Source organism: Butyrivibrio sp. LB2008, from assembly GCF_000621565.1.
Classification (GTDB): Bacteria; Bacillota; Clostridia; order Lachnospirales; family Lachnospiraceae; genus Butyrivibrio.
The window spans coordinates 448,943-506,613 of sequence record NZ_KK211305.1; the positions used below are offsets into that span (position 1 = coordinate 448,943).

53 protein-coding genes and 1 riboswitch (2 of these 54 running past the window's edge) are annotated in these 57,671 nt (G+C 40.8%); of the genes, 43 read left to right on the forward strand and 10 right to left on the reverse strand.

What is annotated here, in order from left to right; all coding sequences use genetic code 11:
- Together T356_RS0111990 and T356_RS0111995 are read left to right on the forward strand one after the other, a co-directional pair.
- On the forward strand, positions 1 to 744 hold the 3' portion of the coding sequence (locus T356_RS0111990) for an LL-diaminopimelate aminotransferase (RefSeq protein WP_026514686.1). 483 nt of this gene lie to the left of the window's left edge; only the last 744 of its 1,227 coding nucleotides appear in the window; its start codon lies beyond the left edge, outside the window; the stop codon is at positions 742 to 744.
- On the forward strand, positions 722 to 1,552 hold the full coding sequence (locus T356_RS0111995) for a sulfite exporter TauE/SafE family protein (RefSeq protein WP_330370937.1): 831 nt from the start codon (positions 722 to 724) through the stop codon (positions 1,550 to 1,552). The genes T356_RS0111990 and T356_RS0111995 overlap by 23 nt, the downstream gene beginning before the upstream one ends.
- Before the next feature lie 193 nt (positions 1,553 to 1,745).
- Here the strand turns inward: T356_RS0111995 and T356_RS0112000 are convergent, their stop codons facing one another.
- Positions 1,746 to 2,732 (reverse strand): hypothetical protein, encoded by a 987-nt coding sequence (locus T356_RS0112000; RefSeq protein WP_026514688.1) that lies wholly within the window; start codon positions 2,730 to 2,732, stop codon positions 1,746 to 1,748.
- 331 nt (positions 2,733 to 3,063) lie between these two features.
- Between T356_RS0112000 and T356_RS0112005 the strand changes: the two genes are divergently transcribed.
- The 3 genes from T356_RS0112005 (at position 3,064) to T356_RS0112015 (ending at position 6,272) form a co-directional block, all read left to right on the forward strand.
- Positions 3,064 to 3,570, forward strand: coding sequence for an SEC-C metal-binding domain-containing protein (locus tag T356_RS0112005; protein ID WP_026514689.1), 507 nt, complete (start codon positions 3,064 to 3,066; stop codon positions 3,568 to 3,570).
- 136 nt (positions 3,571 to 3,706) lie between these two features.
- Positions 3,707 to 5,590 (forward strand): threonine--tRNA ligase, encoded by a 1,884-nt coding sequence (locus T356_RS0112010; RefSeq protein WP_026514690.1) that lies wholly within the window; start codon positions 3,707 to 3,709, stop codon positions 5,588 to 5,590.
- A gap of 85 nt (positions 5,591 to 5,675) precedes the next feature.
- Complete coding sequence (locus T356_RS0112015) at positions 5,676 to 6,272, forward strand: hypothetical protein (protein WP_026514691.1); 597 nt, start codon at positions 5,676 to 5,678, stop codon at positions 6,270 to 6,272.
- On the opposite strand, the gene T356_RS0112020 is transcribed toward T356_RS0112015, so the two are convergent.
- The gene (locus T356_RS0112020) at positions 6,269 to 6,811 is read right to left on the reverse strand and encodes a flavodoxin family protein (protein ID WP_026514692.1); all 543 of its coding nucleotides are present in this window, start codon (positions 6,809 to 6,811) and stop codon (positions 6,269 to 6,271) included. The genes T356_RS0112015 and T356_RS0112020 overlap by 4 nt on opposite strands.
- Positions 6,812 to 7,553: 742 nt before the next feature.
- On the opposite strand from T356_RS0112020, the gene trkA reads away from it, so the two are divergent.
- From trkA to T356_RS0112040, 3 genes are all read left to right on the forward strand, one after another.
- Positions 7,554 to 8,915: a Trk system potassium transporter TrkA gene (trkA, locus tag T356_RS0112030; protein ID WP_026514694.1), complete on the forward strand. Its 1,362-nt coding sequence runs from the start codon at positions 7,554 to 7,556 to the stop codon at positions 8,913 to 8,915.
- Positions 8,916 to 8,918: 3 nt separating this feature from the next.
- The gene (locus T356_RS0112035; protein ID WP_026514695.1) at positions 8,919 to 10,364 is read left to right on the forward strand and encodes a TrkH family potassium uptake protein; all 1,446 of its coding nucleotides are present in this window, start codon (positions 8,919 to 8,921) and stop codon (positions 10,362 to 10,364) included.
- A gap of 148 nt (positions 10,365 to 10,512) precedes the next feature.
- Complete coding sequence (locus tag T356_RS0112040; protein ID WP_026514696.1) at positions 10,513 to 11,100, forward strand: hypothetical protein; 588 nt, start codon at positions 10,513 to 10,515, stop codon at positions 11,098 to 11,100.
- 10 nt (positions 11,101 to 11,110) lie between these two features.
- On the opposite strand, the gene T356_RS0112045 is transcribed toward T356_RS0112040, so the two are convergent.
- Genes T356_RS0112045 through T356_RS0112055 form a run of 3 tightly spaced genes read right to left on the reverse strand, consistent with a single transcriptional unit; the run spans position 11,111 to position 14,381 of the window.
- A complete protein-coding gene (locus tag T356_RS0112045) occupies positions 11,111 to 11,881 on the reverse strand; it encodes a TraX family protein (protein ID WP_026514697.1) in 771 nt (256 codons plus the stop codon).
- 20 nt (positions 11,882 to 11,901) lie between these two features.
- The gene (thyA, locus tag T356_RS0112050; protein WP_026514698.1) at positions 11,902 to 12,753 is read right to left on the reverse strand and encodes a thymidylate synthase; all 852 of its coding nucleotides are present in this window, start codon (positions 12,751 to 12,753) and stop codon (positions 11,902 to 11,904) included.
- 23 nt (positions 12,754 to 12,776) lie between these two features.
- Positions 12,777 to 14,381, reverse strand: a complete 1,605-nt coding sequence (locus T356_RS0112055; RefSeq protein ID WP_026514699.1) for an MBL fold metallo-hydrolase RNA specificity domain-containing protein — start codon at positions 14,379 to 14,381, stop codon at positions 12,777 to 12,779.
- Positions 14,382 to 14,494: 113 nt separating this feature from the next.
- Here T356_RS0112055 and T356_RS0112060 point away from each other — a divergent pair, with 113 nt between their 5' ends.
- The 3 genes from T356_RS0112060 (at position 14,495) to T356_RS0112070 (ending at position 17,105) form a co-directional block, all read left to right on the forward strand.
- Positions 14,495 to 15,625: a DUF3048 domain-containing protein gene (locus tag T356_RS0112060; protein WP_026514700.1), complete on the forward strand. Its 1,131-nt coding sequence runs from the start codon at positions 14,495 to 14,497 to the stop codon at positions 15,623 to 15,625.
- 64 nt (positions 15,626 to 15,689) lie between these two features.
- The gene (locus tag T356_RS0112065; protein WP_026514701.1) at positions 15,690 to 16,178 is read left to right on the forward strand and encodes a dihydrofolate reductase; all 489 of its coding nucleotides are present in this window, start codon (positions 15,690 to 15,692) and stop codon (positions 16,176 to 16,178) included.
- 21 nt (positions 16,179 to 16,199) lie between these two features.
- Positions 16,200 to 17,105, forward strand: a complete 906-nt coding sequence (locus tag T356_RS0112070) for a diacylglycerol/lipid kinase family protein (RefSeq protein ID WP_026514702.1) — start codon at positions 16,200 to 16,202, stop codon at positions 17,103 to 17,105.
- A gap of 138 nt (positions 17,106 to 17,243) precedes the next feature.
- Here T356_RS0112070 and araA read toward each other — a convergent pair whose 3' ends face one another.
- Together araA and T356_RS0112080 are read right to left on the reverse strand one after the other, a co-directional pair.
- Positions 17,244 to 18,740: an L-arabinose isomerase gene (gene araA / locus T356_RS0112075; RefSeq protein WP_026514703.1), complete on the reverse strand. Its 1,497-nt coding sequence runs from the start codon at positions 18,738 to 18,740 to the stop codon at positions 17,244 to 17,246.
- Between the two features lie 374 nt (positions 18,741 to 19,114).
- Positions 19,115 to 20,215, reverse strand: coding sequence for a GntR family transcriptional regulator (locus T356_RS0112080; RefSeq protein ID WP_026514704.1), 1,101 nt, complete (start codon positions 20,213 to 20,215; stop codon positions 19,115 to 19,117).
- 551 nt (positions 20,216 to 20,766) lie between these two features.
- Between T356_RS0112080 and T356_RS19345 the strand changes: the two genes are divergently transcribed.
- The 3 genes from T356_RS19345 (at position 20,767) to T356_RS0112100 (ending at position 24,774) form a co-directional block, all read left to right on the forward strand.
- On the forward strand, positions 20,767 to 21,753 hold the full coding sequence (locus tag T356_RS19345; RefSeq protein ID WP_081777827.1) for a leucine-rich repeat protein: 987 nt from the start codon (positions 20,767 to 20,769) through the stop codon (positions 21,751 to 21,753).
- A gap of 15 nt (positions 21,754 to 21,768) precedes the next feature.
- Entirely contained in the window at positions 21,769 to 23,151 is a 1,383-nt protein-coding gene (locus tag T356_RS0112095; RefSeq protein WP_026514706.1) for a vWA domain-containing protein, read from the forward strand.
- 87 nt (positions 23,152 to 23,238) lie between these two features.
- Positions 23,239 to 24,774, forward strand: coding sequence for an ATP-binding protein (locus T356_RS0112100; RefSeq protein ID WP_026514707.1), 1,536 nt, complete (start codon positions 23,239 to 23,241; stop codon positions 24,772 to 24,774).
- 94 nt (positions 24,775 to 24,868) lie between these two features.
- Here T356_RS0112100 and T356_RS19350 read toward each other — a convergent pair whose 3' ends face one another.
- Complete coding sequence (locus tag T356_RS19350) at positions 24,869 to 25,864, reverse strand: PD-(D/E)XK nuclease family transposase (RefSeq protein WP_035781024.1); 996 nt, start codon at positions 25,862 to 25,864, stop codon at positions 24,869 to 24,871.
- Positions 25,865 to 26,300: 436 nt separating this feature from the next.
- Between T356_RS19350 and T356_RS19355 the strand changes: the two genes are divergently transcribed.
- Genes T356_RS19355 through T356_RS0112160 form a run of 11 tightly spaced genes read left to right on the forward strand, consistent with a single transcriptional unit; the run spans position 26,301 to position 36,340 of the window.
- Positions 26,301 to 26,879 (forward strand): D-glycero-alpha-D-manno-heptose-1,7-bisphosphate 7-phosphatase, encoded by a 579-nt coding sequence (locus tag T356_RS19355; RefSeq protein ID WP_081777828.1) that lies wholly within the window; start codon positions 26,301 to 26,303, stop codon positions 26,877 to 26,879.
- Positions 26,851 to 27,471: a D-sedoheptulose 7-phosphate isomerase gene (gene gmhA, locus T356_RS19360; protein WP_081777829.1), complete on the forward strand. Its 621-nt coding sequence runs from the start codon at positions 26,851 to 26,853 to the stop codon at positions 27,469 to 27,471. Before T356_RS19355 ends, gmhA begins: the two co-directional genes overlap by 29 nt.
- Positions 27,425 to 28,420: a bifunctional heptose 7-phosphate kinase/heptose 1-phosphate adenyltransferase gene (locus T356_RS0112120; RefSeq protein ID WP_081777830.1), complete on the forward strand. Its 996-nt coding sequence runs from the start codon at positions 27,425 to 27,427 to the stop codon at positions 28,418 to 28,420. Before gmhA ends, T356_RS0112120 begins: the two co-directional genes overlap by 47 nt.
- Positions 28,401 to 28,877: a D-glycero-beta-D-manno-heptose 1-phosphate adenylyltransferase gene (gene rfaE2 / locus T356_RS20870; RefSeq protein ID WP_026514709.1), complete on the forward strand. Its 477-nt coding sequence runs from the start codon at positions 28,401 to 28,403 to the stop codon at positions 28,875 to 28,877. The genes T356_RS0112120 and rfaE2 overlap by 20 nt, the downstream gene beginning before the upstream one ends.
- Positions 28,878 to 28,889: 12 nt before the next feature.
- On the forward strand, positions 28,890 to 29,867 hold the full coding sequence (gene rfaD / locus T356_RS0112130) for an ADP-glyceromanno-heptose 6-epimerase (protein ID WP_026514710.1): 978 nt from the start codon (positions 28,890 to 28,892) through the stop codon (positions 29,865 to 29,867).
- Positions 29,868 to 29,869: 2 nt separating this feature from the next.
- Positions 29,870 to 31,042, forward strand: a complete 1,173-nt coding sequence (locus T356_RS0112135) for a glycosyltransferase family 9 protein (RefSeq protein ID WP_155839032.1) — start codon at positions 29,870 to 29,872, stop codon at positions 31,040 to 31,042.
- A complete protein-coding gene (locus tag T356_RS0112140; protein ID WP_026514712.1) occupies positions 31,014 to 31,805 on the forward strand; it encodes an ABC transporter permease in 792 nt (263 codons plus the stop codon). Before T356_RS0112135 ends, T356_RS0112140 begins: the two co-directional genes overlap by 29 nt.
- Positions 31,805 to 32,539 (forward strand): ABC transporter ATP-binding protein, encoded by a 735-nt coding sequence (locus T356_RS0112145; protein ID WP_035781026.1) that lies wholly within the window; start codon positions 31,805 to 31,807, stop codon positions 32,537 to 32,539. Before T356_RS0112140 ends, T356_RS0112145 begins: the two co-directional genes overlap by 1 nt.
- 24 nt (positions 32,540 to 32,563) lie before the next feature.
- Positions 32,564 to 34,183 (forward strand): hypothetical protein, encoded by a 1,620-nt coding sequence (locus tag T356_RS0112150; RefSeq protein WP_026514714.1) that lies wholly within the window; start codon positions 32,564 to 32,566, stop codon positions 34,181 to 34,183.
- Positions 34,184 to 34,201: 18 nt separating this feature from the next.
- Positions 34,202 to 35,185, forward strand: coding sequence for an FkbM family methyltransferase (locus T356_RS0112155; RefSeq protein WP_026514715.1), 984 nt, complete (start codon positions 34,202 to 34,204; stop codon positions 35,183 to 35,185).
- Positions 35,186 to 35,194: 9 nt separating this feature from the next.
- A complete protein-coding gene (locus T356_RS0112160; protein ID WP_026514716.1) occupies positions 35,195 to 36,340 on the forward strand; it encodes a glycosyltransferase family 9 protein in 1,146 nt (381 codons plus the stop codon).
- Positions 36,341 to 36,396: 56 nt separating this feature from the next.
- Here T356_RS0112160 and T356_RS0112165 read toward each other — a convergent pair whose 3' ends face one another.
- Positions 36,397 to 37,296, reverse strand: a complete 900-nt coding sequence (locus T356_RS0112165) for a PD-(D/E)XK nuclease family transposase (protein ID WP_026514717.1) — start codon at positions 37,294 to 37,296, stop codon at positions 36,397 to 36,399.
- A gap of 308 nt (positions 37,297 to 37,604) precedes the next feature.
- On the opposite strand from T356_RS0112165, the gene T356_RS0112170 reads away from it, so the two are divergent.
- Positions 37,605 to 38,918: a sugar phosphate nucleotidyltransferase gene (locus T356_RS0112170; protein WP_026514718.1), complete on the forward strand. Its 1,314-nt coding sequence runs from the start codon at positions 37,605 to 37,607 to the stop codon at positions 38,916 to 38,918.
- A 26-nt stretch (positions 38,919 to 38,944) separates the two neighbouring features.
- On the forward strand, positions 38,945 to 39,940 hold the full coding sequence (locus T356_RS0112175) for a type I phosphomannose isomerase catalytic subunit (RefSeq protein ID WP_026514719.1): 996 nt from the start codon (positions 38,945 to 38,947) through the stop codon (positions 39,938 to 39,940).
- A gap of 118 nt (positions 39,941 to 40,058) precedes the next feature.
- Here the strand turns inward: T356_RS0112175 and T356_RS0112180 are convergent, their stop codons facing one another.
- Positions 40,059 to 41,120 (reverse strand): PD-(D/E)XK nuclease family transposase, encoded by a 1,062-nt coding sequence (locus tag T356_RS0112180; protein ID WP_242846606.1) that lies wholly within the window; start codon positions 41,118 to 41,120, stop codon positions 40,059 to 40,061.
- Positions 41,121 to 41,488: 368 nt separating this feature from the next.
- Positions 41,489 to 41,591, forward strand: a riboswitch (TPP riboswitch).
- A 236-nt stretch (positions 41,592 to 41,827) separates the two neighbouring features.
- On the opposite strand from T356_RS0112180, the gene thiW reads away from it, so the two are divergent.
- The 16 genes from thiW to T356_RS20485 form a co-directional block, all read left to right on the forward strand.
- Positions 41,828 to 42,421 (forward strand): energy coupling factor transporter S component ThiW, encoded by a 594-nt coding sequence (gene thiW, locus T356_RS19365; protein ID WP_051563408.1) that lies wholly within the window; start codon positions 41,828 to 41,830, stop codon positions 42,419 to 42,421.
- A 22-nt stretch (positions 42,422 to 42,443) separates the two neighbouring features.
- Positions 42,444 to 43,235, forward strand: coding sequence for a hydroxyethylthiazole kinase (gene thiM / locus T356_RS0112190; protein ID WP_026514721.1), 792 nt, complete (start codon positions 42,444 to 42,446; stop codon positions 43,233 to 43,235).
- Positions 43,226 to 43,858 carry a thiamine phosphate synthase gene (gene thiE, locus T356_RS0112195; RefSeq protein WP_026514722.1) on the forward strand — a complete coding sequence of 211 codons (633 nt, stop codon included), beginning with the start codon at positions 43,226 to 43,228 and terminating at the stop codon, positions 43,856 to 43,858. The genes thiM and thiE overlap by 10 nt, the downstream gene beginning before the upstream one ends.
- A 31-nt stretch (positions 43,859 to 43,889) precedes the next feature.
- Positions 43,890 to 44,669, forward strand: a complete 780-nt coding sequence (gene thiD, locus T356_RS0112200) for a bifunctional hydroxymethylpyrimidine kinase/phosphomethylpyrimidine kinase (RefSeq protein ID WP_026514723.1) — start codon at positions 43,890 to 43,892, stop codon at positions 44,667 to 44,669.
- Positions 44,670 to 44,735: 66 nt separating this feature from the next.
- A complete protein-coding gene (gene thiS / locus T356_RS0112205) occupies positions 44,736 to 44,930 on the forward strand; it encodes a sulfur carrier protein ThiS (RefSeq protein ID WP_026514724.1) in 195 nt (64 codons plus the stop codon).
- 1 nt (position 44,931) lies between these two features.
- Positions 44,932 to 45,567: a thiamine biosynthesis protein ThiF gene (gene thiF / locus T356_RS0112210; protein WP_026514725.1), complete on the forward strand. Its 636-nt coding sequence runs from the start codon at positions 44,932 to 44,934 to the stop codon at positions 45,565 to 45,567.
- A 28-nt stretch (positions 45,568 to 45,595) separates the two neighbouring features.
- The gene (locus tag T356_RS0112215) at positions 45,596 to 46,363 is read left to right on the forward strand and encodes a thiazole synthase (protein ID WP_026514726.1); all 768 of its coding nucleotides are present in this window, start codon (positions 45,596 to 45,598) and stop codon (positions 46,361 to 46,363) included.
- Between the two features lie 16 nt (positions 46,364 to 46,379).
- Positions 46,380 to 47,633 (forward strand): 2-iminoacetate synthase ThiH, encoded by a 1,254-nt coding sequence (thiH, locus tag T356_RS0112220; RefSeq protein WP_026514727.1) that lies wholly within the window; start codon positions 46,380 to 46,382, stop codon positions 47,631 to 47,633.
- A 109-nt stretch (positions 47,634 to 47,742) separates the two neighbouring features.
- Positions 47,743 to 49,050: a phosphomethylpyrimidine synthase ThiC gene (gene thiC, locus T356_RS0112225; RefSeq protein WP_026514728.1), complete on the forward strand. Its 1,308-nt coding sequence runs from the start codon at positions 47,743 to 47,745 to the stop codon at positions 49,048 to 49,050.
- A 165-nt stretch (positions 49,051 to 49,215) separates the two neighbouring features.
- Complete coding sequence (locus T356_RS0112230; RefSeq protein ID WP_026514729.1) at positions 49,216 to 51,210, forward strand: 2-isopropylmalate synthase; 1,995 nt, start codon at positions 49,216 to 49,218, stop codon at positions 51,208 to 51,210.
- 23 nt (positions 51,211 to 51,233) lie between these two features.
- Entirely contained in the window at positions 51,234 to 52,328 is a 1,095-nt protein-coding gene (locus T356_RS0112235; protein WP_026514730.1) for a peptidylprolyl isomerase, read from the forward strand.
- A 254-nt stretch (positions 52,329 to 52,582) separates the two neighbouring features.
- Positions 52,583 to 53,161, forward strand: coding sequence for a hypothetical protein (locus T356_RS0112240; RefSeq protein ID WP_026514731.1), 579 nt, complete (start codon positions 52,583 to 52,585; stop codon positions 53,159 to 53,161).
- Between the two features lie 78 nt (positions 53,162 to 53,239).
- A complete protein-coding gene (locus tag T356_RS0112245; RefSeq protein WP_026514732.1) occupies positions 53,240 to 54,598 on the forward strand; it encodes an ABC transporter substrate-binding protein in 1,359 nt (452 codons plus the stop codon).
- Between the two features lie 107 nt (positions 54,599 to 54,705).
- A complete protein-coding gene (locus tag T356_RS0112250) occupies positions 54,706 to 55,620 on the forward strand; it encodes a carbohydrate ABC transporter permease (RefSeq protein ID WP_051563410.1) in 915 nt (304 codons plus the stop codon).
- A complete protein-coding gene (locus T356_RS0112255) occupies positions 55,620 to 56,447 on the forward strand; it encodes a carbohydrate ABC transporter permease (protein WP_026514734.1) in 828 nt (275 codons plus the stop codon). The genes T356_RS0112250 and T356_RS0112255 overlap by 1 nt, the downstream gene beginning before the upstream one ends.
- Positions 56,448 to 56,575: 128 nt before the next feature.
- On the forward strand, positions 56,576 to 57,671 hold the 5' portion of the coding sequence (locus T356_RS20485; RefSeq protein ID WP_197020910.1) for a cache domain-containing sensor histidine kinase. Its footprint extends 692 nt past the window's final position; 1,096 of the gene's 1,788 nt are visible here — the first part of the coding sequence; it begins with the start codon at positions 56,576 to 56,578; the stop codon falls past the right edge of the window.

Sequence of the window (57,671 nt, forward strand, 5' to 3'; positions counted from 1 at the left end):
CCTTGTACGGCTGAGAACGGCTTTGCGCCTGAGCTTCCCAAGGAGACACCCAATCTTATCTATCTGTGCTTCCCCAACAATCCTACAGGTAGCGCTATTACCAAGGATCAGCTTCAGGTTTGGGTTGACTATGCAAATAAAGTCGGCGCCGTTATCATCTTTGATGCAGCTTATGAAGCATATATTTCAGAGGACAACGTTCCTCATTCAATCTATGAGTGCGAGGGTGCAAGAACTTGCGCTATAGAGCTCAGATCATTCTCCAAGAATGCAGGATTTACAGGACTTCGTCTTGGAGCAACAATTATTCCTCATGATCTTACAGTTGATTTTGAGGGCAAAAAAGTTCAGATGCACAGCCTCTGGGCAAGAAGACACGGAACAAAGTACAACGGAGCTCCTTACATCGTTCAGAGAGCGGGAGAGGCTTGCTACACAGATGCAGGTAAGGCTCAGATAAAAGATATGGTTGCCCGCTACATGAAGAATGCGAACTATATTCTTAACGGCCTTAAAGACGCAGGATATGACGTTTCAGGTGGTGTTAATTCACCTTACGTATGGCTTCGCACACCCGACAATATGACAAGCTGGGAGTTCTTCGATCACCTTCTCGAGAAGGCAAATGTAGTAGGAACACCCGGATCGGGATTTGGACCGAGCGGAGAGCACTACTTCAGACTTACAGCTTTCGGAAGCTACGAGAACAGTGTAGAAGCGCTTGAGAGAATTAAGAAGCTCTGATCTTATCAGGAAAAAGAACTGTGCAAACAGAAAGGCATTATTTTTGGAAATGCTCACTAAGTATTTGATAATATGCCCGCTTATCTTCATTGCGGGCTTTATAGATGCGGTAGCGGGAGGCGGCGGACTTGTGTCGCTTCCCGCTTATATGATTACGGGAATTCCCGTACATAACTGTATAGCTACAAACAAGATGAGTTCATTCATGGGAACTTCGGTAACTACGGCAAAATATGCACGAAAAGGTTTTATTCCATGGAAGATAGGAATGGTGTGCATTCCTTGTGCACTTGCCGGATCATCGCTTGGAGCAAAGGCTTCACTTCTTGTTCCCGACAATATTCTTAAGACAATCCTTATGATAATTATCCCTCTCACGGGAATCTATGTCATTACACGCAAAGGAAACCTGGAAACAAATATAACTCGTTCCGATAAAGCAGCTTTGTTTATAAGCGCTCTTGTCGCTCTTTTCATCGGTGCATACGATGGCTTTTACGGCCCGGGAACCGGTGTGTTTTTGATACTTCTTTTGACCTGTTTTGCGGGAATGAAGCTTACAACAGCCAACGGTCTTGCCAAAGTAATAAACTTATCGACCAATATTGCAGCGCTAGTAGTATTTTTGATAAACGGTCAGGTACTTTTTCCTCTCGGCGTAGTTGCGGGCCTTTTTAATATTGCGGGCAACTATATCGGAGCTACGTGCTTTGTGCAGAACAGTTCCAAGATTGTAAAGCCCGTCATGGTCTCGGTGCTTTTAATTTTCTTTTTAAAACTGATACTTGAGTTTTGCGGGAGAGTATGACCGGTTGAAAGTATGGCAGCAATATCGAAGTATTCACAAACGCTTCAGTTCTATAAAAGAACTGAAGCGTTTGTGAAAAAGTCAGCGCAGATTCCATCTTTGTTCTGTATGGATGAGGAGAGAGCCGAACTTGAAAAGGCAGGTGCAACATTTATTGCAACCTGCCCAAAAAAGATATTTTGGATTATATCAATCACCAATCGGAACTCTGATTTGTATTGCCGGAATCATAGCTATCGTAGCCACTATAATCACTGTGTATCGATATAAACAGTCCCAACAGTACTGATAATCTTAAGCATACTGGACTGAAATTGAATTTTATATTGTAGCTATAAAATAAAGAATCGCAAAAATAACATAAAATTATTACAAACAATGCCATTACTAGGAATCTTGCTGTTATGCTTACCTTGCTATTGCTGTTATCCAGTATTCTGTCAAGATAAGGAACAATGAATCCGAACGATTCCAGCAATAAATATATTGCTGTAATGAAGGCGTTACTTTCGTCACCGGATAAAAAACATATAATCTTTACAAACAATAATGTTAATATAAAACTTACTGCTTTGCATACTATGCTGTAGTAGCTATCCGATCTTCTGTTAAGATAATGAAAGCTCTCTGCCCACAATACTGTTAATATAAATATTTCTAAACTGTGGTTGTAGTAGTAGGTACTTATTTCGTCACCAAATGCAAGCGCCATAATCCATCCAAACAATGCTGCTGCTACAAATGTAGATAGTCCACTTCCCGCGCTATCGTCTTCATCCGTTTTTCTGTCAAGTTGAGGAACACTTTTGGATTTATATTCTTCCTCATCCGGCTCACCAAAACTTAATCTATCGGTGTGTTTTTTTCTATCGCGTACTGCCATATCAGCTACAGATTGGAGTTTCTGATAGCTTATTTCTTTTTCCACTTTGTCATATAACTCAGAGACAGCAAATGCTTCATCTGTTCCTCTGTAGCGGACAAGCCTATTTCCTGCTTCCATGTTCTTATAGACAACAAATTCCCCTGTTGCTTCATCTTTATATATACCAATCGCTTTTGGCTCTTTATAATTGGATCCGATAAAAAATCTGTTCTTGTCAGAAGTGATTCCATTACGTGCACAATAGTCTTTAAGCTCGTCTATTGTTTTTGGTGTTCCACCACTTTTGTAATCCATATAATATAACTCTTTCCTAATTCAAAATATTTGTGAATTTTTTGTAAACTACAACGAAGTATATCATGATTTTTTTTGTATGTAAAAACTCTGACAAAATGCATGCATCTAATATATTTTCAGAAAGTCATTTTATGCTATTGCGACAGCGCAATACGTGGATTATTACACAAGTAATTTATCTAATTGTCATCTTGCCATCACACTAGACAGTGTAGTTGTTTTTTGACACCCAAAAGATAATAGGATAGAATAAGTTTTGCGTATATAAAGACAGGGTGAATTATGCCCTAAACACGAATTATATTATTAGAAAATAGGAGTAACGGATATGGCATTATTAAAAAAATGGCATGATATGGCTTATTCAGAGACTACAGATAAGGGTACTCTCCAGAAATTGTGGACAGAGTATTTTCAGAAAGAGCGCGACATCTATGCGCAGCTTTTAAAGAATCCCGATGAAGTTGTTAAGGGAACAGTTAAAGAGCTTGCAGAGAAATACAAAGTAGACATCATGACTATGGTTGGTTTCCTCGACGGAATCAACGACAGTCTTAAGGAGCAGAATCCTATCGAAGAGATGGAAGAGGATACTGAGGTTAACCTTGGCTTCGAAAAAGAACTCCTTTACAAAAACATGGTAAACGCCGGAGCAGACTGGCTCTACAACCTTCCTGAATGGGAAGAGATCTTTGACGAGGACAAGAGAAAAGCCCTCTACAAAGAAGAGAAAGCTTCTCACACAATCAGAAAAGAAGAGAAGATCTACCCCAACGATCCCTGCCCGTGCGGAAGCGGCAAGAAGTACAAGAAGTGCTGCGGAAAGAACGCATAATAAGTAATCACCGGACTCGGTATTTTCGAGTCGTGGTGTACTACTTAGTTCCGGCGAGCGCTGTGCGCGAGAGCGGAACCTCATAAATTAAAAAAAAGCATGGCTGTACCCGGTAGGTATAGCAGAAGGAGCTGAAATGACAAAAGAAGAATATTTAGAAGTTTACCGCCATTCATTGGCGCACATTCTCGCTAAGGCTGTTATCGAGCTTTACGGAAAAGAAGTACAGTACGCTATAGGACCTCAGATCGACGACGGTTGCTATTACGATTTCGTACTTCCCAAGCCTGTAACACAGGATGATTTCAAGACCATCGAGGATAAGATGCGTGAGATCATCAAGAGGAGAGAAGATTTTACACGCAAGGAAGTTTCAAGAGCAGAAGCACTTGAAATGTTCAAGGATCAGAAGTTCAAGACAGAGCTTATCCAGGATCTTCCTGAAGATGAGATCCTGACGGTTTACTATACCGGCGATGATTATGTAGATCTTTGCCGCGGACCTCACGTAGGCAACTCTCAGGAACTTATGAATGCAGCTTATCAGATTAAGGCTGTTTCAGGCGCATATTGGAGAGGCGATGAAAAGAGAGATCAGCTCTCAAGAATCTATCTCTATGCATTCCCGAGCAAGGATGAACTCAAAAAGCACATCAAGATGATCCAGGAAGCAATGGAGCGCGATCACAAGAAAATCGGTGCCCAGCTCGATCTCTTTATGTTTGATGAGACCGCACCCGGTATGCCTTACTGGCTTCCCAGAGGCTGGAAGATGTATCAGGCACTTCTTAAATATTCAAGAGAAGTACAGGAGAGACACGGTTACACAGAAATCGCAGCTCCCCTTGTTAATAACAAAAAGCTTTGGCTTATCAGCGGACACTGGGCTCATTACGTAAATAACATGTTCATGGTTCCCGGTGTTTCAGGATGGCTCAAGGCTGATGCCGAGATTCCCGGAGTCCTTGAGAATCTCAATGAACCCGCAGAAGAGCCTAAGAACATTAAGATTTTGGCTAAATCCGTTATCTATAATCGTGAGCAGGACGACACAATGGCTGCAAAGCCTATGAACTGCCCCAATGCGATGATGACATATAAGAGAACAAATCATTCTTATAAAGAGCTTCCTATCCGTTACAGTGAATATGATGTTCTTCATCGTAAAGAAAAGTCAGGTCAGATGAACGGTCTTTTCCGTGTTCAGGAGTTCCGTCAGGATGATGACCATACATTCGTAATGGAATCTCAGATAAAAGAAGAGATTGCAGATATCATCGCAATTGCAGATGAGATATATTCAACATTCGGTGTTACATACAGAGCCGAGTTCTCAACAAGACCTGAGGACTTCATGGGTGACATCGAAGTTTGGAACAGAGCAGAAGCAGCTCTTAAGGAAATCCTTGACGAGAAGTACGGCGAGGGTGGATATGAGATCAACGAAGGAGACGGTGCGTTCTACGGACCTAAGATCGACCTTCAGATCAAGGATGCACTCGGAAGAGAATGGCAGTGCGGTACTGTACAGCTTGACTTCCAGCTTCCTCATAACTTTGGTCTTACATACCAGGCTCAGGACGGAACAATGCAGATGCCTGTAGTTATTCACAGAGCTATCTACGGTTCACTTGAGAGATTCATCGGTATCATTATCGAGAACTTTAAGGGAGTATTCCCGTTCTGGCTCAGCCCTTACCAGGTTGGTATCGTGCCTATCCGTGTGGAGCACAATGAATATGCCAAGAAGGTTGAAGAGGCTCTTGTGAAAGCCGGAATTCGTGTTGAAGCTGATTACTCAGACAACAACATGAAAGAGAAGATCAAGAAGTTCAAGAATTATAAGGATCCGTACATCATCGTTGTCGGTGACAAGGAAGCACAGGAGAACACTGTATCAATCAATGTTCGTGGTTCCAACAAGCAGATCCAGAACGTTCCTCTCGATGCGCTTGTTGAGATGTGCAAGAAGATGAACGACGAGCATTCTCTTGAGCTTATCGACAGCTACGAGGCTTGATAGGATCAAGTCGTATTTGCACGATAAAATGACATTTTTAAGGCCTGACCATATTATGTGGTCAGGTCATTTAGATGAGGCGTTTATGAATAAAAAGAAAAGCTTATTCAACATAATAATTTCGGTATCAATGGCAATTGTATTTTTTGTCATGGACGCTTCATGCCTTAAGATTGACGCTGAGGAGAATCTTAAGGAGGCTACGGGATGCACCTTTGTCTTAAATCGTGATTATGTTCCGGGAGGAGAAAAAGGTTTTTATGTCAACAGACATTGGCCCATGGAATCATCTTCCGTAACTTACAATGTATATGACAACGGCGCCAATTTGACACTTACAAACAGAGAAAAAGCTCAGCTCGGAGAAGTCGACACAACCGTATACAATATGGAGAAACTTGATAAACACAAATATGAAAGTCTTTTTTCTGCTGCATACGCGGCTGAGTACGGGGGAGATGTCCATTTTAGGGTAGAAGCTTTTAAGCGCATAGAAATAGACGGCTATCCCGGATACAGGATAGACGCCTCATATGAACCCGAAGGTTCTCAACCTATTTTTCAGACTGTATTTATAATAAGATCCAAATATCGCACTTTTACGATCACATATCAAAGAGCTTCAGACGATGAGTGTCAGGAGAGTTTTGATATAAGTGCAGATACAATACATGTTCATTAAATATAAGCCGCAGTGTAATTTTCTGCTTTTATAAGCATTTCATCTGTAAAAAGTCTTACCTGTAACAGATCCTGATTGTCAGGGTGGCTAGCGGCATCATCCAGCATGCTCAGCATAAAATCTATCTGAACATCTCCGCAATTTCCGCGCAGTGATTCATATCTGTTTCTTATCTCTACAGGCATTTTTCCCAGACAAAAGAAAGAACCCAGGAAATTGTTGTCTTCGGCAAGCCAGGCTCTGGCATTCTGTTCAAGCATCTTATGATATTCATAGCTGTCACCCAGTCCGCACGTTCCGAAGAAAGCCACATTTTTGCCATGCAGAGAGGAGATAAGGTCAATTATCTCCAAACTACATGAACCTCTGTTGATCCAGAAGCCGATAAAATAAAGCTCTGCATCCAGAGTCCCGTTCCATGATCGAATATCCACAAGTTCTTTTTCATCCTTGGGACAATTGATGGCATTATGAATTTCTTTTGCCAGCATAAGGGTGTTACCGGTTTCACTGGCATATGCGACCAGATATCTTTTCATTTTAAGCTTTCTTTTTGAACTCCGTCATACACCTGGGGCAGCGAACCATGATTTTTCCTGCACCTCTCGGTATGCGTATTTTTTGCTTGCATTTCGGGCAGACATATATGTGATAATTTTTGCTCTGATTAATCTTGTGCTTTGTTCTTCCGAAGAATAAACGGATCTTTTGGTTGATTCTTATGAAACTCTCATTTTCTTTGTATCTTTTAGTGATATTTTTTGATAAAAGCCTGTAGTATGAGTAGATCAATAACGCAAAAGCAACATAGTATAAAAAACCAAGTGGTGAACATAGCGAGACGATCAATGCTATTACTGACAATATCAAAAGAAACTTTGTGAGTTTATCCATTCCGTAGGAACCGTATCGGCCTTGGAAGAATTGCAAGAAAAAGTTTCTCATTTTCGGTCTCCTTATATTAAGTTATATACAAAAGTCGGTGTAAAAACCTTCACCGACATCTTAATTGTACTGGCGAATATCTATACTTACAATGAACTCTAGGGGAAATTATTATAAAAAAACAGTAAAAACCGCGGCTTTAGAACGTTACAACCTTAAAAAAGCCTGTTATTTAGCGGTTCTGAAGCCTGTTGATTATTATCAGATTAAACAATATAATAATATAGGTTGCTCAGATGTTATTTGTGAGAGCAACCTTTTAGTATTTATATCACAGAAATAATTCGCTCGTGCGAAAAAAGTCGCGGGCGTCTCTCTGTTATTTGGAGGAATGTTATGCAGATCATAGTAGTTGGCTGTGGAAATGTCGGCCAGACGCTTACTCAACAACTAAGCAAGGAGGGACATGACATAACGGTCATAGAGGAGAACAGTAATGTTCTTCAGAATGTGGTCAATAGTTATGACGTCATGGGAATAGTCGGCAACGGTGCCAGTTATTCCATTATGAAAGATGCGGGCATTGAGTCAGCGGATCTTATGATTGCTGTTACTGAGTCGGATGAGCTCAACCTGTTGTGTTGTCTTATTGCGAAGAAAGCAGGTAACTGCCATACAATAGCCAGAGTTCGTAATCCGATCTATAAAAAAGAGATCAATTTTATCAAAGAAGAACTTGGACTTTCGATGGTAATAAATCCTGAGGAAGCAGCAGCCGGTGAGGCGGACAGACTTCTTAAGTTCCCGTCTGCCACCAAAGTGGAAACTTTTTCAAGGGGAAGAGCGGAGCTCGTAAAGTTTATCGTTACCAAGAATTTGAGAATATGCGATAAGGCTTTGAGGGATATTCCCGATGATCTTAAGAAACAGGTCATTATTTCCGTAGTATCACGTGATAATGAAGTATTTATCCCTGACGGTAATTTTATTCTGAGGGCAGGGGATGAGATAACTATTTTCGGATCGGGCAGAAATACACTTACTTTCTTCAAGAAGCTCGGTCTCCCGACGGCTAAAGTTCCTTCGACCATAATTGTCGGAGGCGGCGAGACGGGATTCTATCTTGCCAAAGAGCTTATGTCTATCGGAATAAAAGTTACACTTTTTGAAAAAGATGCCGTAAGATGCAAGGAACTTTCAGATCTTTTGCCGCAGGCACTTATAATAAACGGAGACGGAACCGACAAAGATATGCTGCTTGAAGAGGGTATTACAACGGTTGGTTCTTTTGTTGCCCTTACAAATCTTGATGAGGAGAATATCATGCTCTCAATGTACGTTAAGAGCATCAATCCAAAAGCCAAGATCATTACCAAGGTTCACAGAGTAAATTACGGAGATATCATAGGTTCACTTGATATAGGAAGTGTCATCTATCCTAAGAATATTACCGCAGACAGGATTGTCCAGTTTGTGCGTGGAATGTCAGCTTCCAAGGACAGTAATATCGAGACACTTTACAAGCTTAACGATGAGCGAGTAGAAGCTCTCGAGTTTATTGTAAGAAACGGAAGTCCCGTTATAGGAGTTCCGCTGTCACAGCTCAACTTAAAGAAAGGTATTCTTATCGCTTGTATAAATCACTACGGAGAAATTTTGTCTCCTACAGGTGCAAGTGTTATAAAGGACAGAGATTCTGTTATCGTTGTTACGACCAGAACAGGATTAAAAGACATAAATGATATTTTGGAGAACTAAAAAATGAATTATTCGATGATCAGATACATTCTCTTCAGGCTTATGAGAGTAATGGGATGTCTGTTTATGCTGCCGTTTGTGGTGGCGATTATCTATAAAGAATACGACAGTGCTGTGGCGTTTCTTGCGATTGCGGCAGTTGTTTCGATTCTTGGAGTTATAGGTACACATAAGAAACCTTCCAACAAAGTTATTTATGCAAAAGAGGGATTCTCTATCACCGCAGTAGCATGGGTGCTCATGAGTCTTATCGGTGCCGTACCGTTTGTTATAACGGGAACCATTCCAAATTACGTTGATGCCGTGTTTGAGACGGTATCGGGACTTACAACAACCGGAGGAAGTATCCTCACAAGCTTGGATGGAATTGAGTACAGTGTTCAGTTCTGGAGAACATTTACGCACTGGATTGGCGGTATGGGAGTTTTGGTATTCCTTCTTGCCATTGTTCCCATGGCGGACGGTTACAGTATGCATCTTATGCGTGCTGAGAGCCCGGGCCCCGTTGTCGGAAAGATTGTTCCCAAGGTAAAAGATACAGCAAAGATTCTTTATCTTATTTATTTTGGAATCACTGTTGTTGAGATTATATGTCTGTGTATATCCGGAATGCCGTTGTATGATGCGATCACGATTTCTTTTTCAACGGTAGGAACAGGTGGATTTGCTGTAAATAATGCCGGTATAGGCGGTTACTCTATTATGAGCCAGGTAATAATTATTGTATTCATGGCACTTTGCGGAGTTAATTTTACAGTTTATTATTTCCTTCTGAATAAAAAGCCCAAAGAGGCTTTTGCCATAGAAGAAGTAAAATTCTACTTCGGGACAATGTTTATTGCAGCTGCATTTATCGCTGTGAACATTTACAGAGCGGGAGTTCTTGATAATGCGGGACTTTCGTTCCACCATTCACTGTTCGCTGTTGTTTCTGTTATGACTACAACAGGTTTTGGAACACTTGACTTTGATAAATGGCCGATGTTCTCCAAGATGATCTTGTGTATCCTGTCACTTGTGGGAGCCTGCGCGGGATCTACAGGCGGTGGATTCAAGTTCTCAAGAGCCCTTATTATTATCAGGAATTGTAGGAATGAACTTAATTTTATTGTTCATCCCAAAGCTATCAAGAGGGTTTATATGGACGGTCATACGGTTGAAGGAACAACGGTTAAGTCTGTTTCTGCATATCTGGGACTGTATGTGGTGACATTTATTGCTTCGACTATAATCGTTGCGCTTGATAATTTTGATTTTCAGACGACTGTTACTTCAGTTGCGGCAACGCTCAACAATATAGGACCGGGACTTGGAATGGTAGGACCTATGGGCAATTATTCCGAGTTCTCAGCTTTATCCAAGATTGTTCTTATGTTTGATATGTTGGCGGGCCGATTGGAATTGTTACCGATATTTATAGTAATTAAACCCAAAACATGGCGTAGATAACGCTTGGTTCGGCGCTTTTTGGAAAAAAAGATAAAATTTGCAAGTTTTTTGAAAAAATATATTGGAATTTGTGTCCAAATTGTGATAAACTTTAGTTTATTCTGTGAAATAAAAATTAAAAAACTATAAAGTGTTTTTTGAGGTGAAGATGAAGAGAGCAAGGTGGATAATTGTTGTTCTTGCTGTGGTATTTGTTGCCTTTCTTTTTATCGCTGTTCGACATGTTTATAGTCGGAATGGTTCGGTTCAGGACACATCAGGCACCGAAGACGCTTATAATGCTGCAGAAGAAACACTTCTAAAGTATATGGGCGTTGATGAAGAGAAGAATGATACTTCCAATGAAAACGATGAAGAAAAAATTGCAGATTTGACGAGCGGTAGTAGATTAACTCAGAGAGTTACCGTAAGAGATGAAGATGAGATTCTTCCGTACAGTGGTACGGTTACAAAGGACCAGGATGCATTTTATCCGGGAACGTATGAGATAACATTTACTACAGATGAGCTGTTGCCAAAAGCGGCTACTGTCGAAGTTGAAATGGATGTATTAAAGGGCGATGAAGTCTATATACTTACAGGAGACAAGGATTCGGGGTATAAGGAATATGCGGTGGTAACCGTGGACAAGTACAATACAGTGAGCTTTACAACAGATACGTTGCAGACATATACATTGTCTACAACAAATATTCCCGCAGCTCAGGAAGCTATGGCGGGAATGATCGGGGATTGATCGGTTAGGATCATTGTGTTAAAGCTTTTGCGATAAGGAGCCTTATCACAAATAAGAGAAGAAGATGAACAGGGTAGAAAGCGTAGAACAGATATTTATATCTGCCGAGCTTTTTACCTTGTTTTTGATTGTACATATATATGAGGATGAAAGCCGGAAAGCTCAGCCATTCTGTGCTATATGAGGCGATAATAAGATATGCCGCTGCTATATTAAGCGGGAATACAGGCTTAAAGAAGCAGAAGATAACGGCAAGAATAATACCGTAGTATTTGTAGTCGCATTTCAGGAAGTATGCAATGCATGATGTCAAAAGAATAAACAAAAGAGCGGGAGCAATTGCGCGTGTGGCGGTTAGCTCGTTTTTTTGAAAAAAATCATATATGGCTTTGGCGCCCCACAGCGTTATGAGTGCGAGAAAGAGAGTTATTCCGACATTATTATGCTGCATATCGATTTCTCCCGAGAATGCATAGTCGAAGGGGAGTTCCGAGATCAAAGCAAAAACAAACAGACTAAGGGCATATCTTAGTCTGTTTGAAGTATGTGTGAATCCTTCGGCAATGAGAAATATAAAGAGAGGAAAAGAGGTCCTTCCTATACATCTCAGTGCGCGATATATGATCTTTATTGTGGCAAATGACATTCCCACAGGTAAAATACCGTCTTTTATAAGTGGGAGAAGTATCGCTGCGCCGATATGATCTATGAACATTGTCACGCAAGCAATTATTTTAAGTGTGTTTCCGGATAATTTGCGGAAATCTGCGAATTTGTCCATTTTAGTATAAGCTCCGTGTGTCAGATTGCGATAGGGATGTTTTTGAGCTGTTCCCCGGCAACTTCGTAGTTTTCAAGTGATACATCATTTCTGGTAAATTCATAGAAATCCTTTATATCGGGATTTAATGTGAATTTAGGTGCGGGAAGAGGAGTACGTTTGATGAGCTCTTTTACGAGAGGAATGTGCCTGTCGTAGATATGAGCGTCGGCAATTACATGTACAAGTTCTCCTACATTCATGTCGCATACCTGAGCAAGCATGTGCACGAGAACGGCATACTGAACGACATTCCAGTTATTTGCCGCAAGTACATCCTGTGAACGCTGGTTAAGTATTGCATTAAGAGTGAGCTTATCTTCACCTTTTTTCTGAGTTACGTTGTAAGTTACACTGTATGCGCAAGGGTACAGATTCATCTCATGAAGATCTGAGAACATGTAAGTGTTTGTCATTATGCGTCTGCTGAACGGATTATTTTTCAGGTCGTAGATGACTCTGTCGATCTGATCGAACTCGCCTTCCTTATAAATGCTCTTTTGAGCTATCTGGTAGCCGTAGGCCTTTCCTATGGAGCCTGTTTCATCGGCCCATTCATCCCAGATGTGGCTGTGAAGGTCGTTTATGTTATTGCTTTTTTGCTGATAGATCCAGAGTATCTCATCAGTAGCGCTCTTGAGAGCAGTCTTTCTTAGTGTCATTATCGGAAATTCTTTTGAAAGGTCATATCTGTTTACGACACCGAATTTCTTTATTGTATAGGCAGATGTTCCGTCCGGCCAGTGGGGACGTACCTTTTCACCTTCTGTTGATGTTCCGTTTTCCATGATATCTTTGCACATGGATATAAAAATTTCATCGGCTTTTGACATACCGTTCCTCCTAGTTATAATGATTATTTTCCCCATTTTTCGCAAAGTGCGATTATCTGATCGGCAAATTTTGCTTTGTCTTTGTTGGTCATTCCTTCGCTCTTTGCGATTATGCCGATAAGCCTTGCTCCGGCAGCTTTGAGTCTTGCATATACATCGGATACGAGAGCTGCTTCTTTTGTCTTCTTGGGAATCGGAACGGCTTCTTTTATGAAGGTTCCGGAAATAAGATCAAATTCCGTTCCGCTGTAGGGAGCATAGGTATCGAATCCGTACTCGTCTTTAAGTGTCTTGGCAAAAGAGCTGCAGACACAGTCTTCACCGTGAACGACAAAGACTTTCTTGGGACGCTTTGCGGTAAAACCGTTCATCCATTCGATAAGGCCGTTTTTGTCCGCATGACCGGAAAGCCCTTCGAGTTTACAGATATCGGCTTTTACATCCACGGTCTCGCCAAATAGCTTTATCTGTTCTGCACCGTCTATAATGGCTCTGCCGGTTGTTCCAATTGACTGATAGCCTACAAAAAGAATGGTACATTCTTCACGCCAGAGATTGTGCTTGAGATGATGTCTTACACGACCTGCTTCGCACATGCCCGATGCGGAGATGATAACCTTTGGCTCAGGGTCTTCGTTTATAGCTCGCGATTCTTCCGTGGTGATAGCGAGATTAAGCCCCGGGAAAGTGATCGGATTGATCCTTTTTTTTACAAGTTCCATGGCCTCTTCGTCGTAGCATTCATAGCGGTTATCATTAAATATCTCTGTAGCTTCGACGGCAAGAGGACTGTCTACAAACACCGGAAAATTGGGAAGCGACTTAACAAGTCCGTCCTTCTTTATCTTTCTGATGAAATAGAGCATTTCCTGTGTTCTTCCGACAGCAAAAGAAGGAATGACGACATTTCCTCCTCTTGCAAAAGTTCTGTCCAGAATTTCCGAAAGTTCTTTTATATAATCCGGTCTTTCGGTGGAATGCAGCCTGTCACCGTAGGTGGACTCGATAAGTACATAGTCTGCCGAATCAGTGAAATGCGGATCCTTTATTAGAGGCTGGGCCTTATTACCGATGTCACCGGAAAAGACAATTTTCTTTGTGACATTTTTTTCCGTAACCCAAACTTCAATGCTGGCTGAGCCGAGAAGATGGCCGATATCGGTAAAACGGATCTTTACTCCGTCGCATACATCGATTTCTTCGCCATATCTGCATGGGATAAAAGTTTTTATGGTCTTCTCGGCGTCTTCCATTGTATAGGAAGGTTCCATCTGTGTTATTTCTTTATTTCGTTTGGCTTTTCTGTTGCGCCATTCGGCTTCCTGCATCTGGATATGAGCGCAGTCTCTGAGCATAATGTTGCATAGGTCGCAGGTTGCGTCTGTTGAGTATATTTTGCCTCTGAAACCTTTGGCGTATAAAAGAGGAAGATTTCCCGAATGATCCACATGAGCGTGGGTTAGAAATACATAATCAATCTCGGGTGCCGAAACTGGGATGGGAACATTTTCAAAGTAGTCTTTGCCTTGTTCCATACCATAGTCTATCAGAATGTTTTTTCCACAAGCGGAAAGCAAATGACAACTGCCTGTAACTTCGTGGTCAGCGCCTATAAATGTAAGTTTCATGGCTATTCCCCCTTTTAATTAGCATATCATAATTTCATTGTGGAAAAAATAGGCGATATTTGGTAAAATAATTCCATTGACTTAATGTTTAAGGAGATTGGGAGATGTTTACTATGAAAAAAAATAAGAAGATAATTGCAGCAGCAATGTGTACCTTTATGGCTCTTTCTGCTGTAGCTTGCGGTAAAGATAAGGCCGCTGATAATGCTACTATTGAAGCTTCTTTTGAGAGCGTTGAGGATTCAGCTACAGAAGCATCATCTGCAGAAGAAGTCGCTGAGGATTATGTACTTCCCGAGGGAATGTATTACAGTGAGATTACCGGTGAACCTATAAGCGAAGATATCAAGGATCAGCGTCCTGTCGCTGTTATGGTCGATAATGAGAAGACAGCTCTTCCTCACTATGGAACAGCAGAGGCAGATGTCGTTTATGAGCTTATGAACAGCACACAGAATGACAGAATTACAAGATTTATGTGCATCGTTAAAGATTGGGACAAGATTAAGCAGATGGGTAGTGTAAGAAGTACACGTCCTACAAATATTCTTCTTGCAGCTGAGTGGAATGCAGTGCTTTGCCATGACGGAGGTCCTTTCTATATCGATGAGTATTTGAAGAATCCTTGGGCTCAGCATTTCTCAGGAACATTCAAGAGAGTAAATAACGGAAAGCCCAGAGAATTTACAGAGTACGTTTGCGAGGGAGATCTTGATAAGAACTTCTCAAGCAAGTCTAAAGATCCTGCATATTCCAAGAATTATACAGAGTATGCAAATGAAGGAAGTCACTTCAACTTTGTAGCTTACGGCAAAGAAGTTGACCTTACAAAGGTTTATGACAGAACATATCCTGCAACAGAGATCACACTTCCTTTCTGGCATAATACTTCAACACTTAAGTATAATGAAGATACAAAGCAGTATGAGTACTATGAGTATGGTTCACGTCATGAGGATGCAGAGGATAACGAGCCTCTCAGCTTCAAGAATGTTATCATTCAGAAATGTGATTTCCATCAGTATGATGAGCACGGTTATCTCATTTACAACTGTATCGCAGCAGGACAGCCCGGATGGTATATCACAAACGGTGTTGCAAAAGATATCACATGGGTTAAGGACGGCGAGACACATGTGACAAAGTACTATGATGATAAGGGTGAAGAGATCCAGATCAATACAGGTAAGACATATATTACACTTGTTCCCGCAGATACATGGGGATCGGTAGACGTTCACTAATAACTGAATAAATTATGAGGGCTGCTACAATTATGTTGCAGCCCTTTATGTTTGGAGGAGAAGTATGAAAGCAATAGTAGCGGTAGACAGTAATTGGGCAATCGGATATCAGGGACGCCTTTTGGTAAGTATAAGAGCAGATCAGCAGAATTTTAAGAATTTAACAATGGGAAAAACTATCGTATACGGCCGAAAGACTCTTGAGACATTTCCGAGAAAAGCAGTGCTTCCGGGAAGAAACAATATAATTCTTTCCACAAAGAAGGACTATGAAGTTAAGGATGCTGTTGTGGCACACAGCAAGGAAGAACTTGCGGAGCTTATAAAAGATGTTCCTTCTGATGACATCTTTATTATTGGTGGATCAAGTGTGTATAATGAATTTATTGATGAGTGTGATACAGCAATTGTCACATTTATCGATAAGGAATATCAGGCAGACAGCTATTTCCCCAATCTCGATGAAAATCCTGCATGGGAACTTGCCAAAGAGAGCGAGGAACAGGTCTATTTTGATATAACCTATACGTACAGGACATATAAAAAGAAATAAGACTACAGCGAGGAAACGCATATGGAGAAAAGAGTTCTTATTTTGATAAATAAAACTGCGGGGGTCGGAAAAGCAGGGAGTTATACTCTGGATGTGGTTACGAGGTTTGCAAAAGCCGGATATGAACCGGTTGTGTTTCCTATTTTACCCGAGGACGATCTGACTTCTGAGACTATTATTTATCAGTATGACGGAAGAGTGGATGCAATACTTTGCAGCGGAGGAGACGGAACGCTTAATCATGTTGTAAATGCAATAATGCGCATGTGCAATAAGCCGATTCTGTCTTACATTCCGGCGGGTAGTACAAATGATTTTGCAAAGGGACTGGGGATACCTGGAGTCAGAGCGAGGGCTATAGATGTCGCTATAGACGGAAAGCCTTTTAAGTATGATGTTGGTAAGATGAATGGCACATATTTTAATTATGTTGCTGCATTCGGAGTTTTTTCAAAGGTGAGCTATGCTACAGACCAGGAGCTAAAAAACGTTCTTGGATATGCGGCTTATATACTGAGCGCGATCGCGGAGCTTCCGCAGAATATCGGCTACAGTTGCCATATGGAAATTGAAGCGGATGGTGTAAAAGAGAGTGGTGATTATGTTTTCGGAGCGGTGAGCAACTCATCGTCGGTTGCCGGAATGACTCTTTTTGGAGACGAGCAGATACAGCAGGATGATGGTCAGATGGAGCTTATTCTGATCCATGCACCAAAGAACCTTGCGGAATTTAATTCCATAATCTCGGCACTTGCAATGAAAATGCCTGACAATCCGTATCTTACATATAAGCAGGTCAAACATGTTACATTCAAGGCTTCCGAAGATGTAGAGTGGACTTTGGATGGTGAATTTGGCGGTTCATACAAAGAGACGGAAGTATCTGTTATAGAGAAAGCAATAACTATAAGAACCAAGAACAGATGAATATTTAAACAAACGCTCCGCTATGGATGCGACCGATGCGCAGAAGTATTATGCAAGCTAAAGCTTGCGCGCATCGGCGCGCAAAGAGTTGCAAAGCAACTCTTTGCTCTTCTAGGATTAGAAAAAAGAGGGGTGGCATTATCTATAGAACACATCTCCGAGTTTAAGTTCTTTCTTAAATGCCGGAATTGTGGTGTTCTTATCAATTATTACAGCTTCAATTCCCATCATCTCAGCCCAATCGGCCATCTGACCGGAGGTGAGGTCGTAGGAGAATGCTGTGTGGTGTGCGCCGCCTGCAAGAATCCATGCTTCGGCACCTGTATAAAGATCCGGATACGGAGTCCAGTATGCTGTGGCAACCGGAAGATTAGGCATGGGTTTTTCTGTCTTTTTACACTCGACTTCATTTATGATAAGACGGAATCTGTTGCCGAGATCGATGAGTGATGTGGCAACACCCTTGCCTTCTTTTGAAGTAAATACAAGTCTTGCGGGATCTTCTCTGTCGCCCATTGAAAGAGGCTTGACTCTTATGCTGATAGGCCCGTCTGCGATAGTGGGGCATATCTCAAGCATGTGAGCTTCGAGTATTCCTTCTTTTCCTCTTATAAGGTTATATGTATAGTCTTCGAGCATTGAAGTGCCTTTTGCATCTTTCATGCCGGAAGTCATTATCTTCATAAGACGAACCATTGCGGCAACTTTCCAGTCACCTTCGGCGCCGAATCCGTAGCCTTTTTCCATGAGTCTCTGGATTGCAAGGCCGGGGAGCTGTCCAAGTGCCCCAAGGTCACCGAAGTGAGTTACGATAGCCTGATAGTTTTTTTCCTCAAGGAATCTCTCAAATCCGAGCTCAATCTGAGCCTGAACGGCAACGTGTTTCTTGAATTCATCGGGATCTCTTCCGTCGAGTATGATCTCATATTTGTCATAATATTCATCGAGAAGAGCATTTACGTCCGATGCGCTTACGGCAGCTACGCTGTCTGCAATCTCATTAACGGGATAAGTATCAACTTCCCATCCGAATTTGATCTGAGCCTCAACTTTATCACCTTCTGTAACCGCAACGTTTCTCATGTTGTCGGCAACTCTCATTACGCGGATATGGCTTGATTCCATAACGCCGACAGCGGTGCGCATCCAGGAAGCAATCCTGCTTCGTACTTCGTTGTCTTTCCAATATCCTGCGATTACTTTGCGCTCAATGCCCATTCTGCTGACGATGTGACCGTATTCTCTGTCGCCGTGCGCAGCCTGGTTCTCATTCATGAAGTCCATATCGATGGTATCGTAAGGAATCTCTTCATTGTACTGTGTGTGAAGATGCAAGAGCGGTTTTCTGAATTCCTGAAGACCGAGTATCCAGGACTTTGCAGGTGAAAAAGTGTGCATCCATGTGATAACACCTGCGCAGGAATCATCGGCATTTGCTTCATTGAAAGTTTGTCTTATAAGCTGATTTGTTATAAGAACAGGTTTCCATACAACTTCGTAAGGAAGTATCCCCGATTTGTTGAGCTCTTCAACGATTTCTTTGGAATGGTCCGCAACGTGTCTCAGGACTTCATCCCCATAAAGGTCCTGAGAACCTGTGCAAAACCAAAACTTGTACGCTTTTGTCTGAATCATTTGTAACCCTCCTTTTATTCTTGTGCTACTGCCACCAAATAAAAAAATTATCCGGCGTAAAAAAGTTGAGATATTTGGTGACAGCAGCACTTGCGTTGTTCCCCATGTACTGCTTTCCCTTCTCACAAAAAAGACAGTAACTTTATAATCCAATTTTCAAACTTGTACGTACGACTGGTCAAGTTGTAAGCAGTGGTACCGTGACATCTGTTTTGGGGGCGCCTTGCTGAATTCCCCGATTTTTGTGCGGGCGAGCTCGGCATAATTCATGGCGTAAAAAAATACTGTGGCAGCTCTAACGGCTATAAACTCGCCATGCATCATCAAGCTGGGCTTGATGATACATGGCTCAAACAGATAGCCGTTAAACAGAGCTACCACGGTATTTTTCGGATCATGCAGGAGGTGCCCGTTATGAGTTTTGGGTCGATGACGATTGTTTTGTCGACTTCTTCGTGGCGGATCATTTTGAGGAGGGCTTCGGCGGCGATTTTGCCGAGTTCCTGTTGGGGGTGGGCTATAGTTGTGAGGGTTATGTCTGTGTTGCCTGTGGTCTGAGAGTTGTCATAGCCGGTGATGGAAATGTCTTCGGGGACTTTGAGGCCGAGTTCGCGGATAGCTTTGATGAGGTGGAAGGCTATCTGGTCGTTGTAGGCAACGATGGCGTCAACTTTTTTGCCACTCTTTATCATTTTCTGAAGAGTGGTATAGGGATGAACGGCTCTGTCCTCGGTGTAGAACCAGATGACATTCTCGGGATCGTAGGTGATTCCGGCCTTGGCAAGAGCTTTGGCGTAGCCTTTATGCCTGTTTTGTCCCTGCGTGTCGTCGCTTTTAAATACGCCGAGAATATTCCGGTGTCCAAGACTTATCAGATGCTCTGTCAGCAGATATGCGCCTTTTTCGTCATCCATGATGACATGTGGCTTGTCCTCCATAACAGAGTATGCGCCCTGAATGAAGATGTAAGGAATGCCGAATGAATCAAGCTTGTCATATAAGTACTTATGCTTGCAAAAGACATTACTCTTGCTGGGCTCAATTATTATCCCGTCAATGTTCTTCTCAATAAGTTCTTCTAAACACTTGATCTCTCTTGTCCTTGAGTTATTGGTATTCTTTAGTACAATACTGTACCCGTTCTCTGAAAGCACCGAATCTATTCCACTTATAACCTTCGGAAAAATGTAATCCGAAAGATAAGTCATTACAACCGCAATATCCTTTGATTCCTTTTTAAACCTCGAAGCATCCGAACAATAAGTCCCACTCCCCTGAATAGCATATACAAAACCTTCATTTATCAGATTGGAAATAGCCTTCCTCACCGTCTGCCTGCTCACCCCATACTTAGCAGTAAGCACATTCTCCGACGGCATCTTCTCCCCGGGCTTTATCTTTTCCTCTAAGATCATCTGCTTCAATTCCTCTTCAATCAGATGATATTTAAGTGATGTTGCTTTTCTGTTCTCCATGTTCGCTTCCCCCATATAACAAACTATATATTATGCATTAAACTGTTATTGCGACATAATTATTTTCGAAATCATACATACATCTTATCACCAATTAACCCTAAGTTGTACATACAAGTTCGAACTAAGTGTAGTTTTACTAAAAAACGTAATCTGAAAGACAGTCTCCCCAATTAGTGCGCAGCCAAGCTATTGAATGGTGTACTATACGTAAATTTGGGGGACGATATGTTTTTTTATGGCGGTTTTGTACGACGGAAATGTACCATAAACAGTAATCATAGGCTCCTCTAAATTTGTTCTGCCATTTTCACAGACAGCTCGGCCACAAAAGGTATATGTTTGGAAATGTGCTGCTTTCGTACGAGCAAGATGATTTTCAAATTTTTCAAAGAACGGGAATGCCGACTTCTCTGAGCAACGTCGAAAGGAGGCATTCCCGTTCTTTGTAAAATTATGAAAATCACTGCGCAGACGTACGCAGCACATTTCCGAACATATACCTTTTGCGGCCGGGCGTAAGTAAAGGCACCCAATCTAGAGCCCCCACTATGTTGCGTAGTGGTAGTGGTTTTGATAAACTTCGAGTGAAGGATGGCTTGGATGAAATGTTTTTGTATGAGAAAAAGAAGCATAAAAAAGACGGACATGAGTATATTGCGATAACCGGATATCAAGGCACAATCAGGAAACTCACGGTGCCCGGTGAGATTGACGGAATTACTGTTGAGGAAATTGGAAACCACTCTTTTTCGGGAAGAGATGACCTTGAAAGCGTACAACTTCCCGAAAGCATAAAGACTGTTTACGGCTTTGCTTTCCACAACTGCAAGTCACTCAAAGAAATAAGCGTATACGATGGAATAATCGATTACTACGACGGCGTTCTCAGACAGTGCGACAGCCTTAAGAGAATAAATGTGACCATAAATGGCGGAAGGTACGAGATAATCCGAAACTTCCTCGCAGATGTGGACAGAACGCTAAGTTTCATGATCCGGATTCATGAAGATGATGGGAGCATTGAAGAAGCTCTTTTGACCTTCCCTGAATTTCTGTATGATTTCAATGAGAATACCATGGCAAGGACCATCCAGTTCTCTATCGGAGGCTCGGGCTATGCGTACAGAGAGTGCGTCGACAGAACATTCATCAATTTCAGGGAGTATGACAAACTATTTGAGAAGGCAATAATAGACGGAAGCGCGATCGCTAAAGATATTGCACTGGGGCGGCTATTGTACCCTTACAAACTTGCGGACGGATACAGAGAAAAATACGAAGACTATGTTTCAGAAAATTTCGGAAGCATTTTTAACAGGATGATAGAAGAGACATCAGAAGCGGAAGATGAGCTTGAGTATATAGGCAAACTTCTTGATTACAGGATGAGTGCGGATAAGGCTCTTTTCCGTGATGAACATATAGAAGCCGGGATAAAAAGAGCTACGGATTCGGGAAAGACTTTGCTGTGTGCGTTTTTGGTCGAGCGAAGCAGAAAGTCCGGCAGTGGTTTTGAAGAATTTAATCTTTTGTAAAAATCGGAGGCTGAGATGGAGAAAGATATGGATCAAGGTACTTCCGGAAGTGCGAAAAGAAGGGAACTTGAGGCGGTTGGCGTAAAAGCGCTTGAGGCGTCAAGGACGGAGCTGTACATCGCCATGAGATTCATGGGCGCGGCGCTTATGAGCCTTAAGTATGAGATGGATCTTTCGACTGTGACCGTAGGTACAGATGCGGTTAACATCAGGTACAACCCTTCGTATATATTAAAGCTCTTTGTCGAGGAGCCGGGGAAGCTTAACAGGACGTATCTGCACATGATACTTCACTGCATATTCAGGCATATGTACACTTCGGCGTTCTATGAGGACGAGAGATTGTTTGACCTGTGCGCGGACATCGTGGTCGAGTCGATTCTCGATGGGATGGACTATCCGTGCATCTACAGAGTTACGTCGGATTACAGGGACAGGATGTATGCGCTTCTTGAGGATGAGCTCAAGGTTTTGACGGTTGAGAAATTATACAGATTTTTTTCCACAGAGGGAAAAGAACTTACGATAGATGAGCTTGAACGGGCAGAGCGGGAGTTTAAGCTGGACGATCACGGTTTTTTCAGAAGGATTCCGAAGGATGAGCCGGAAAAAGAAAACGACGAGGACGAGAAGCTTAAGGAAAAGCTGATAAGCCCGCTTGTTTTAAGGGAAATAAAGGATAAGGAAAAAAACTGGGAGAAAGAGGCAAAGCGCCTTCAGAGCGAGATAGATGCGCTTTCAAGTAGGGCGTCCGATAAGGTCGGCAAGCTTTCTTTTCTCCTGCAGATACAGAATACGTCAAGGACGGACTACCGTGAATTCCTGAAAAGGTTCATGATATTGAGGGAAGAGGGCGGCATCGATCTCGATACTTTTGACTACGGGATGTATTCCTATGGGATGTCGCATTACGGCAATATGCCGCTCATTGAAGAGAATGAGTTCAGAGAGGTTAAGCGGTTAAAAGAGCTTGTAATTGCGGTTGATACTTCCGCATCCTGCACTGATACGCTGCTTGAAGGATTTCTTCGAGAGGCGGCGAAGATTCTTTTGGACAAGGAGAGCTTTTTTCAGAAGATCAGGGTACATCTGATCGAGTGCGATGACAGGGTGCAGAAGGACGAACTTATTGAATCTGTTGAGGAGATGGAGAAGCGCATTGGCAAGATTACGGTCGAAGGCGGCTTTGGAACGGATTTTAGGCCTGTGTTTGAATATGTTGAGAACCTGCGGGGAAAGGGCGAGTTTGAGAATCTGAAAGGGCTCATATATTTTACCGACGGGTACGGTGAATATCCGGAAAAGAGTCCCGATTACGATGTTGCATTTGCGTTTCCGAAAGACGGAGACATAGATGATACGAAGGTGCCGGAGTGGGCGCTAAAGCTTTATGTCTAAGGCGGAACGAATTATGTTTTGCTAAAGTTAAGGAAATGCTTTAATCAGCGTTTTCATAAATATGTGACAAAAGATGAGGAATTAAACATGAACATAAATGAAGCAAAAGATGAAGTGAAAAATGCCGTGAGAGCGTACCTTACAAAGGATGAGAGCGGGCAGTACGAGATTCCCGTAAACAGGCAAAGGCCCGTCCTTTTGATGGGGCCTCCCGGAATAGGAAAGACTGCGATAATGGAGCAGATAGCCTGGGAGCTTGGAATCGGGCTTGTGTCATATACAATAACGCACCACACAAGGCAGAGCGCGATCGGGCTTCCCATGATCTCTGAGAAAGAGTACGGCGGCAGAAAGTATTCTGTGACCGAATATACTATGAGTGAGATAATTGCGGCCGTTTACGACCAGATAGAGAAGTCGGGGGTAAAAGAGGGAATTCTTTTCCTTGATGAGATCAATTGTGTCTCGGAAACCCTTGCTCCTACGATGCTTCAGTTCCTTCAGTATAAGACTTTCGGAACACATAAGCTTCCTGACGGCTATATAATCGTAACTGCAGGAAATCCTGCAAAGTATAACAAGTCAGTCAGGGATTTCGATATAGTAACCCTCGACAGAGTGCGCCAGATCAACATAGAAGAGGACTTTGATGCGTGGAAAGAATATGCCTACAAGGCGGGCGTTCACGGAGCAATTCTCGCTTATCTTGAGATTAAAAAAGATAATTTCTACAACATCAGAACAGAGCTTGAGAAAAGAAGTTTTGTTACCGCAAGAGGCTGGGAGGATTTATCCCGAGTTATCAAGGTTCATGAGAAGCTTGGCATTGTTGTGGATGAGAATCTCGTCAGTCAGTATATTCAGAATGCGGATATAGCATCTGATTTTGCAACATACTATGAGCTTTATCACAGGTACAGAGAGCTTTATAAGATACCGAAGATTCTTGAGGGAGAGGCATTTGAAGATAGGGATGCTCTTCGAAACGGAAGCTTTGACGAGAAACTCAGCATCATCGGACTTCTTACCGATAAGCTTATGGAAGAGTTTAGGGACTATGCAAGAGATCAGGCGGTTCAAAAGAATCTTTTTGCGGTCATGAAGGAGTTTCTTGGTTACTGCGAAAAGAATGCATTAAAGGCGGATTCTGCTTCGGAGTATTTGTTGTCTAAAGCGGATGATGAACTTGAAAAATTAAAAAAGGATGTCGAGACAGGAATGGTGAGCCGCGACGATGAGAAGTACAGGCGAATTGCGGCAGCAGAGCTTAAGAACTGTGCAGAAATTATTGCCAAAGACTGCGATAAGGATCCCGTTTCGGTGGTAAAAGAGTGGTTCAACAGCCGCGAGCTTTCAAGGAAGACTGCAAGTGAAGTCAGCGGAAGACATCTTACAAACAGCCTTGAATTTATAAACCGCGTATTTGGTGATGAAGAGTCTCTCTCGGGAAGCCAGGAGATGGTCATATTCCTTACGGAGCTTTCAAATGCTTATTACAGTCTTAAGTTTGTCCGCGAGACGGGAAACGAAGCGTATTACAAGTATAATAAGATACTGCTTTTGAATGACAGGAGACAGGAGCTTAACGAAGAGATACGCAAGGTTGTGTATGAGCTGGAGTGAGCAATTATGAAGCGTTGGTTTGAAATATAGGATTTATATTGAATAAAAATGGCGCCGGTCGTGAAAATGACCGGCGCCACGTTTATGTAGATGTTTAGTTTGGGGCTTGAGCTTGGTATTCTGCAAGTTTTGCTTTCAGTTCGGCAATTTCTGCATTCTTTTCAGCAATTTCTGCCTTCTGCTCTTTAACTCCTTCTTCAAGCTGGTCCATCATATATTTAACAGTATTATCATCAAGAATCTTAAGTTCTTCAGAAAAAAACATAGTCATCATCCTTTCTGTATTTCGACATATGTTATAAAGGTCATGGTACAGAGGCTTGAAATCGGGATGTGTTTCCAAAAGCGTTGAGATATAATCCGGTTCATCGCAGCCAAGGAAAGTCAGCCATGCGTCCAATTCACTCTTCATACCATTATTATGTAGATTTTCGAGGAAAATATCAACGGGGATAAAGATAAAGTTTTGGAGCATATTCATCTTAAGTCCAGTGTCAGACACGGTAGAAAATTTGTGGACAAATACGTCTTTGTACTCCCTGAATACAGAAGGGGATTTTTCAAGGAATACAATGGTATAGACCGGTGCAATGTCTTTATAAGAAAAGTTTTCTTTGCGAAGGTCTCTAATGCGCTTGTATTGACGGAGCAAAAGATCTGCGGAGTAGCATGAAGCTCTTTCGCCTGTGAAGGCGTAGCCGAGTTTTTGTACTTCGATGTTTGCAAGAGTTCCGTCTTCGAGCTCTACTACGATGTCTGTTATAACAAGGGATGATTCATCTCCGATTCGGGTGTTATCGTTAGTCAGCTGATATTTCACGGTGACTTTTCTTCCTAAGATGCTACTTAATAGTGATGACAGACGCTCAGGAGCATACTCTGGATTGAGAATCTCTTTGAAGTAGCAATCATAAAGCATTTTTACGCCTTTGGAACCTGTGCATATTGACAGGAATTCATTTTGGTGCTTTTCCGGCCAATTGTTGAAGATTGCACGAAGTGTATCATTTGCATTGATCTCTTCGAGTATCTGCTCCTTGGTTTTGATCATTGGAAAATACTTTGCTAGATTTGTTTGGTTACTTTTCATTTGATACCTCACTTATAGAATGTATATAGATTTGGCGAATCGCCATAGCGTCGACATAGAATTGTCATTGAAAGACCGCCGACTCGTTCTATGATAGCAGACAAATATTAAGATTTACCTACGAATTTTCTTAAGATTTCTTGTAGATTACAATTTTTATATTTCTAAGTTCAAAAATTTCCACATGTCGTTCACTCAAAAAAACTGTCGTTCACTAAATAACGCTTGTTTTTTAGGGGGGTAGTAAACTAATTGTCAGTTGTATACATAAATAAAATGCAATTTTTCAAATCTATACATAGTTTTTCTAAGTTATTTAAGTAGTTAGTGTTTTACCATTGATATGCTTATTTTTCATGCAGAGGTTCTTTTCTGCACTCTGAGTTAGACAGTTTTATTACCGATTTTTAATTAAATACATAATTAGGATTACTAAATGAGCAAGAACAAAGCAGTGATTCTTGACAGAGACGGAACAATCAATGTTGATAAGGGATATGTTCATAGAGTTGAAGATTTTACGTACCTTGAAGGAGTAATTGAAGGACTCAAGATTCTACAACAAGAAGGATACATCTTGATCGTTATAACAAATCAGTCCGGAATAGCCAGAGGATATTTTTCTGAGGATGATTACAAGAAGCTTGAAAAGTGGATGATTAATGACCTGAAGGAAAAAAGCGTTAATATTTCGGCATCTTATTATTGCCCACATCATCCGCAGGCAAAAGTGGATAAATACAGAAAAGAGTGTAATTGTCGTAAGCCACGATTAGCCCTTTTCGAAAAGGCAATATCGGAATTTGATATTGATACGGATAATTTGATCTTAGTTGGAGATAAGGAAAGAGATGTTGCCTTTTGCAAGAAATACCAATCTGTCAGAGGAATCGTTATTTATTCAAATGAGAAACATATATTAAATAATATTTCTTATGTTAAGGGAGGATTGTTAGAAGCTGCAAAGCTGATAACAGGATATGCGGATGGAATATTGGATCAAGCAGATTATTGAAGATAAGATAAATCTTTTGAATTCAACTGAGCTTTCAGAATATATGATGTGGCTTGAAAGAGCCGGAGATATGCTTGTAGAAGCATTAAAGAACGGAAAGAAAATTCTGATAGCCGGTAATGGCGGCAGCGCGGCTGATGCACAACACTTTGCCGGAGAAATAGTGGGCAGATTTACAAAAGAGCGAAGATCACTTCCTGCAATTTCTTTGTGCACCGATCCATCTGTAGTTACTTGTATTGCAAATGATTACAGCTATGCAGAGGTGTTCTCGCGCCAGATAGAGGGCTTGGGAACAGAAGGCGACTGCTTTATAGGGATATCAACAAGCGGTAACTCGGAAAACATATTAAGAGCAGTAGATACTGCAAACAATAAGGGATTATATACGATAGGACTTCTTGGAAAAGAAGGCGGAATAGTAGAGGGAGTTTGTGATATCGGGCTTGTTGTTCCTTCTGATTCAACACCGAGAATACAGGAAATACATACATTAAGTGTGCATATTTTATGCGAAATAATTGAAAGGAAGATGTTTACAACCAGTGAAAATCAAAGAGTATACAGACGCAATCTCGCAGAGTTTTTGTAATAAGCAGGTTCTTGTAATCGGAGACCTTATGGTTGACAGATACATAAACGGAAAAGTACGTAAGATTTCACCGGAAGCTCCGGTTCCTGTACTTGATTATAAAGAAAAAAGATATGTTGCCGGAGGAGCAAGCAATGTGGTCAATAATCTTATCGGACTAGGTGCAAAAGCTTCTGTTGCCGGTGTAGTATCGGATGATGATGCGGGAAGGTGGCTAGTGAATGATCTTTCTTCCGGAGGAGCATCTGTAGATGGAATCTTTTTTGATAATAGCAGACCTACCACGATGAAAACGAGATACACGACTAAGGGTTATCAGTTACTTCGTGTAGATAGAGAGATTACGGAAGAAATAAGTAAAGAAGCACAGGACAGTATATATAAGTATTGCGAAAAAGTAATTGGAAAGACAGATGCGGTTATTCTGTCTGATTATCTTAAAGGTGTTCTTAAAGATAAAGATTTTATAAGCAGAATAGTAGCGCTGTGTGAAGCAAACAATGTTTTTGTGGCAGCAGATACGAAAACACTTAACATCGAGTTCTATAAGAATGTAGATATGCTAACTCCCAATATCGATGAGATGGCCAACGCAGTCGGTATGAATGTGGAAACAGAGGAAGATATCAACAAAGCAGGCAACAGGTATCTGGAAGATTCGATGGCGAAAATGTTGGTTCTCACACGAGGAGACAAAGGCATATCTGTTTTTTCAAAGGGAGAGAGTCGCAGAGATTTTCCGGCAAAAGATGTTGAAGTCTTTGATGTTAGCGGAGCAGGAGATACCGTTCTCAGCACTATAACTATGGGAATAATATCGGGACTTAACATAGATGATTCTGTGAAAGTGGCTAATTATGCCGCGGGAGTTGTAATTACCAAAAGGGGAACAGCAGCTATTACAAGTAAAGAGCTGATAAAGACATTAAATGAAGAACAAGATAGTTGAGCTAAGTGAAATATCGGGGATTGTTTCAGCGTGCAAAAAAGCAGGGGAGACTGTGGTAGCAACGAGTGGTTGTTTTGACATTCTTCATGCGGGGCATGTTCAATATCTGGAAAAAGCTAAGGGGTACGGGGATATTCTTGTTATATTTCTAAATTCTGATGAGTCGGTCAAGTTACTAAAAGGCAATGACAGACCTATTGTTCCGGAAAAAGAAAGAGCGGAAGTGCTGTCAGGACTTGGCTGCGTCGATTATATCTGCATTTTTTCAGAAAAAGATCCACGTAAATGTATAGAGAACGTAAAGCCTGATATTTGGGTTAAAGGAGCAGACTACATGGGAGTAGATATCCCGGAAAAAAGTGTGCTCAGTTCGTATGGCGGAAAAATTGAGTATGCGGAGTTTAAAGAAGGATGCTCAAGTACAAATATTATTGAAAAGATTAAAAGTATTGGTTAGGAGAGATAGAAGATGATATTGGTTACCGGCGGGGCAGGTTTTATAGGAAGTAACCTGGTCAGAATGCTTAATGATAAAGGCATAGATGACATTATTATATGCGATCACATATGCGAAACGGATAAGTGGATGAATATGCGCAATAAGCGCTATATAGAGTACATAGAGCGAAGCGAACTCTTAGGAAGACTTAGCGATTTCTCGGGAAAGATAACTCATGTCATACATATGGGAGCATGTTCTGCAACAACAGAAAAGAACTTTGATTTCTTATACAAAAACAATTTTGAATTTACTAAAGCTCTTTGGAAATACTGTGCCGATGAAGGAATAAGTTTCATCTATGCCAGCAGCGCCGCTACATATGGAAATGGCGATGAAGGTTTTGATGATGAGGATGATATAAAGAAGCTAATGCCTTTAAACGGTTACGGATATTCCAAACAACTTTTTGATCTGTGGGCAGAAAAAGAAATACAAAGTGGGAATAAACTGCCTAAGCAGCACGTTGGATTTAAGTTCTTTAATGTATACGGACCAAACGAGTATTTCAAGGGCAGCATGGCAAGTGTAATCTTTCATACATTTAATGATGTTACAAAAACAGGTAAAAAGGGACTGTTTAAGTCATATAAAGAAGGATATGAAGACGGTAAGCAGTTGCGCGATTTTGTGTATGTAAAAGATATTTGCATGGTTATCGATTATGTAATGGATAACAGTGAAGTAAATGGTTTGTTCAATCTGGGAACCGGTACGGCAAGAAGTTTTTATGATCTTGCGATTGCTACATTTGAATCGATGGGAAAAATACCAAACATAGAATTTATAGATATGCCTGAGCAGCTTAGGGGAAAGTACCAGTATTTCACTGAGGCTAAAATGAATAAGCTCAGAAAAGCAGGCTATAAAGAAGAATTCTATTCGTTGGAAGCCGGTGTAAGAGACTATGTGACAAACTATCTGATGGAAGGATACAAGATAAACTGATAATGAGGTTATTTAGAAGACATCTTATTTCACGGATGATTCTGTCAATAAGAAGCAGAGGCATTAAGACTACAGCGGTAAGAGCATTTTCAAAGGTTAAAAGAAAACTGCTTGGAAAAAGATACTATGAACAGATTTTCTATAACGACAGCATAATTCATTTGGCTTTTTATCCGACGGGAGGACTTGGGGATTACATTATCAGCAAGTCTGTGCTTGAAGAAATTCTTGAGATGGCAGATTGCAAAGTGACAGTTTTTTGCGACAAGCCTGCTTTTGCAAAGGCAATATATCGTGATGTGGCGTCAGAGATAAAAGCATATGAAGTCTATGACAGCGAATTTTATAAATATGATCTTGCGCTGAATGTAGAGCATTTCATACATGTTGATAGTTTTAAAGAAAAGAAGCTATGCGTGCTTTCACAGGAATTGGCTAAGCGAATCAGTTATATATGTGACAATTGGGACAAGTTATATGTGGATATAGACCGGCAATGTTGGCGCGAAAGAATACAGTTTGAAAGATGTAGAATAAGCAGGCTTGATAGATGGACAGAGCTTCGCATGGGGAAAGCTTTTGATATTGCGAGTAAAAAAGTGTCTATTCCTATGGATAAAGACGCGAAATCCAAGTGGGATAAGAATTTAGGTAATATCCGCTATATCACGATTAACTACGGAGCAGATGCCATGGTTCCGGGGAAGAAGCAATTAAAACTGTGGAATAAAGAGTATTACGAAGAACTTATAAAGCTGATTCATGCAGCAGATATGAATATAGAAATTGTTCAGCTTGGTGGTAAGGATTCTGAGAAGATTAAGGGAGTAGACAGATATATATTCGGTGAATCCATTGAATATGCCAAGTATGTTCTGAAGGGGAGTTTGTGTCATATAGACTGCGAAGGAGGACTTGTTCATCTGGCTACACAGTTCGGAACGAAATGTATAGTTATTTTTGGCCCGACTCCGAAGCATATGTATGCATATGAACAGAATATAAATCTTGTAAATGAAGAGTGTAATGGATGCATGGGATTGCATGAAGACTGGGCATATGAGTGTTATATGGGATATAAAATGGCCGAATGTATCAATAGCATAAGAGCTAAACGAGTGTTGGAGGAATTGGAAAAGGTTATTCATGAAAACGTTAAGATGCTTAATAAATGACATAAAAAAGTATAGAAAATATATTATCTATTCTGCAAGGGTTGCATTACAAGCTGAAGTTACAAATGCATATTTGGACTGGTTTTGGTGGATATTAGAACCGGTATGTAGCATGTTAATCTATTTTATTATTTTTGGCTATGTATTTAAAAATACCGAACAGTATTATCTTGTTTTTATTTATTCGGCTCTTACTATGTGGTTTTTCTTTAGTAGAACAATCAATGCGAGCGTGAAGCTGATTAAAGCTTCAAAAGGAATAATTACAAAGGTGTATATTCCAAAAACTGTAATCCTTTTAAGTAATATGCTGATTTTTCTATTTAAGATGTTTATTTCCAGTATAGTAGTCGTTGTGCTGATGATGCCGTATAGAGTCAGTATTGATTATCATCTTTTAGGATTGATACCTGTTTTGGGCGTCTTTTTTATTTTCTGTTATGGAATAGGATGTTACTTGATGCATATAGGAGTATTTATAGAGGATATGTCTTACGTTATAGATATTCTTTTGCAGATGTTGTTCTATTTTACGGGGATTTTTTATTCTGTAGGAAAAAGCTTCCCGGCACCATTAGGACAGATATTTGAAACGGTAAATCCACTTGCTTTTTTTATTGCACAGATGAGAAATGCATTGATGTATAAAACAGATATTTCTTTGAAAGGTCTAGCTGTATGGTTTGGAATTTCAGTTGTATTAGCGATAAATGGCAGTTGCATAGTTTATAAAAATGAAAATACATATGTGAAGGTGATCTGATGGATGATATATCAATGAAAGTCGAGAATTTATGCATAGATTACAGACCGCTTAAAAATTTACCATCGATTAAAAAGGTTTTTCATGAATTACCTAAGGACAAGAATAAAGTTATTCATGCGGTAAAAAATGTTTCTTTTGAAACTAAACGAGGGGAAATACTTGGAATTATAGGTAAGAATGGAAGCGGAAAATCTACTATGCTCAAGGCGTTGGCGGGTATTTTTAGGCCGGATGAAGGGAATATCGATCTGAGGGGAAATAGTATATCTCTAATGTCGATAGGTGTTGGATTTAATGAGGATTCAACTGGAAGAAAGAATATTATCTTATCAGGGATGCTTTTAGGTTTTACAGAAGAAGAGATGATAGAGAAAAGCAAAGACATTATTGAATTTGCTGAAATAGGAGATTTTATCGATATGCCTGTGCGAACATATTCATCTGGTATGCATTCGAAGCTTGCATTTGCAATTACGGCAAATCTTGATACTGACATAATGCTTGTAGATGAAGTGCTTGCAGTAGGAGATGAGCGCTTCAGGCAAAAATCATTAGAGAAAATGAAGACACTTATTACGGATAAAAATAGAACTGTTATCATGGTTAGTCATGAAATGAATACTATGGCGGAGCTATGTGATAGGATTCTGTGGATTAATGATGGTGAAGTTAAAGAAATAGGAGATACGCAGAAGGTAATCGATGATTACATTGCCTTTATGAATTTATAAAGATAATTTTTTGGAGTGTAATAGATGAAGAATAAGGAATATGACGTAAGTTTAGTTGATGTGCTTAAAAGAAAGATGTTTCTGAGTAGGTACTTTTTCAATTTAGAGAATATTTCTAAGGAATGTAAAGAGAAATATAAGGATAATCCTAAAAAAGCAATACGATGTCTTTTGTGGTGGAATTTTAAACAGTCACTTAAGATTTTTACAGAAGCACATGCTAATGATTATTGGGAACCATATTTTAATTCTATATATAGAAGTAGTGATGATTCAAAAGTAATGTTTCCTTATGAACAGATACAAAAAGATTCAAAAGTTATTATTTATGGAAATGATGGTAATTCGAGACAGATTATTGAGCAAAACAATATAACAAAGTATTGCAAAATTATAGGCATAGTTGTTGATCAAGAAGAAGGTATGGAGAAAGATATTGAATCAGTACCCATTATAGATAAAATTCCTGATTCAAATAGTTTTGATTATTTAATAGTATCTTATAGTGATCAAAAGAAACAGCAGAAAATATTAGAAGAGTTAGATAACGATAGTTTTCCATTAAGTAAAACTGTATTCGACCTTAAAGAATATAAGGTTCAAAATAAAATTATAAATGATGCTAGGGTAAGAGTATATGTTATTGTTACAGGAGGGCTTGGAGATTATATTGTAGCAAAAAAAGCGCTTTTAGCACTTCAAGAGATAGATTGTAATTCTGTTTTTTTTATTACTTCAAATGATTTAAAGAAAAGAGCTTTTTTGGATGCGATATATTTTGATGTGGCTGGGAGTTATATCAAATACGAAAACGAAAATGAAATCTGCTTTTCGGAATATGATTTAGTAATAAGAATTGATCATATCATAAATGTTCTTTACGCAGATATGGTGAAATTACGAAAAAAATCAAAGGGATTTTATAAATTTGCAGACAAGTGGCTAAATGAATATGACAATGTTAAAGATGTTGTCCAAAGGATGCCATTTGAATCTGTAATACATGTGAATAGAGCAAAGGTTTTAAAACTTGATAGATACAGGATTATGGCATCGTATACATCATTAAATATATGCGATCATAATGTTCCAATAGCGTTAAAGGGAGAGTATAAAAAAGATTTCGATGCTTTAAATCTTCCATTTCAATACATTACAGTAAATTTAGGTGCAGATACCAGACCAGATGGTAAAAAGCAGGTAAAAACATGGCCAATCGAGAATTATAATCGTCTTATAGAAATGATAAAGGAGAAGTATCCATATGTAAGGATTGTTCAAATTGGAAATATTGATAGTCAAAAAATGAAACAAGTAGATGATTATGTATTTGGGTGTCATTTAGAAATAATAAAATTTGTTCTTAAAGAATCGCAATTACATATTGATTGTGAGGGGGGATTGGTTCATCTAGCTACACAGTTAGGTACCTGTTGTGCGGTTATGTTTGGACCAACATTTTATTATAGTTATGAAGAAAATATAAATATATTACCGCGTGCGTGTGGAGAATGCATGGGAACTACAGAGGAATGGTTTACGCATTGCTTGTGCAATGATAGTTATCCTGCAATGTGCATGAAGTCTATTACGCCAGAGTGTGTATTTAAAAATATACAATCAAAACTTGAATCTTTTAAATAAAGAATAGGGGGAAGAAAAATGTTTGGATATTTTAAAGATGTATATGATCGACTTGTTCATATTGAAGGGAAACTTGATGGATTGCAAAATTCTTGTAATGAAATAAAGGGAGTTTGTAACGAAACAAGAATTCGTGTTACGCACATGGAGGAGAGAGCAAATCTTTTTTGGGATAGAACAAAGCCGGCTGAGATGATGTATGGTATTGAGGCTTATATTCAAAATGATTTCTTAATGAAGAACAATCCAGAGCAAGTTCTGCAATCAGATTATTATAAGAAAAGTGCAATGATAAAGGACTTGCTTAAAGTATACAGAATAGTTGATGAACACAGTTGGTTGCATATTGGTTCTAATGGTGATGGGGGATACGTTATTGTTAATGATTTAGACAAGTATGAATCTAAAGTTTTATATGGCTTTGGTGTGTCAGATGATGTTTCTTTTGAAGAATACTTTGCGGATAAAGGGTTTGAAATCTTTTTGTATGATCATACTGTTGCTGCGCCACCGATAGAGCATCCTAGATTTCATTTTAATAAATTTGGCGTTATTGGAAAAAAAGATATCAATCAGCCTGAGTTGAAAACTATAGAAGAAATCATGAATGATAATAATCATGCTGATTGTAAAAATATTTTCTTAAAATGTGATATTGAAGGATACGAAATCGGTGTGCTTAACAATCTTGCAGAAGATAAATTGAACAAATTTGCCCAGATTGTATTTGAATTACATTATCTTACAGATATTGATAAGTTAGATGAGATTAATGCGGCTCTTTCTAAACTTAATAAAACACATAGGTTAGTGCATGTTCATATAAATAATTGTTCAAGAGCAACTTATATAGGTGATTTAATGGTTTCAGATGCGATTGAGGTGACCTATGTCAGGGCTTCTGATTACGAGTTTGAAACGATGGATAGTTATGTATCGGGACAGTTTGATTATAAAAATTTCTATCATAGACCTGAAAGAATTTTTGCTTATAGCAAATGAAGCAGATTTATGAAAAAATTTAATACAGATAAAACTGGAAAAATAAAATATGTTAATGCCATCCTTCGCTTTTTTACACAGATAAAAAAGCCAGATGGCATAATTGACGTTCATAGCAGCAAAGAAATCTTAGTTATATGCTTTGATTCAATAGGCGATGTTGTGATGTTGATTCCTTTTCTAAGGATATTAAAGAGAAACGCTCCCGATGCTAAGATTACACTTGTGTGCAGGCAGTATGCAGAAGAAGTGTTGCGAGATCAGAAGCTTGTCAATCGCTTTTTTATTTGTTCGAACAGGTTGCTGGCATCGAAAAAATACCTTATACGAGACGGATTCAGTGCGTTAGGGGCATTGCGAAGAATTAACAAGCGTAAATATGACATTGCACTGGAACCACGTGGTGATCTTAGAGATATCTTTTTCATGCACTTTTGTAGGTCAGTTAGGAAAGTGTCATACACATATACAGGCGGAGAGTATATGCTGACTGATCCTATAAGCCCGGATGAAAGTGTGATACATCTAATTGATGATAAGATGGTATTTCTGAGAAGAATCGGATGCGATTTCTCTGAAGAAGATATAATCCCGCGAATTGAACTTACTAAGGGGCAGATTGAGGATAATTGCAATTTTGCTGATATTAAAAAGTTAAATGGAAGATATGTTATAGGAATTCATCCTGGGGCTTCAAAAGAAATAAAAAAGTGGAAGAAGTTTCCGGAGCTGTTACTGAAATTAAAAGATATTCCGGATAGCTTTTTTTTATTCTTTTCTGCAACAGGTGATGATGTGGATGTTAAGCCTCTCATTGATTGTTGCAAAGATAATGGAATCGATTATCTGCACATATGCGGAAGCATCTCTGATTATATAAAACGTATGGCACTGTGCGATATGGTTGTGTGCAATGACAGTAGCGCAGCGCATTTTGCATCGGCGCTGGGAATTGAGGTACACGTTATGTTTGGGCCGGTATTGTCAGAGTTTGCTAAACCTTATTCGAATGCAGGTGTTCATGTTTATGAGAAGAATCATGTTGGATGCCGTCCTTGTAATCAGGGAGAGTGCCTTTATGGTAATAGGTGCCTTGAGGAAATATCGGTTGATGAGGTGGCAGAGGGGATATTTAGAAGCATTCCCGAGGGATAATAAAAGGGGCTGTGAAAAAATGATTTCTCATTTTTTCACAGCCCCTTTCCCTAAAATCAATAGCGTGTATGCATGGATTTTTGAAATTTCGCAAGTTCTGCCTCGAGTTGCGCTATTTTAGCATCTTTATTTGCAATAGTAGCTTCTTGTTCGGAAATCTTATTATGTAGCTGTTCTTTTTCGGCATTAGCCTTTTCTTCTGCATCAGTGTATCCTGCGGTGTATTGAGAATTCATTTGTTCTCTGTAACGACGTTGTCCTTCAAGAAGTTCTTTTGCCTGATTATCATAATTTAATTCAAAAATCAAATTGCCCACCTCCTCAATATCAGGATGATTCTTGGCGAGAGACTTGAATTCTTCCCAAGTTGTAGCCTTGAAAAGATTAGCCCAGTAAACAAGGTTGTTATTGATATCTTCATTGGTCGCCTTTTCTGTGTGATTTAATTGTAGCACATTAATGCCGAATTTATCAGTATATAAGCGGTGATTTTTGAGATTGGAAAGGCGGTATTTGGCGTAGAATTCAGGCTCTGCATTTTGTAACAGGTCTTTGTCTGTGATACAGAAAAGTGTAGTCGGTTTAACGAGACTGTAATTCTCGCTTTTGCCAATGTTATCATATGCGCGACATAGATAGATTATTGAACGTGAAGTCCAGTATTTGTCTGGATAAACTTGAAGCTCAATGTTCATAATCTCTTCGCTGTTGAGTATGAGCTTGATGTCCATGATGGTTTCTTTTCCTGCACTGTTTAGGTCGATAGGATTAGTGACGATTATATCTTTTACAGCGGTTGGAGGAATACCTTTCAGGGCGCATACAAGGCCAAGTAATGCGTTTTTAGATTTTTGCATGACGTAATGAAACATCATATCACTGGTAAGAGTGAATTCGATTTTTCCTGTGGCAGTTTCATAAGTTGGTGTTTGAGATTTGTCTTTTGATTTAGACATTTAGATTAATTCCTTTCATAGATAAAAGATTTGGCGATTTGCCATATTGTCGGCTCAGAATTGTCATTGAAAGACCGCCGACTCGTTCTATGATAGCAGACAAATATTAAGATTTACCTACGAATTTTCTTAAGATTTCTTGTAGATAAGAATTTTTACCATGTTAAAAGTATAAATATAATTGTGAGTTTGGTAGAGATTTGATTTTGTAATCCGGAAGTTGTGATAAAATACTGAATGTACAAAACATGAGGAAAATTTAAGACCTTTTGTATATATGTGTATGAGTGATAGGAAGGAACTTTTCTATGAATATAATTCTTTTGTCCGGAGGCTCGGGAAAGCGCCTTTGGCCTTTGTCTAACGATGTTAGAAGCAAGCAGTTTATTAAGATATTTAAGAATGAAGACGGCGACTATGAATCGATGGTTCAGAGAGTCTATAACAAGATAAAGAAAGTAGATAAAGATGCTACGATTACAATAGCAACCAGTAAGAGTCAGATCTCTGCCATTCACAATCAGCTTGGAACTGATGTCGGAATTAGCGTTGAGCCGTGCAGAAGAGATACATTTCCTGCAATTGCGCTTGCTACGGCATACCTTGTTGATGTGCTTGGTGTTTCTGCAGATGAGCCTGTTGTTGTATGCCCTGTAGACCCTTATGTCAATGATGACTATTTTGAGGCTATCAAGAAACTTTCGGATCAGGCGGCTAAGGGCGAGGCTAACCTCGTTCTCATGGGTATTGAACCTACTTATCCAAGTGAGAAATACGGATATATTATTCCGGAAGATAAAAATGACACATCGAAGGTTTTATCTTTTAAGGAGAAGCCTACTGTAGAAGTTGCCAAAGAATACATTTCAAAAGGTGCTTTGTGGAACGGCGGTGTCTTTGCGTACAAGCTTAAGTATGTTTTGAACAAGGCTCATGAGCTTATAGATTTTGAGGACTATAACGATCTTTTTGACAAGTATGGAACTCTTGAAAAAATATCTTTTGACTATGCGGTTGTAGAGAAGGAAGATAAGATTCAGGTTCAGAGATTCGGCGGAGAGTGGAAGGATCTTGGAACGTGGAATACGCTCACTGAGGCGATGACAGAGAACGTGGTCGGAAAAGGCGTAATGAATGAGAAGTGCAGCGGCGTTCATATCCTTAATGAGCTTAACGTCCCTGTGATTGCGATGGGACTTACTGATGTTGTAATATCAGCATCTCCTGAGGGAATCCTGGTTTCCGACAAGGAGCAGAGTTCATATATCAAGCCTTATGTTGACGGGATCGATCAGCAGATAATGTTTGCAGAGAAGTCATGGGGCAGATATCAGGTAATGGATGTTGAGCCTGAGGCGATGACAATAAAGGTTGTGCTTAATCCCGGACATTCCATGAATTATCACAGCCATAAGAACAGAGATGAAGTATGGGTAGTTCTTGCAGGAGAAGGCAGAAGCGTTGTTGACGGTATGGAGCAGAACATCAAGGCTGGAGACGTTGTTACCATGAGTGCCGGCTGCAGACATACGGTTTTTGCGGATACTGAACTTAAGCTTATTGAGGTTCAGCTTGGAAAGGATATCACCGTAGAGGATAAAAAGAAATTTGTTCTTGAATAATATGACAAAAGATGAGGGATGACACGTTGAAGAATGTTCCTTTTATGCTTAAGCCTGCTGCAAAGGATTACCTTTGGGGCGGCCAGAGGCTTAATGATGATTTTGAAAAAAATATTGATATGGATCCACTGGCAGAAACATGGGAATGCAGTACGCATCCGGATGGACCCAGTGTCGTGTCGGGCGGTGAGTTCGACGGAAAACTCCTTATTGATGTTTTAAAAGAGCATCCTGAATTTTTGGGTAAGCATTGTGAGGCACTTGGAGAACTTCCGATACTTATAAAATTTATTGATGCTAAGGCCGATCTTTCGGTGCAGGTTCATCCGAGCGATGATTATGCAAAGAAGTATGAGAACGGACAGCTTGGAAAGACAGAGATGTGGTATGTTCTTGATGCAATCAAGGATTCAAAACTTGTTTATGGTCTAAAGCATAATTGCAGTAAAGCGGTTATGAGGAAGGCTATAGAAAAGGGAGAACTTGAAAAGCATCTTCAGTATGTTCCGATAAAAAAGAATGATGTTTTCTTTATCGAAGCGGGAACAATCCATGCCATAGGTGCAGGGGCGCTGATCGCAGAGATACAGGAGAACAGCAATCTCACATATAGATTGTATGACTATGACCGTGTGGATAAGAATGGAAATAAGCGTGAACTTCATGTGGATAAGGCACTTGATGTTTCTAATCTAAATAGTATGGGCGAACCCAGACAGGCTATGAGGGTGCTTAAGTACAGACCGGGAGTTGCCGATGAGCTTCTTTGCAGGTGTAAGTATTTTGAAGTATACAGGATGCTTATTAATACCGAGAGAAGACAGAGAGTCACATACTGTTCGGACGAACTTTCATTCAGAGTTCTTTTGTGTTATGACGGCTGCGGAAATATCAGTTATCGCACAGAAGACGGCAGAAAAGAATACATAGACATATACAAAGGGGATTGCATCTTTGTACCGGCAAATTCTAAGGAACTTGTACTTAATGGTGTAATGGAACTTCTTGATGTTAGGTGTTGAGAGGATATTGGGGACGTGCCTGATATGTCATACGATTAGTGATGATTCCGGGGAAGTCTGGAAAAAATGGCAAAATATGGCGCCGGTCGTTTGAAACGATCGGCGCTGTGTTTAAATATTACTTTTGACTTTGTGCTTGGAACTCTGCTAGTTTTGCTTTTAGTTCGGCGATTTCTGCTTTGTCATTTGCAATTTCGGCATTTAATGAGATAATCTTTTCGCCTTGTTCAGCAATTTGTTTGTCTTGTTCAGCAATTTGTTTGTCTTGCTTAGCAAGCTGTTTGTCTTGTTCTGCAAGAATTGCTTTCTTTTCTTTAACTTCTTCCTCAAGCTGGTCCATCATATATTTAACAGTATTATCATCCAGAATCTTCAGTTCTTCAGAAAAAAACATAGTCATCATCCTTTCTGTGTTCCGGCATATGCCATAAAGGTCATGGTACATAGACTTGAAATCGGGATGTGTTTCTAACAGCTTTGAGATATATTTAGGTTCGTCACAGCCAAGGAAAGTCAGCCACGCATCCATATCACTTCTAATACCATTATTATGTAGATTTTCAAGGAAAATATCAACGGGAATAAATATAAAGTTTTGGAGCATATTCATCTTTAGGCCTGTATCCGATACAGTAGAAAATTTGTGAACAAAAACATCTTTGTATTCTTTGAATGCAGAAGGAGAGTTTTCAAGAAATACGATGGTGTATACAGGAGCGATATCCTTATATGAGAATTCTTTTTTACGTAGATCCCTGATGCGCTTGTATTGACGCAGCAGAAGATCTGCGGAGTAGCATGAAGCTCTTTCTCCTGTGAAGGCATAGCCAAGTTTTTGCACTTCGATGTTTGCAAGAGTTCCGTCTTCGAGCTCAACTACGATGTCGGTTATAACAAGGGAGGATTCATCTCCGATGCGGGTGTTGTCGTTAGTCAGCTGATATTTCACGGTGACTTTTCTTCCAAGTATTGTGCTTAGAAGCGAGGACAGACGCTCAGGAGCATACTCGGGATTGAGAATCTCTTTGAAGTAGCAATCATAAAGCATTTTTACGCCTTTGGAACCTGTGCAGATTGACAGAAACTCATTTTGATGTTTTTCCGGCCAATTGTTGAAGATTGCACGAAGCGTATCATTTGCATTGATTTCTTCAAGTATCTGCTCTTTGGTCTTGATCATTGGAAAAAATTTTGAAAGATTTGTTTGGTTACTTTTCATTTGATACCTCACTTATAGAATTTTTATAGATTTGGCGAATCGCCATGGCGTCGACATAGAATTGTCATTGAAAGACTGCCGACTTTATCCATGATAGCAGATAAATCTTAAGAAATACCGTCGAATTTTCTTAAGATTTCTTGTAGACAACAAATTTGTTTGATGAGGTGGCGGAGATTGATGGTACAATAATGCAAACGACATTACGTAAAGGCGGACGTGATTATTTGAGAAAACTCTTTGGATATTTAAAAGAATGTTGTATTACATTGCGAAAATGCCATATTGTAATTCCCGACATAATAGTGTATAACCATACTTATAAAAATTAAACAGACGGGAGCTTGTATTACAGGCTGAGAGGAAGGTGTGACCTTCGACCGAGAACCTGATTTGGATAATGCCAACGTAGGGATGCCTTGTAGAAAATGGGAGATTTATGCGGAAGCTTACTGAAACAGGAGCTTCCTTTTTTATTGAATAGGAAATTTCTCTGAAATTCCCTATTCAATAAAAACGCTCCGCTATGGATGCGACCGATGCGCAGAAGTATTATGCAAGCTAAAGCTTGCGCGCATCGGCGTGCAAAAAAATGGAAAACCTGTTGAAGCAGATGATGCTAAAGCACTATCGTGCATTGATTTCAGGCCCGTCAAAAGGAGATTGATATGAAGAATCAAAAAGTATTGCTAAAAATGGTTACGCTTGCGATGTTTGTCGCGCTTGGAGTTGTGATTTCTCCGATTCTAAGGGTTGAGGGAATGTGCCCGATGGCACATCTTATCAACATCACATGCGCTGTGTTTATGGGGCCTGTGTATGCCTTTACATGCGCGGTTCTGATCGGCGTGATCAGAATGGCGACTATGGGAATTCCACCGCTTGCGCTTACGGGAGCTGTGTTTGGCGCAACGCTTTCAGGAATCTTGTATAAGCTTTCAAAAGGCAAGATCATCGCAGCGGTTATCGGTGAGATCATCGGAACCGGAATTATCGGCGCAATCGTTTCGTATCCTGTTATGACCTATCTCTGGGGCAAAACAGGTCTTACACTTTTTTTCTACGTACCTTCATTTATCATGGGAACGCTGATAGGAGGAAGTATTGCATATCTTCTTCTGAAGAGACTTGCCGCTACAGGCATGCTCAGAAAGATACAGGACAGTCTGAACGGCAGTGATGAAGCTACAAGAGTAAAAAATCCCGTTGCAAAAGAAGATTCAAAAGATATCGGCGATAACAGCACCAATAAAGCTGTTTAAAAGACAAAAAGGTCACCTATATATGAAAAATATGATCTGCAAACAACTAAAAGAACAATCCCCCCTCATTCACTGCATCACAAACCCAATCTCGATAATGCAGTGTGCCAATGCTGTGCTCCTTCTTGGCGCAAGACCTATTATGGCAGAGCACCCCGATGAAGTTCGTGAGATCACAGCGAGTGCAAAAGCTCTTTTGCTCAACTTCGGGAACGTGACGAGAGACAGACTTGAGGCTATGGCAATATCCTATGACGAAGCCATGCAAAAAGAGCTGCCTGTTGTGATAGATGCGGTGGGCGTTGCATGCTCGGAGCTTCGAAGGACTATCGTAAAAAATATGATATGCATCAGCAAAAGAAACCCCAAAGCTACGATGCTCATAAAAGGCAACTACTCGGAAATAAGGGCTCTTTTTGATAACGACTACAAGTCGGCAGGCGTTGATGCAGATAAAAAGCTCACATTTGAAGAGACAATCAATATCGCAAAAAACCTTGCAAACAAGCATAACGTCATCGTTCTTGCAAGCGGCGAAAAAGACATAGTAACAGACGGCAGCAGGACAGCGGTTATTACGAACGGCACTGAGAAACTCGGCAGCATAACAGGGACGGGATGCATGCTCGGAGCAGTGTGTGCAAGTTTTTTTGCGACAGATGCAAGTATTGATTCAGTCGTGAGTGCGACGGCAGCTTTTGGGATAAGCGGCGAAAACGCAGAGGGAGATATGTTCCTGATGAGACTTTTTGACGCTGTTGCGAAGATAAATGATGACATCATTGAAGAAAGGAAGAAAGTTACATGGTACTAGACAGAAAGCAGCTCAAACTCTACCTTGTCACGGACAGTACGGATAAGAGCGACGAAGAGTTTCTGAAAGCTCTTGAGGAAGCGATAGAAGGCGGCGTTACCTTCGTCCAGATAAGGGAAAAAAATAAAACGACCGCGGAGTATATAAATCTGGTGAGCAAGGCTCTCGAGATTACGAGAAAGCACAACGTACCTCTTATTGTTGATGACAGAGTTGATGTCGTTCTTGCAACGGGCGCTGACGGAGTGCATGTCGGAAGAGAAGATATGCCTGTTGAGACAGCAAGAAAGATCTTGGGAAAAGATAAGATAGTAGGCGCAACTACCAAGACTGTAGAGCAGGCGCTTGCGGCATATAATGCAGGTGCGGATTACCTTGGCGTCGGCGCGATATATCCGACAACCACCAAGGTAAAAACAGTCCTTACATCCACAGATACTTTGAATGATATCTGCAACGCGGTACCGATTCCCGCAAATGCGATAGGCGGGCTTAATAAAGACAACCTTGGCGTACTGAAAGGTATTCCCATCGCTGGAATCTGCGTGGTTTCTGCAATTATGAAATCTGAGTCACCAAGGGAGGCGGCGCAGGGGCTGATCAAAGCGATTGATGAGCTTTGATTGCATAAATGAATTACAGGAGAGGTTTTCAATGAAAGTAGTTTTATCTATAGCAGGAAGTGACAGTAGCGGCGGAGCAGGAATACAGGCAGATCTTAAGACAATGACCGCGCACAAGGTTTACGGAATGACTGCGATCACGGCGCTCACAGCCCAAAATACAACAGGGGTTACAGGCATTATGGAGGCAAGTCCCGAGTTTCTCGGCGAGCAGATTGAAGCATGCCTTCGCGACATTCCGTGCGATGCGGCCAAGATTGGAATGCTTCCGTCGGCAGAGCAGGTTAAGGTTGTGCACGAGAAACTCACCAAGTATAAGGTAAAAAATCTTGTCGTAGATCCTGTGATGGTCGCAACTAGCGGCAGCAGTCTTATGAAGGATTCGACAGCCGAGGTTATGGCGAGACTTCTTTTTCCCATAAGCCGCGTTATAACGCCCAACATACCTGAAGCGCAGGCTCTTACGGGACTTAAGATAACAACGAGAAAAGATATGGAGAAAGCTGCGGAAGAGCTCGGTAATGAGAGCGGATGCGCGGTGCTTTTAAAGGGCGGTCACAGCGTGGAGGATGCGAGTGATGTCCTTTATGAAAACGGGAAACTCACATGGTTTGAGGGAAAAAGAATTGAGAGCAGCAACACGCACGGAACGGGATGCACGCTCTCAAGTGCGATAGCTTCCAATCTGGCACTTGGCGAAAGCCTTGAAGATGCTATACGAAATGCCAAAGCTTATATATCGGATGCAATCGCATCGGGACTTGATCTTGGCAAAGGCTCGGGCCCGCTGGATCACATGGTGAATTTGTGAATGTTGAAAAATTGCTGAAAACAGCAATTCTCTAAATGATGAATCAAAAAGTAAGCAGGAGGTTACATGGTCAAAATAAACGGGGAAGAATACCAATACGAAAACAAGCAGCTGACTGCGGTTCTTGAGGAACTTAATTACGACAAGACAAGGATCGCCGTTGAGATTAATGAAGAGATTGTTCCTAAGGTATGCTACGACGCAACTATTCTTAAGGACGGAGATACCGTGGAAGTTGTGAGCTTTGTCGGAGGTGGCTGATATGACACCTACAAGAGAAGAGTTCTATAACGCGCTCATAGAGCGGCACGGAGCAGATAATCAGAAGAAATTTGACAGTGCGACCGTGGCGATATGCGGACTTGGCGGGCTTGGATCCAATATTGCGATATGCCTTGCAAGAGCAGGTGTAGGAAAGCTGATCCTTATCGATTTTGACAAGGTTGATGTATCCAATCTTCACAGGCAGCAGTACAAGGCAGACCAGGTCGGTAGGCCGAAGCCTGATGCTCTTTCAGATAATTTAAATGAAATAAATCCGTATATAACTATTGAGACGCACAACACAAAAGTCACGGAAGAAAACGTCATCGAACTTACGAAGGAAGCGGATATAGTCTGCGAGGCATTCGATAAGGCAGAGAACAAAGCAATGCTTGTAAATGCGATACTTGAAAATGCTCCCGAGAAGTATCTTGTATCAAGTTCGGGAATGGCGGGCTTTGGAAGTGCCAATCTTATTAAGACTAAAAAGATCTCGAAAAGATTCTTTTTATCCGGAGATTCCGTAAGTGATGTAAACGACGGCATCGGGCTGATCTCTTCAAGAGTGATGGTATGTGCCGCGCACGAAGCACATATGGCACTTCGAATAATAATGGGTGAGGCAACGGTTTAACTAAATATTCAAGGATAGGAGAAGGAAAATGGCAGAAGACAAATTGGTTATTGGCGGAAAAGAATTTAATTCCCGTTTCATTCTCGGATCGGGGAAGTACTCGATGAAACTTATTGAGGCTGCAACCCGCGATGCGGGCGCTGAGATAATTACACTCGCAGTAAGGAGAACTAATACAAAGGATGAGGAGAACATTCTGGATTTTATTCCGAAGAATGTTACGCTCCTTCCAAATACGAGCGGAGCAAGAGATGCAAAAGAGGCAGTGCGTATAGCCAGACTTGCAAGAGAGCTTGGCTGCGGTGATTTTGTAAAGATTGAGATCATGCGCGATACGAAATATCTTTTGCCCGACAATTATGAAACTATCAAAGCGACGGAGACACTTGCAAAAGAAGGATTTGTGGTAATGCCTTACATGTACCCGGATCTTAATGTTGCGAGAGAACTTAAGGAAGTGGGAGCAGCGTCGATCATGCCGCTTGCTTCGCCTATAGGCTCAAATAAGGGACTTGCTACAAAAGAATTCATACAGATCCTTATTGATGAGATAGACCTGCCGATAATTGTTGACGCAGGAATCGGAAGACCTTCGCAGGCCTGCGAAGCAATGGAGATGGGAGCTGCTGCGATCATGGCGAACACAGCGCTTGCAACAGCCGGAAATCTGACACTTATGGCATCAGCTTTTAAAGATGCTATAGAAGCGGGAAGAAAAGCATATCTTGCCGGAGTGGGAAGAGTTCTGACAAGAGGCGCCAGCGCTTCCGACCCTCTTACGGGATTCTTGCACTAAGGAGGGCGAAATCGGAATGGAAAATCATTTTTTGATAGATTCGGATGAATTGTCTGAGGCGGGACTTGAGCGCAAGCACAGGATTGAGAACGATCCTTCGTTCAGGACGGATCACATGGCTTATCTGCCCGGAATGGACGTGATCGAATCCGATGTTTGCAAGAATGTAATGGAGCATTTTGAATCATACGATTACAGCAAGTATACGGCAAAAGATGTCAGAAGAGCTCTTGATAGCGAGAGATGTTCGATTGAAGATTTCAAGGCGCTTCTATCTCCCGCGGCGGAGCCTTTTCTTGAGCAGATGGCGGAGAAGGCACAGCGCGAGACTGGTAAACACTTTGGAAATACGGTATATCTTTTTACTCCGATATATATCGCGAATTATTGCGAAAATTACTGCGTTTACTGCGGATTCAACTGCTATAACAGGATAAAGAGAATGAAGCTTTCATACGAGCAGATTGAGCACGAGATGAAGGTGATTGCGGACAGCGGGATGGAGGAAATCCTGATTCTTACGGGAGAGAGTCCGGCCAATTCGGATATTGAGTATATCGGAGAGGCGTGCAAGATTGCAAGAAAGTACTTCCGAATGGTCGGTATAGAGATTTATCCCGTTAATGTCAAAGACTACAAGTATCTTCATGAGTGTGGCGTCGATTATGTCACTGTATTTCAGGAGACTTACGATACCGTCAAATATGAGCAGCTGCATCTTATGGGAAACAAGCGCGTTTGGCCGTATAGGTTCGATGCACAGGAGAGAGCGCTTATGGGCGGCATGCGAGGCGTAGCTTTTTCAGCACTTCTCGGGCTTTCTGATTTTAGGAAAGATGCGCTTGCTTCGGCGCTTCATGTATATTTTTTGCAAAAAAAATATCCTTACGCCGAGATGTCTCTGTCCTGTCCAAGGCTTCGTCCAATCATCAACAACGAGACCATAAATCCGCTTGATGTGGGCGAGAGGCAGCTTTGCCAGATACTGTGCGCATACAGGATATTCCTTCCGTTCTGCGGAATAACGGTTTCGTCGAGAGAAACGGCGGAGTTTAGAAACGGAATCGTGAAGATCGCGGCAACCAAGGTATCTGCAGGAGTATCGACAGGAATCGGCGACCACGAAGAGAAGTATTCGGGAAAAGAAAAAAGTGAACAATCCGGAGATGAGCAGTTTGAAATATCAGACGGACGTAGTCTACACAGAATGTACGAAGATATTGAAAGCGAAGGACTTCAGCCGGTTTACAACGACTACGTATATCTATGATATAGAATCGCGAGAATTTCGAAGAAACGGGACGATTCGAATATCAAACATGGCAAAACTTAGTTTATTACACCCTAAATATAAAAAATCAGAATAGGAGAAGGTTTTAATGAGAGAGTATTCAACACAGATGGAGGCGGCGCGCAAAGGAATCGTGACCAAGGAAATGGAGGCGGTTGCCAAAAAAGAGTATCGTGATACTGAGTTCATAAGAGCGCTTGTTGCGGAAGGAAAGATTGCGATTCCCGCAAATAAGAACCACAAATGTATCGATCCAGAGGGCGTTGGTTCAATGCTCAGAACCAAGATCAACGTAAACCTTGGTGTATCAAGAGATTGCAAAGATTATGATATCGAGATGGAAAAAGTTATGGCTGCGGTAAACATGGGAGCTGAGGCTATCATGGATCTTTCAAGCCACGGAAATACACAGCCTTTCAGAAAAAAGCTCACAGAGTCCTGCCCTGCAATGATAGGCACGGTTCCCGTATATGACAGTGTTATTCACTATCAGAGGGATCTTGCTGAGCTTACGGCAAAGGATTTCATCGATGTTGTAAGACTTCACGCAGAAGATGGCGTTGATTTCGTGACACTCCACTGCGGAATTACAAGAAAGACAATAGAGCAGATCAAGAAGCACAAGAGAAAGATGAATATTGTATCAAGAGGAGGTTCACTTGTATTTGCATGGATGTGCATGACAGGAAATGAGAATCCTTTTTATGAGTACTATGATGAAATCCTTGAGATCTGCAGAGAGTATGATGTTACAATATCACTCGGTGACGCCTGCAGACCGGGATGCCTTGCGGATGCGAGCGATGTCTGTCAGATAGAGGAACTTGTAAGACTTGGCGAGCTCACAAAGAGAGCTTGGGAAAAAGATGTTCAGGTAATGGTCGAAGGTCCCGGACATATGCCGATGGATCAGATTGAAGCCAATATGAAGATTCAGAATACAATCTGCATGGGAGCTCCTTTCTATGTACTCGGACCCCTTGTTACTGATATTGCACCCGGATACGATCACATCACATCCGCGATCGGCGGAGCTATCGCGGCAGCTTCAGGTGCTGCGTTCCTTTGCTACGTTACACCCGCTGAGCATCTTGCACTTCCAAATGTCGATGACGTTAAGCAGGGAATCATCGCTTCCAAGATCGCAGCTCACGCAGCTGATATTGCCAAGAAGATTCCTCATGCCATGGATCGTGATAATGCTATGGGTGATGCCAGAAGAGTTCTTGACTGGGATAAGCAGTGGGAGTGCGCGCTCGATCCCGAGACAGCCAAGAAAATCCGCGATGACAGATCTCCCGAGTATGACGATACATGCTCGATGTGCGGTAAGTTCTGCGCTGTCCGCAGCATGAACAAGGCTCTCAACGGTGAATATATCGATATTTTGGGATAAAAACTGAAAAGTATAGAAGCATGGCAAAATATATCAAGAAAAAAGATTAATTTTGCCATGTTTTATTTGCGAAAAAATGTGATATGATAATATTCATCAACAAAACTGAGATATTTTAATTAAAAAATGATAAAAAATATCAAGAAATCAAGGAGCAGTTAAATAATGGATAATTATCAGAAGTATCAGTGTCAGTACTATATGCCTCCTAAGGCAACATATAATTGGGTAACCAAGGATCATATCGAAACTCCGCCCATTTGGTGCAGTGTTGACTTAAGAGACGGAAACCAGGCGCTTATCGAACCTATGAGTCTTGAGGAGAAACTTGAATTTTTCACAATGCTTGTTGATCTCGGATTTAAGGAGATTGAGATCGGTTTCCCTGCAGCTTCTGTTACAGAATATGAATTTGCAAGAACTTTGATTGAGAGAAATATGATCCCTGATGATGTTACGGTTCAGGTTCTCACACAGGCAAGAGAGCATATCATCAAGAGAACATTTGAGGCTGTAAAAGGGGCACCCAGAGCTATCATCCATCTTTACAACTCAACTTCGGTAGCACAGCGTGAGCAGGTGTTCAGAAAAGATAAAGAAGAGGTCAAGAAGATCGCTATAGAAGGAGCAAAGCTTTTAAATAAGCTCGCAAAAGAGACTGAAGGAAACTTCTCTTTTGAATATTCACCTGAAAGCTTTCCCGGAACAGAGGTTGATTATGCTGTTGAAGTATGTAACGCCGTTCTTGATGTATGGAAGCCTACCAAAGATAACAAGGTAATAATCAATATTCCTACAACTGTTGAGAATGCAATGCCTCACGTATTTGCAACTCAGGTTGAATATATTCACAATTCACTTAAGTATCGTGATGCGGTAACACTTTCTCTTCACCCTCACAACGACAGAGGAACAGGTATCGGTGATGCAGAGCTTGGATGTCTTGCGGGTGCTGACAGAATCGAGGGAACTCTTTTCGGAAACGGTGAGAGAACAGGTAACGTTGATATCGTTACACTTGCTCTTAACATGTACTCACACGGTGTTGATCCCGGACTTGATTTTTCACACCTTCCTCAGGTTGGTGAGACTTACGAGAAACTTACAAGAATGCGCATATATGAGAGACAGCCTTATGCAGGACAGCTTGTCTTTACAGCATTTTCAGGTTCACACCAGGATGCGATCTCAAAGGGATTCAGCTGGCATGAACTTAAGAAGGACAACGGCATCTGGTCGGTTCCGTATCTTCCCATCGATCCCAAGGATATCGGAAGAGAGTATGACGGAGATGTTATCAGAATCAACAGCCAGTCAGGAAAAGGTGGCGTAAGCTATATTCTTAAGAATAATTATGGTATGATGGTTCCCAGAGAAATGCAGGAAGATGTCAGCTACACTATCAAAGACATTTCCGACAGAGAACATGCGGAGCTCTCTCCCATGCGTATCTATCAGATTTTTGAGGACAAGTACGTTCACAACAATCATGTATTTAAGATTGACGAATGTCACTTCAAGCAGAAAGAGGGAATACTTGCAGAAGTCAAGATAGATCATCTTGACGCACAGCAGGTTGTTGAGGCAAATGGAAACGGACGTCTCGACGCTGTAAGTAATGCCATCAAGCAGTACTTCGGAATAAAATATGAGCTTTCAACATATGAAGAGCATGCTCTTTCAAGAGGTTCTTCTTCAAAGGCCTGCACATATGTCGGAATTACCGTTGAAGGTAATAAGTACTGGGGAGTTGGAATTGACGAGGATATCATCAAGTCTTCAATAAATGCTCTTGTTGTTGCCGTTAACCAGCTTGATGCGGTTAAGAACAACAAGGATGTGAGAGATGTGAGAATCAATGCGATCATGAATTATATTCAGGAGAACTACCTCACTATCACACTTGACGACTTGTCCAAGCAGTTCTTCCTTTCAAAACCTTATCTGTCCAAGTTTATCAAGGAAAAGTCCGGAATGACTTTCGGTGAGAATGTAAAGCAGATCAGACTTAACAAGGCAAGTACTCTTTTGCGAAACGGAAATATGAAGGTCGAGAAAGTAGCTGAGGCATCGGGATATCAGAACGTTGAGCATTTCAACCGTCTCTTCAAAGAGAGATACGGCATGACTCCCGTTCAGTATCGCTGCAGCGAAAAATAACAGATCGGATCAAGGTATAAAAAGTGATAAACATAAGGAAGAGCGGTAGACTAAAACATAACAAAATAGCAAGAAGAATTGCGGCATTGGTCGCCGCCTGTTCCTGTGTTTTGGTATCGGGATGCGGATCATCCGATAAACCTGTCAAAATAGTATTTACCACAGGCTTTGCCGATGATGAAGTGTTCAGAATAGAGGATTCGGTGTGCACTCTCAAGGAGGCAAAGGCATATCTTGTAAATACTCAGGATGGATATGAAGAGTGCTTCGGAAAAGAGATATGGGAGCGCGAAGCCGGAAGCGAAACTGTAGAGGACAGGCTAAAAGACTCGGTTCTTGCCAAGATCGCACAGATAAAAGCGATGGATATCCTCGCGGCGCAAAAAGGTATATCTCTTGAAGAGGATGAACTCAAAAAAGTATCGGAAGCGGCTACTGAGTATTATTCCACACTTTCTGAGGCAGATATTGCCGCTATGGATGGAATAACAGAGGGAGACATCGAGGGAATCTACAAAGATCAGGCTCTTGCCGGCAAGCTTTATGACTTTATAATCAAGGATATCAATCCCGAGATCAGCGATGATGAAGCAAGAATGATAACGGTTGAGCAGATCGTGATAAAAACATATTCACTTGACGCGAGTGGGAATAAAGTTGATTTTGATGACACTGCGAAGGCTTCAGCGAAAGTAAAAGCTGACAGTATTTATTCCAAGATTGCCGAAGGCGCCGATTTCGAGGAACTCATGTTGCAATACAACGAGGCAGAGGAGTCTGAACTTTCTTTCGGAAAGGGCGGAGCCGAAGCAGCTTACGAAGATGTGGCATTTAGTCTCGGCGGAGATGAAGTCAGCAGAGTCTTTGAGACAAGCGAAGGATATACAATAATCAAATGCACCAGCAAATTTAATCTTGAGGAAACAGAAGCAAGGAAGGTTAAGATTGTTGATGAGAGAAAACGTGAAGTATTTGGCGAACAGTATGACAGCTTTGTTGCAACTTTGAACAAGCAGCTCAATGAGAAACTCTGGAACAGCATAGCTATCGAGAGCGATGAGGGAGTTACAACGAAAGGACTCATGGAAGTCTATCACAAATACTTTCCGAATAATTGATAATTTAATATGATGGCAAAAATGACGTATGATTTTTACTTTGGTGAAGATTATACGTCATTTTTTGTCTGCTTTTGACAAAATGGAAGCGCTACCATTGGCATAATGCACAAATAAAGCAAGAAAAATCTTAGATTTATGGTCAAGAAGTAAAAAAAGTGCTTAATGAAGTAAAAAAAGTATATTCAGAATATCCACTTAATCGTTTATATTATTATCAGTAGTATCAAAATTGCATCGAGGTGACGGTAAGCATGAAGAGATTAAAAAAGACTTTGATTATATTCGCTTTGATTATGGCAATGCTTATCCCGGTCGGATGTGGTGAGAAAAAGACTGAATCTTGGGCATATGATTATGAAACTAACGAAGAGATACTTGCTCTTTATGATAACGGTAAAGCGGTTTTTAACGGCGAGACTTATACATATGTGAAGGATGATGACAGCATCACTCTCACGGATAAGGATGGTAATTCGGTAGAACACAGATACTACATGGACAGTGATAAGATGGTATTTTACATAGCGTCTGTCTATGATTATAAAGGGGATGGGGCCCCTGAGGGAATTGTTGGGAATTGGGAGAGCGGAAGGAATATCTTCAGATTCACATCTGAACCTTCACTGGAATTCAGTGAAGAAGATATCTTTTACGGCCACTATTCTGTGGATAAAGATAATTCCAGCATAAAACTTATGTATTCAGATCCTATACCGGACGTAACCCTATATTATTCACTTGATGGTAACAAGCTTACTATTGACTATCCATGGCCTTTGGTGAAGACACAGAAGGAGGATACGAGTAAGAAAGAGGAAGGTACAGAGTAATCGAAACGCATGGTGCGTTTGCGATATAAATGGCAGCATTGCTGCCGAAAAACCATTATTAAGAAGGAGAGGTATGAAATGGAGAAGAAGCGTTTAGTTTCAATGTTATTGGCGGGTGTGATGACACTTTCTCTTGTTGGATGTGGTGACACTGCAGCGCCTGCAGAAACAGGCGACAACGGTGGCGCTGAAGCAACAGAAGCAGGAGCAGATGCAGGAGCTGCAGATGCAAGTGCAGCAGATGCCGGTGCAGCATCAGAGGGACCTATTTCGCTCAAGATGTGGTGTATTGCTACAGAGAGTGACTCAAACCGTCATTCTTATGAGGCAGCTATCGAAGATATGAAGACTGCATATCCCGATATCACATTCGAGTGGGAAGCATTCGAGAACCAGTCTTACAAGACAAAGATTAAAGCTGCTGTATCAGCTAATGAAATGCCTGACATTTTCTTTACATGGTCATGTGCATTCCTTGGCGATTTCGTAGCTGCTGACAAGGTATATTGCCTTGATGAAGCGTATGAGAAGTATAAGAGTGAGCTTCCTGAAGTTATGCTTGGAAACTCAACATATGACGGCAAGCACTACGGTGTGCCGCTTACAATGAACATCGTTGGTCTTTTCGCTAACATGGACCTTTTGAAAGAGGCTGGTTATGAAGAGATTCCCGGAACTTATGACGAGTTCATTAAGTGCTGCGATGCTCTTAAGGCTAAGAAAATCATTCCTTTCGGATGTGCCGGAAAAGAGACATGGTGTGTAACAGAGTATCTTGAGTCTGTAATCGAGAAGAGCGCAGGCGCTGACACTCTTAACGATATCTTCCTTGGAAAAGCAACATGGAACAATCCTGATGTAGGAAGTGCTGTTGATACATTCCAGAAGCTTGTCAAAGACGGATATTTTGATCCTTCAGGTGTAGGTCTTACAAATGACGAAGTTAAGAACAACTTCATCGCAGGAAAATATGCGTTCTACATGAACGGAACATGGAACTGCGCAGACTTCGCAAACAATGCAGAGTTCTTCCCTAAGGTAAAAGTTGGTGAGTTCCCTGTAATCAATTCTGACAAGTCTAAGCTTGGTCAGCTTATCGGTGGTCCTTCAGATACACTTGCTGTTTCTGCTTCATCACCTAACGCTGCAAGAGCTGCTGATTATGCATTCGAGCTTGGTAAGCTTATCTGCCACTATGGATATCTTGATGGATGCGGACTTCCTGCATGGACACCTTACGGTGACACAAGTGCTGTAAATCCTCTTACACAGACAGTTGCTGAGATCGTTGCAAATGCTGATTCAATGGTACTCTTCGGAGATACAGCTATGGCAGCAGACGATGCTAATACATATCTTTCATATGTAGATCAGGTTTACGGATGCCAGGTAGACGGAACACAGTTCATCGAAGGTCTTGCTAAGGATATTCGCTAATCTGAAAGTTGGTTTTACAAATCTAAATTGATTTTATTTTCGGTCCTTCCTGTGCTTCCAATGGGAAGCGCAGGGAAGGATCGTATTTTGTTGGAAGGTTATTTTGTATGGAAAGAGATAAGAGTGTGAAAAATCAGAAGACAAAGAAGGAATTTCAAAAGGGCTTGGCAGTCTTTTTGTTTTTGCTTCCAGGTTTACTTTTATTCGTTAGTATTTTAATTGCTCCCATCGCGGTTTCCTTATATAGAAGTTTATTTGACTGGGATGGGTTTTCAGAGGGGACATTCATAGGTTTAGCCAATTATGGAGAGTTATTTACCAATGGATCGATCAAATTCATGATCTCATTGAAGAACTCATTGATATTGGCACTATTTTCAGTATTTATACAGTTACCGATAGCGCTTTTACTTGCGCTTATACTTGGAAGAAAGCCCAAGGGAGAACGTTTTTACCTTACAGTTTTCTTTATGCCCGTGCTTATTTCAACGGTAGTTATCGGTCAGCTTTGGCTCAAGATTTACAATCCTGACTACGGTCTTTTGAACAGATTCCTTGATGCGGTTCGTTTGGGAGACTGGAAGCACGTTTGGGTAGGTGATGTTAAGACAGCGCTTGGAAGTATCATTGTTCCTACAATCTGGCAGTATATTGGATATCATATGCTCCTTATGTATGCCGGAGTTAAGGGCGTTTCACCGGATCTGAGAGAAGCCGCAATGATTGATGGTGCGACTAAGTGGCAGACTGACAGATTCATTGTTATCCCGATCATTAAACCAATTATCAGGGTAAGTGTTATTTTCGCAGTAACCGGTTCACTCAAGTCATACGACCTTGTTCGTATCTTGACTGATGGAGGTCCGTATCAGTTAACAGAAGTTCCGAGTACATTGCTCGAAAACATGATGTTCTTGAGAAACAGGTATGGAATGGGAAGTACGATTTCTGTAATGCTTATTGCTCTGTGCTTCGCATTTGCTTTATTGATAAGTGCTGCATTTAAGGAAAAGGATAATTAATGATGGTAGGAAAGAAAAAAACTTTTATATATATTCTTTTGGTTATCTGGTCGATAATCAATTTATTCCCGATATATTTCATGTTTACTTTCTCTCTTAAGGGGAATGACGAGATATTCGGAGCAAACATTATAGGACTCCCTCAGCATTGGCTGTGGTCCAACTATGAATCAGCTGTAAAAACAGGTAATATGGCGAGGTATTTCTTTAACAGCTTACTTGTTACAGTTGTTTCAATCGGTATTTCAATTATTGCCGCTATGATGGCAACATATGCACTTACACGTATTAAGTGGAGATTAAGTAAGCTTGCAACAGCATTCTTTATGCTTGGACTTACTATTCCTCTTCAGGCTTCAATCGTTCCTGTATACGTAGTGCTTTCAAAGCTTCACTGGCTCAATAAGTATTCAACACTTATTGTTCCTTATTCAGCTTTTACACTTTCAATGTCAATTCTTATTTGCACAGGATTTATGGTAGATATTCCGTATGATCTTGATGAAGCTGCAAGAATTGACGGATGTAGTCTTTATGGAACATTCTTTAAGATTATCATGCCTCTTATGAAGCCTGCGCTTTCAACAGTTGGTATCTATGCATACCTTCAGTGCTGGAATGAGTTCATGTTTGCAAACGTATTCATTTCAGATTCAAAGCACAGAACATTGCCTGTAGGTATTAAGGAATTGTCAGGTGCATATACAACTGATTGGGGCCCAATCGGCGCTGCTCTTGTAATTGCTACATTCCCGACACTTATTGCTTATGTATTCCTTAGCAGAAAGATTCAGGACAGCTTCATCGCAGGTGCGGTTAAGGGTTGATCAAAATTTAATATTGTTTTATGTAAGGCTCGGCAGAGATGCTGAGCCTTTTTTGCGAATAATCACAAAAAATGTTATCTTTTTATAGAGTGTATTTTGTTAAGAACTATATTTCTTTGGGCGTGAAAATGAAAATAAATCAGGTTGGGGACAAAAATAAAAAAAATACGCTTTCCTCTAGTTTCAGAAGTACGATACTTGGGATTGTCATAATTGTTTTGGTGTCGTTTCTCATCTCTACTTATGTCATTACTGAGAAAGAGCGAAAGGCGTATGCAATACGAGAGTCGGAAAGTGTGCTAAAAGCCCTTTCCAATAATATCCGTTCAGATATAAAAAACTACATGGATATTTCCAGACTTATTATTACGGAAAAAAGACTTGTGACCTTCCTTAAAGCAAGTGAGGAAGCGATAGATGATAACATGTCAAATGATGCCAGATACGGGATAATGGATATCTTGAACGCCGCAGAAGGTGTGGACTCCGTTATGGCATTTAGGGAAGACATGAGGATGGTGTCTACCAACAGGATTTCTTACAGATACGATTCAGATGTTATGATGTCTGATTCCTGGAAAGACAATATCTATTCAAGTGAAGGAAGAGCCTGCGTTGAACTGAATTGTAACGGAGTTGCAAGGAGGGTTGACGACAAAACCATAGTTACGATCGAGCGAGCAATAAATGATACCAACAGTCAGAAACGTATCGGAATAATGATGATGAACATTTCGGCAAATGTTTTTCAGGAAATGCTCAATCAGCTTAGATATGACAATGTTTGTATCGTTGGATCGGACGGAAGTTATATTGCCGGGAATAAGACATATATACGCTATTATACTCCCGAATTTGAAACACCCGGTATCAGAAATAAGAATATAAAGATAGACAATAAGCGTGTTCTTATATCGGGGTGCCGTGTCGATAATTATCCAATCGTAATTATGAGGATATCCAAATATGGAACTGAAGGTATTCCGTACGGAATTCTTTATGTGCTTATGGTTCTTTTGCTTGTATTTGTTGTTATGGCGGTTCATATGGGATTCTTCATCAAGAATGACATAACGGACCCGATCTACAAACTTTCGGAATCAATGGAAAAGAATAAGAAGACCGGCGATCTTAAAACTATTGATGTAGAGATGCCTTCAAGTGAGCTCGAGATGCTTAAGGAGGATTATAATAATCTTATCGATCACGTCAACGAGCTTATCG

Excerpts from the sequence above, each read along its gene's own strand:
- T356_RS0112000 (WP_026514688.1), bottom strand. The coding sequence starts at position 2,732 with ATGGATTACAAAAGTGGTGGAACACCAAAAACAATAGACGAGCTTAAA.
- T356_RS0112005 (WP_026514689.1), top strand. The coding sequence starts at position 3,064 with ATGGCATTATTAAAAAAATGGCATGATATGGCTTATTCAGAGACTACA.
- T356_RS0112010 (WP_026514690.1), top strand. The coding sequence starts at position 3,707 with ATGACAAAAGAAGAATATTTAGAAGTTTACCGCCATTCATTGGCGCAC.
- T356_RS0112015 (WP_026514691.1), top strand. The coding sequence starts at position 5,676 with ATGAATAAAAAGAAAAGCTTATTCAACATAATAATTTCGGTATCAATG.
- T356_RS0112020 (WP_026514692.1), bottom strand. The coding sequence starts at position 6,811 with ATGAAAAGATATCTGGTCGCATATGCCAGTGAAACCGGTAACACCCTT.
- trkA (WP_026514694.1), top strand. The coding sequence starts at position 7,554 with ATGCAGATCATAGTAGTTGGCTGTGGAAATGTCGGCCAGACGCTTACT.
- T356_RS0112035 (WP_026514695.1), top strand. The coding sequence starts at position 8,919 with ATGAATTATTCGATGATCAGATACATTCTCTTCAGGCTTATGAGAGTA.
- T356_RS0112040 (WP_026514696.1), top strand. The coding sequence starts at position 10,513 with ATGAAGAGAGCAAGGTGGATAATTGTTGTTCTTGCTGTGGTATTTGTT.
- T356_RS0112045 (WP_026514697.1), bottom strand. The coding sequence starts at position 11,881 with ATGGACAAATTCGCAGATTTCCGCAAATTATCCGGAAACACACTTAAA.
- thyA (WP_026514698.1), bottom strand. The coding sequence starts at position 12,753 with ATGTCAAAAGCCGATGAAATTTTTATATCCATGTGCAAAGATATCATG.
- T356_RS0112055 (WP_026514699.1), bottom strand. The coding sequence starts at position 14,381 with ATGAAACTTACATTTATAGGCGCTGACCACGAAGTTACAGGCAGTTGT.
- T356_RS0112060 (WP_026514700.1), top strand. The coding sequence starts at position 14,495 with ATGAAAAAAAATAAGAAGATAATTGCAGCAGCAATGTGTACCTTTATG.
- T356_RS0112065 (WP_026514701.1), top strand. The coding sequence starts at position 15,690 with ATGAAAGCAATAGTAGCGGTAGACAGTAATTGGGCAATCGGATATCAG.
- T356_RS0112070 (WP_026514702.1), top strand. The coding sequence starts at position 16,200 with ATGGAGAAAAGAGTTCTTATTTTGATAAATAAAACTGCGGGGGTCGGA.
- araA (WP_026514703.1), bottom strand. The coding sequence starts at position 18,740 with ATGATTCAGACAAAAGCGTACAAGTTTTGGTTTTGCACAGGTTCTCAG.
- T356_RS0112080 (WP_026514704.1), bottom strand. The coding sequence starts at position 20,215 with ATGGAGAACAGAAAAGCAACATCACTTAAATATCATCTGATTGAAGAG.
- T356_RS19345 (WP_081777827.1), top strand. The coding sequence starts at position 20,767 with ATGTTGCGTAGTGGTAGTGGTTTTGATAAACTTCGAGTGAAGGATGGC.
- T356_RS0112095 (WP_026514706.1), top strand. The coding sequence starts at position 21,769 with ATGGAGAAAGATATGGATCAAGGTACTTCCGGAAGTGCGAAAAGAAGG.
- T356_RS0112100 (WP_026514707.1), top strand. The coding sequence starts at position 23,239 with ATGAACATAAATGAAGCAAAAGATGAAGTGAAAAATGCCGTGAGAGCG.
- T356_RS19350 (WP_035781024.1), bottom strand. The coding sequence starts at position 25,864 with ATGAAAAGTAACCAAACAAATCTAGCAAAGTATTTTCCAATGATCAAA.
- T356_RS19355 (WP_081777828.1), top strand. The coding sequence starts at position 26,301 with ATGAGCAAGAACAAAGCAGTGATTCTTGACAGAGACGGAACAATCAAT.
- gmhA (WP_081777829.1), top strand. The coding sequence starts at position 26,851 with ATGGAATATTGGATCAAGCAGATTATTGAAGATAAGATAAATCTTTTG.
- rfaE2 (WP_026514709.1), top strand. The coding sequence starts at position 28,401 with ATGAAGAACAAGATAGTTGAGCTAAGTGAAATATCGGGGATTGTTTCA.
- rfaD (WP_026514710.1), top strand. The coding sequence starts at position 28,890 with ATGATATTGGTTACCGGCGGGGCAGGTTTTATAGGAAGTAACCTGGTC.
- T356_RS0112135 (WP_155839032.1), top strand. The coding sequence starts at position 29,870 with ATGAGGTTATTTAGAAGACATCTTATTTCACGGATGATTCTGTCAATA.
- T356_RS0112140 (WP_026514712.1), top strand. The coding sequence starts at position 31,014 with ATGAAAACGTTAAGATGCTTAATAAATGACATAAAAAAGTATAGAAAA.
- T356_RS0112145 (WP_035781026.1), top strand. The coding sequence starts at position 31,805 with ATGGATGATATATCAATGAAAGTCGAGAATTTATGCATAGATTACAGA.
- T356_RS0112150 (WP_026514714.1), top strand. The coding sequence starts at position 32,564 with ATGAAGAATAAGGAATATGACGTAAGTTTAGTTGATGTGCTTAAAAGA.
- T356_RS0112155 (WP_026514715.1), top strand. The coding sequence starts at position 34,202 with ATGTTTGGATATTTTAAAGATGTATATGATCGACTTGTTCATATTGAA.
- T356_RS0112160 (WP_026514716.1), top strand. The coding sequence starts at position 35,195 with ATGAAAAAATTTAATACAGATAAAACTGGAAAAATAAAATATGTTAAT.
- T356_RS0112165 (WP_026514717.1), bottom strand. The coding sequence starts at position 37,296 with ATGTCTAAATCAAAAGACAAATCTCAAACACCAACTTATGAAACTGCC.
- T356_RS0112170 (WP_026514718.1), top strand. The coding sequence starts at position 37,605 with ATGAATATAATTCTTTTGTCCGGAGGCTCGGGAAAGCGCCTTTGGCCT.
- T356_RS0112180 (WP_242846606.1), bottom strand. The coding sequence starts at position 41,120 with ATGATCAAGACCAAAGAGCAGATACTTGAAGAAATCAATGCAAATGAT.
- thiW (WP_051563408.1), top strand. The coding sequence starts at position 41,828 with ATGAAGAATCAAAAAGTATTGCTAAAAATGGTTACGCTTGCGATGTTT.
- thiM (WP_026514721.1), top strand. The coding sequence starts at position 42,444 with ATGAAAAATATGATCTGCAAACAACTAAAAGAACAATCCCCCCTCATT.
- thiE (WP_026514722.1), top strand. The coding sequence starts at position 43,226 with ATGGTACTAGACAGAAAGCAGCTCAAACTCTACCTTGTCACGGACAGT.
- thiD (WP_026514723.1), top strand. The coding sequence starts at position 43,890 with ATGAAAGTAGTTTTATCTATAGCAGGAAGTGACAGTAGCGGCGGAGCA.
- thiS (WP_026514724.1), top strand. The coding sequence starts at position 44,736 with ATGGTCAAAATAAACGGGGAAGAATACCAATACGAAAACAAGCAGCTG.
- thiF (WP_026514725.1), top strand. The coding sequence starts at position 44,932 with ATGACACCTACAAGAGAAGAGTTCTATAACGCGCTCATAGAGCGGCAC.
- T356_RS0112215 (WP_026514726.1), top strand. The coding sequence starts at position 45,596 with ATGGCAGAAGACAAATTGGTTATTGGCGGAAAAGAATTTAATTCCCGT.
- thiH (WP_026514727.1), top strand. The coding sequence starts at position 46,380 with ATGGAAAATCATTTTTTGATAGATTCGGATGAATTGTCTGAGGCGGGA.
- thiC (WP_026514728.1), top strand. The coding sequence starts at position 47,743 with ATGAGAGAGTATTCAACACAGATGGAGGCGGCGCGCAAAGGAATCGTG.
- T356_RS0112230 (WP_026514729.1), top strand. The coding sequence starts at position 49,216 with ATGGATAATTATCAGAAGTATCAGTGTCAGTACTATATGCCTCCTAAG.
- T356_RS0112240 (WP_026514731.1), top strand. The coding sequence starts at position 52,583 with ATGAAGAGATTAAAAAAGACTTTGATTATATTCGCTTTGATTATGGCA.
- T356_RS0112245 (WP_026514732.1), top strand. The coding sequence starts at position 53,240 with ATGGAGAAGAAGCGTTTAGTTTCAATGTTATTGGCGGGTGTGATGACA.
- T356_RS0112250 (WP_051563410.1), top strand. The coding sequence starts at position 54,706 with ATGGAAAGAGATAAGAGTGTGAAAAATCAGAAGACAAAGAAGGAATTT.
- T356_RS0112255 (WP_026514734.1), top strand. The coding sequence starts at position 55,620 with ATGATGGTAGGAAAGAAAAAAACTTTTATATATATTCTTTTGGTTATC.